The organism is Streptomyces sp. NPDC093510, assembly GCF_040683555.1.
Lineage (GTDB): Bacteria > Actinomycetota > Actinomycetes > Streptomycetales > Streptomycetaceae > Streptomyces.
The window spans coordinates 25,348-83,018 of the sequence record NZ_JBFBEE010000022.1 but is presented as its reverse complement, the minus strand read 5'-3'; the positions used below and the strand labels follow the sequence as shown (position 1 = coordinate 83,018).

43 protein-coding genes and 1 pseudogene (1 of these 44 running past the window's edge) are annotated in these 57,671 nt (G+C 71.1%); 31 read left to right on the top strand and 13 right to left on the bottom strand.

Annotation, left to right across the window (positions count from 1 at the left end; translation table 11 throughout):
• The 7 genes and pseudogenes from AB0N81_RS30795 to AB0N81_RS30765 form a co-directional block, all read left to right on the top strand.
• Positions 1-805 carry the 3' portion of a spermidine/putrescine ABC transporter substrate-binding protein gene (locus AB0N81_RS30795; RefSeq protein ID WP_365364043.1) on the top strand. Its footprint begins 389 nt before the window's first position, so only the last 805 of its 1,194 coding nucleotides appear in the window; its start codon lies beyond the left edge, outside the window; it ends in the stop codon at positions 803-805.
• Positions 806-844: 39 nt separating this feature from the next.
• On the top strand, positions 845-2,014 hold the full coding sequence (locus tag AB0N81_RS30790) for an ABC transporter ATP-binding protein (RefSeq protein WP_365364041.1): 1,170 nt from the start codon (positions 845-847) through the stop codon (positions 2,012-2,014).
• Positions 2,011-2,946, top strand: a complete 936-nt coding sequence (locus tag AB0N81_RS30785; protein ID WP_365364040.1) for an ABC transporter permease — start codon at positions 2,011-2,013, stop codon at positions 2,944-2,946. The genes AB0N81_RS30790 and AB0N81_RS30785 overlap by 4 nt, the downstream gene beginning before the upstream one ends.
• Entirely contained in the window at positions 2,946-3,749 is an 804-nt protein-coding gene (locus AB0N81_RS30780) for an ABC transporter permease (RefSeq protein WP_365364039.1), read from the top strand. The genes AB0N81_RS30785 and AB0N81_RS30780 overlap by 1 nt, the downstream gene beginning before the upstream one ends.
• 20 nt (positions 3,750-3,769) lie before the next feature.
• Positions 3,770-5,188 carry an FAD-dependent oxidoreductase gene (locus AB0N81_RS30775; RefSeq protein ID WP_365364037.1) on the top strand — a complete coding sequence of 473 codons (1,419 nt, stop codon included), beginning with the start codon at positions 3,770-3,772 and terminating at the stop codon, positions 5,186-5,188.
• A 227-nt stretch (positions 5,189-5,415) separates the two neighbouring features.
• A complete protein-coding gene (locus AB0N81_RS30770) occupies positions 5,416-5,883 on the top strand; it encodes a hypothetical protein (protein ID WP_365364035.1) in 468 nt (155 codons plus the stop codon).
• A gap of 250 nt (positions 5,884-6,133) precedes the next feature.
• Positions 6,134-7,159: pseudogene (locus AB0N81_RS30765) on the top strand (chitinase); the annotation flags it as partial.
• On the opposite strand, the gene AB0N81_RS30760 reads toward AB0N81_RS30765, so the two are convergent.
• Together AB0N81_RS30760 and gabT are read right to left on the bottom strand one after the other, a co-directional pair.
• Positions 7,092-7,784, bottom strand: coding sequence for a phosphatase PAP2 family protein (locus AB0N81_RS30760; protein WP_365364033.1), 693 nt, complete (start codon positions 7,782-7,784; stop codon positions 7,092-7,094). The pseudogene AB0N81_RS30765 and the gene AB0N81_RS30760 overlap by 68 nt on opposite strands.
• Before the next feature lie 440 nt (positions 7,785-8,224).
• Positions 8,225-9,559, bottom strand: a complete 1,335-nt coding sequence (gabT, locus tag AB0N81_RS30755; protein ID WP_365364032.1) for a 4-aminobutyrate--2-oxoglutarate transaminase — start codon at positions 9,557-9,559, stop codon at positions 8,225-8,227.
• A gap of 286 nt (positions 9,560-9,845) precedes the next feature.
• Between gabT and AB0N81_RS30750 the strand changes: the two genes are divergently transcribed.
• The 10 genes from AB0N81_RS30750 to AB0N81_RS30705 all read left to right on the top strand — a co-directional run bounded on the left by AB0N81_RS30750 (position 9,846) and on the right by AB0N81_RS30705 (position 25,403).
• Positions 9,846-12,302, top strand: coding sequence for an ATP/GTP-binding protein (locus AB0N81_RS30750; RefSeq protein WP_365364030.1), 2,457 nt, complete (start codon positions 9,846-9,848; stop codon positions 12,300-12,302).
• A 257-nt stretch (positions 12,303-12,559) separates the two neighbouring features.
• Positions 12,560-14,257, top strand: coding sequence for a PucR family transcriptional regulator (locus AB0N81_RS30745; protein WP_365364028.1), 1,698 nt, complete (start codon positions 12,560-12,562; stop codon positions 14,255-14,257).
• A 158-nt stretch (positions 14,258-14,415) separates the two neighbouring features.
• Positions 14,416-15,861 (top strand): aldehyde dehydrogenase family protein, encoded by a 1,446-nt coding sequence (locus tag AB0N81_RS30740; protein ID WP_365364027.1) that lies wholly within the window; start codon positions 14,416-14,418, stop codon positions 15,859-15,861.
• Positions 15,862-16,093: 232 nt separating this feature from the next.
• Positions 16,094-18,034 (top strand): acyl-CoA dehydrogenase family protein, encoded by a 1,941-nt coding sequence (locus AB0N81_RS30735; RefSeq protein ID WP_365364025.1) that lies wholly within the window; start codon positions 16,094-16,096, stop codon positions 18,032-18,034.
• A gap of 71 nt (positions 18,035-18,105) precedes the next feature.
• Positions 18,106-19,401, top strand: a complete 1,296-nt coding sequence (gene dxr, locus AB0N81_RS30730) for a 1-deoxy-D-xylulose-5-phosphate reductoisomerase (protein WP_365364024.1) — start codon at positions 18,106-18,108, stop codon at positions 19,399-19,401.
• Positions 19,398-20,699: a site-2 protease family protein gene (locus tag AB0N81_RS30725; RefSeq protein WP_365364022.1), complete on the top strand. Its 1,302-nt coding sequence runs from the start codon at positions 19,398-19,400 to the stop codon at positions 20,697-20,699. Before dxr ends, AB0N81_RS30725 begins: the two co-directional genes overlap by 4 nt.
• A gap of 179 nt (positions 20,700-20,878) precedes the next feature.
• Positions 20,879-22,036 carry a flavodoxin-dependent (E)-4-hydroxy-3-methylbut-2-enyl-diphosphate synthase gene (gene ispG / locus AB0N81_RS30720; RefSeq protein ID WP_365364020.1) on the top strand — a complete coding sequence of 386 codons (1,158 nt, stop codon included), beginning with the start codon at positions 20,879-20,881 and terminating at the stop codon, positions 22,034-22,036.
• A gap of 175 nt (positions 22,037-22,211) precedes the next feature.
• Positions 22,212-23,060, top strand: a complete 849-nt coding sequence (locus AB0N81_RS30715) for a GNAT family N-acetyltransferase (RefSeq protein ID WP_365364018.1) — start codon at positions 22,212-22,214, stop codon at positions 23,058-23,060.
• Between the two features lie 29 nt (positions 23,061-23,089).
• Positions 23,090-23,632 carry a GNAT family N-acetyltransferase gene (locus tag AB0N81_RS30710; RefSeq protein WP_365364016.1) on the top strand — a complete coding sequence of 181 codons (543 nt, stop codon included), beginning with the start codon at positions 23,090-23,092 and terminating at the stop codon, positions 23,630-23,632.
• 76 nt (positions 23,633-23,708) lie between these two features.
• Positions 23,709-25,403 carry a proline--tRNA ligase gene (locus AB0N81_RS30705; RefSeq protein ID WP_365364014.1) on the top strand — a complete coding sequence of 565 codons (1,695 nt, stop codon included), beginning with the start codon at positions 23,709-23,711 and terminating at the stop codon, positions 25,401-25,403.
• A gap of 75 nt (positions 25,404-25,478) precedes the next feature.
• Here AB0N81_RS30705 and AB0N81_RS30700 read toward each other — a convergent pair whose 3' ends face one another.
• The 3 genes from AB0N81_RS30700 to AB0N81_RS30690 are packed head-to-tail and all read right to left on the bottom strand — an operon-like array spanning position 25,479 to position 27,448.
• Positions 25,479-26,387 (bottom strand): aminoglycoside phosphotransferase family protein, encoded by a 909-nt coding sequence (locus tag AB0N81_RS30700; RefSeq protein WP_365364012.1) that lies wholly within the window; start codon positions 26,385-26,387, stop codon positions 25,479-25,481.
• 27 nt (positions 26,388-26,414) lie between these two features.
• Positions 26,415-26,918: a ferritin-like domain-containing protein gene (locus AB0N81_RS30695; RefSeq protein WP_365364010.1), complete on the bottom strand. Its 504-nt coding sequence runs from the start codon at positions 26,916-26,918 to the stop codon at positions 26,415-26,417.
• A complete protein-coding gene (locus tag AB0N81_RS30690; protein WP_365364008.1) occupies positions 26,915-27,448 on the bottom strand; it encodes a hypothetical protein in 534 nt (177 codons plus the stop codon). Before AB0N81_RS30690 ends, AB0N81_RS30695 begins: the two co-directional genes overlap by 4 nt.
• A 255-nt stretch (positions 27,449-27,703) precedes the next feature.
• Between AB0N81_RS30690 and rimP the strand changes: the two genes are divergently transcribed.
• The 9 genes from rimP (at position 27,704) to AB0N81_RS30645 (ending at position 39,685) form a co-directional block, all read left to right on the top strand.
• Positions 27,704-28,201, top strand: coding sequence for a ribosome maturation factor RimP (gene rimP, locus AB0N81_RS30685; RefSeq protein ID WP_365364006.1), 498 nt, complete (start codon positions 27,704-27,706; stop codon positions 28,199-28,201).
• A gap of 2 nt (positions 28,202-28,203) precedes the next feature.
• On the top strand, positions 28,204-29,202 hold the full coding sequence (gene nusA / locus AB0N81_RS30680; RefSeq protein WP_365364004.1) for a transcription termination factor NusA: 999 nt from the start codon (positions 28,204-28,206) through the stop codon (positions 29,200-29,202).
• Positions 29,203-29,335: 133 nt separating this feature from the next.
• A complete protein-coding gene (locus AB0N81_RS30675) occupies positions 29,336-29,626 on the top strand; it encodes a YlxR family protein (protein WP_365364002.1) in 291 nt (96 codons plus the stop codon).
• Between the two features lie 146 nt (positions 29,627-29,772).
• Complete coding sequence (infB, locus tag AB0N81_RS30670) at positions 29,773-32,931, top strand: translation initiation factor IF-2 (protein WP_365364000.1); 3,159 nt, start codon at positions 29,773-29,775, stop codon at positions 32,929-32,931.
• Between the two features lie 140 nt (positions 32,932-33,071).
• Complete coding sequence (locus AB0N81_RS30665; protein WP_365363998.1) at positions 33,072-33,365, top strand: DUF503 domain-containing protein; 294 nt, start codon at positions 33,072-33,074, stop codon at positions 33,363-33,365.
• A 50-nt stretch (positions 33,366-33,415) separates the two neighbouring features.
• Positions 33,416-33,877, top strand: a complete 462-nt coding sequence (rbfA, locus tag AB0N81_RS30660) for a 30S ribosome-binding factor RbfA (protein WP_365363997.1) — start codon at positions 33,416-33,418, stop codon at positions 33,875-33,877.
• Positions 33,874-34,782 carry a tRNA pseudouridine(55) synthase TruB gene (gene truB / locus AB0N81_RS30655; RefSeq protein WP_365363996.1) on the top strand — a complete coding sequence of 303 codons (909 nt, stop codon included), beginning with the start codon at positions 33,874-33,876 and terminating at the stop codon, positions 34,780-34,782. The genes rbfA and truB overlap by 4 nt, the downstream gene beginning before the upstream one ends.
• A gap of 245 nt (positions 34,783-35,027) precedes the next feature.
• Positions 35,028-38,618, top strand: a complete 3,591-nt coding sequence (locus AB0N81_RS30650; RefSeq protein ID WP_365363994.1) for a trypsin-like peptidase domain-containing protein — start codon at positions 35,028-35,030, stop codon at positions 38,616-38,618.
• A gap of 122 nt (positions 38,619-38,740) precedes the next feature.
• The gene (locus AB0N81_RS30645; RefSeq protein ID WP_365363992.1) at positions 38,741-39,685 is read left to right on the top strand and encodes a bifunctional riboflavin kinase/FAD synthetase; all 945 of its coding nucleotides are present in this window, start codon (positions 38,741-38,743) and stop codon (positions 39,683-39,685) included.
• 156 nt (positions 39,686-39,841) lie between these two features.
• Here the strand turns inward: AB0N81_RS30645 and AB0N81_RS30640 are convergent, their stop codons facing one another.
• The 8 genes from AB0N81_RS30640 to eccE form a co-directional block, all read right to left on the bottom strand.
• On the bottom strand, positions 39,842-40,843 hold the full coding sequence (locus AB0N81_RS30640; protein ID WP_365363989.1) for an ABC transporter ATP-binding protein: 1,002 nt from the start codon (positions 40,841-40,843) through the stop codon (positions 39,842-39,844).
• A gap of 52 nt (positions 40,844-40,895) precedes the next feature.
• A complete protein-coding gene (locus AB0N81_RS30635; protein WP_365364141.1) occupies positions 40,896-41,942 on the bottom strand; it encodes an ABC transporter ATP-binding protein in 1,047 nt (348 codons plus the stop codon).
• 23 nt (positions 41,943-41,965) lie between these two features.
• Entirely contained in the window at positions 41,966-42,937 is a 972-nt protein-coding gene (locus AB0N81_RS30630) for an ABC transporter permease (protein ID WP_365363986.1), read from the bottom strand.
• Positions 42,934-44,028, bottom strand: coding sequence for an ABC transporter permease (locus tag AB0N81_RS30625; protein WP_365363983.1), 1,095 nt, complete (start codon positions 44,026-44,028; stop codon positions 42,934-42,936). Before AB0N81_RS30625 ends, AB0N81_RS30630 begins: the two co-directional genes overlap by 4 nt.
• A 3-nt stretch (positions 44,029-44,031) precedes the next feature.
• Positions 44,032-45,966 carry an ABC transporter substrate-binding protein gene (locus AB0N81_RS30620; RefSeq protein ID WP_365363981.1) on the bottom strand — a complete coding sequence of 645 codons (1,935 nt, stop codon included), beginning with the start codon at positions 45,964-45,966 and terminating at the stop codon, positions 44,032-44,034.
• Positions 45,967-46,339: 373 nt separating this feature from the next.
• A complete protein-coding gene (locus AB0N81_RS30615) occupies positions 46,340-49,843 on the bottom strand; it encodes an SCO5717 family growth-regulating ATPase (RefSeq protein ID WP_365363980.1) in 3,504 nt (1,167 codons plus the stop codon).
• Positions 49,844-50,148: 305 nt separating this feature from the next.
• A complete protein-coding gene (locus AB0N81_RS30610; protein WP_365363978.1) occupies positions 50,149-50,892 on the bottom strand; it encodes a hypothetical protein in 744 nt (247 codons plus the stop codon).
• Positions 50,892-52,226, bottom strand: a complete 1,335-nt coding sequence (gene eccE / locus AB0N81_RS30605; protein WP_365363976.1) for a type VII secretion protein EccE — start codon at positions 52,224-52,226, stop codon at positions 50,892-50,894. The genes AB0N81_RS30610 and eccE overlap by 1 nt, the downstream gene beginning before the upstream one ends.
• Before the next feature lie 174 nt (positions 52,227-52,400).
• On the opposite strand from eccE, the gene eccB reads away from it, so the two are divergent.
• The 5 genes from eccB to AB0N81_RS30580 all read left to right on the top strand — a co-directional run bounded on the left by eccB (position 52,401) and on the right by AB0N81_RS30580 (position 57,593).
• On the top strand, positions 52,401-53,930 hold the full coding sequence (gene eccB / locus AB0N81_RS30600) for a type VII secretion protein EccB (protein WP_365363974.1): 1,530 nt from the start codon (positions 52,401-52,403) through the stop codon (positions 53,928-53,930).
• 117 nt (positions 53,931-54,047) lie between these two features.
• Positions 54,048-55,214: a type VII secretion-associated serine protease mycosin gene (gene mycP, locus AB0N81_RS30595; RefSeq protein WP_365364139.1), complete on the top strand. Its 1,167-nt coding sequence runs from the start codon at positions 54,048-54,050 to the stop codon at positions 55,212-55,214.
• 95 nt (positions 55,215-55,309) lie between these two features.
• On the top strand, positions 55,310-56,701 hold the full coding sequence (locus AB0N81_RS30590; RefSeq protein WP_365363972.1) for a PQQ-binding-like beta-propeller repeat protein: 1,392 nt from the start codon (positions 55,310-55,312) through the stop codon (positions 56,699-56,701).
• A 218-nt stretch (positions 56,702-56,919) separates the two neighbouring features.
• On the top strand, positions 56,920-57,252 hold the full coding sequence (locus AB0N81_RS30585; RefSeq protein ID WP_365363970.1) for a WXG100 family type VII secretion target: 333 nt from the start codon (positions 56,920-56,922) through the stop codon (positions 57,250-57,252).
• Between the two features lie 32 nt (positions 57,253-57,284).
• Positions 57,285-57,593 carry a WXG100 family type VII secretion target gene (locus AB0N81_RS30580; RefSeq protein ID WP_365363968.1) on the top strand — a complete coding sequence of 103 codons (309 nt, stop codon included), beginning with the start codon at positions 57,285-57,287 and terminating at the stop codon, positions 57,591-57,593.
• The last annotated feature ends 78 nt before the right edge of the window (positions 57,594-57,671 follow it).

The following is a 57,671-nucleotide window of genomic DNA, read 5'->3' as shown; positions in this document are numbered from 1 at the left end:
CAGGCTCATCCGCTTCGGGTGGGTCCAGAAACTGGACCCGGCCAACCTGCCGCACGCGTACGCCAACCTGTCCGCCCAGTTCCGCAACCCCGACTGGGACCCCGGACGCGCCTACTCGTACCCCTGGACCGGCATCTCCACCGTCATCGCGTACAACAAGAAGGCGACCGGCGGGAAGAAGATCACCTCGGTGTCGCAGCTGCTCGACGACCCCGAACTGAAGGGGCGCGTCGGGTTCCTCTCCGAGATGCGCGACACCGTCGGCATGACGCTCCTCGACCTCGGCAAGGACCCGGGGAACTTCACCGACGACGACTTCGACGCGGCCATCGCCCGTCTCCAGAAGGCCGTCGACAAGAAGCAGATCCGCCGCTTCACTGGCAACGACTACACCTCGGACCTCGCCAAGGGCGACATGGCCGCCTGCCTCGGCTGGGCCGGTGACATCGTGCAGCTGCAGGCCGACAACCCGGACGTCGGCTTCCACATCCCGGACCAGGGCTACATCACGTCCACGGACAATCTCCTCGTCCCGAACCGGGCGCGGCACAAGAAGAACGCCGAGCGGCTCATCGACTACTACTACCGGCCGGAGCCGGCGGCCCGCCTCGCGGCGTACATCAACTACGTCTGCCCCGTGGACGGCGTGCGGGACGCCCTCGCCAAGATCGACAAGGGCGCCGCGGCCAATCCGCTGATCATCCCCGACAAGGAGATGAAGGAGAAGTCGCGGGCCTTCCGGTCGCTCACGCCGAAGGAAGAGACCGCGTACGAACAGAAGTTCGCGCGCCTCACGGGGGCCTAGTCCCTCTCGCCATCCCCTCGACTTCCCCTGGACCCCACCATGACCTCTGCTCAAGAATCCGGCGGCGACGTCCGTCTCACCGGGATCAGCAAGACGTACGGCTCCTTCACCGCCGTGCACCCGCTCGACCTCACCGTGCCGCAGGGCTCCTTCTTCGCGCTGCTCGGCGCGTCCGGCTGCGGCAAGACCACCACGCTCCGCATGATCGCAGGCCTGGAGGAGCCCAGCTCCGGCACGGTCCGCCTAGGCGACCAGGACGTCACGGCCCTGCCGCCGTACAAGCGGCCCGTGAACACCGTCTTCCAGTCGTACGCGCTCTTCCCCCACCTGGACATCTTCGAGAACGTCGCCTTCGGCCTGCGCCGCCGCGGCATCAAGTCGGTGAAGAAGCAGGTCGGCGAGATGCTCGACCTCGTACAACTCGGCGAGCAGGCCCGCAAGAAGCCGCACCAGCTCTCCGGCGGCCAGCAGCAGCGCGTCGCCGTCGCCCGCGCGCTCATCAACCACCCCAAGGTGCTCCTCCTCGACGAGCCGCTCGGCGCCCTCGACCTGAAGCTGCGCCGGCAGATGCAGCTGGAGCTCAAGCGCATCCAGACCGAGGTCGGCATCACCTTCGTGCACGTCACGCACGACCAGGAGGAGGCCATGACCATGGCCGACACCGTGGCCGTGATGAACGGCGGCCGCGTCGAACAGCTCGGCGCCCCCGCCGACCTCTACGAGAACCCGCGGACCACCTTCGTCGCCAACTTCCTCGGCACGTCGAACTTCATCGAGGCAGACATCCAAGAGGGCGTCGGTAGGAGCGGCGACGACCTCGTCGTCAAGGCGGGCGACTGCAAGCTGACGCTGCCCGCCGCCCGATGTACCGGCCCCACCGCCACCGGCGGCAAGATCCTGCTCGGCGTGCGCCCGGAGAAGATCTCCCTCACCCACGCCGATGACGCGGGACAGATCCCCGAGGGCCGCAACCGCATCACCGGACGCATCGCCGACAGCAGCTTCATCGGCGTATCGACGCAGTACGTCGTCCACAGCCCGGTCTGCCCGTCCTTCGAGGTGTACGCGCAGAACATCGAGCGCGACACCCGCCTCACCCCCGGCGCCGAGGTCGTCCTGCACTGGAACCCCGCGCACACCTTCGGCCTGGACGCCGCCCAGGACGCCGAGGCGGGCGTCGAGAAGGTCGAGGAGGACACCTCGGCATGACGACCGTGACCGACGCACCGCCGCCGAAGGCGTCCGCTCCCCAGGAGCCACCCGCACGCAAGCCGCGCAAGCGCGGGCGGCTCGTCCCCTACTGGCTGCTGCTCCCCGGCATCCTCTGGCTCGTCGTCTTCTTCGCGCTGCCCCTCGTCTACCAGGCGTCGACCTCCGTGCAGACCGGGTCGCTCGAAGAAGGCTTCAAGGTCACCTGGCACTTCGCCACCTACTGGGACGCGGCTGCCGACTACTGGCCGCAGTTCCTGCGCTCGGTGCTCTACGCGGGCGCCGCCACGGTCCTGTGCCTGCTGCTCGGCTACCCGCTCGCCTACCTCATCGCGTTCCGCGCGGGCCGCTGGCGCAACATCATCCTCGTCCTGGTCATCGCGCCGTTCTTCACCAGCTTCCTCATCCGTACGCTGGCGTGGAAGACGATCCTCGCGGACGGCGGGCCCGTGGTGGGCGCCCTCAACTCCCTGCACGTCCTGGACGTCACCAGCTGGCTCGGCGTCACGGCCGGCGACCGGGTCCTCGCCACGCCCCTCGCGGTGATCTGCGGACTCACGTACAACTTCCTGCCGTTCATGATCCTGCCGCTCTACACCTCGCTGGAGCGCATCGACGGCCGGCTGCACGAGGCCGCGGGCGACCTCTACGCCAAGCCGTCCACCACCTTCCGCAAGGTGACGTTCCCGCTCTCCATGCCCGGCGTCGTCTCCGGAACACTGCTCACCTTCATTCCCGCGGCGGGCGACTACGTGAACGCGGACCTCCTCGGATCGACCGACACCCGCATGGTCGGAAACGTCATCCAGACGCAGTTCCTGCGCATTCTCGATTACCCGACGGCCGCGGCACTCTCCTTCATCCTGATGGCCGCCATCCTCTTCATGGTGACCTTCTACATCCGCAAGTCAGGGACGGAGGATCTCGTCTGATGGCCGCTTTCTTCCGCTGGCTCCGGCGCAATGTCGTCGTCATCGCGGGCCTGCTGACGCTCGCGTACCTGCTCCTTCCGAACGTCGTCGTGACGGTGTTCTCCTTCAACAAGCCGAAGGGGCGCTTCAATTACTCCTGGCAGGAATTCTCGCTCGACGCGTGGAAGGACCCGTGCGGTGTCGCCGACATGTGCGGCTCCCTCTCGCTGAGCCTGCAGATCGCCGCCTGGGCGACGATCGGCGCGACCGTGCTCGGCACGATGATCGCCTTCGCGCTCGTGCGGTACCGCTTCCGCGCGCGCGGCGCCATCAACTCGCTGATCTTCCTGCCGATGGCGATGCCCGAGGTCGTCATGGCCGCCTCGCTGCTCACGCTCTTCCTCAACATGGGCGCGCAGCTCGGCTTCTGGACGGTCCTCATCGCGCACATCATGTTCTGCCTCAGCTTCGTGGTGACCGCCGTCAAGGCGCGCGTCATGTCGATGGACCCACGCCTGGAACAGGCCGCCCAGGACCTTTACGCAGGCCCCGTGCAGACATTCCTCAGGGTCACGCTGCCGATCGCGGCACCCGGCATCGCGGCGGGCGCGCTGCTCGCCTTCGCGCTCTCCTTCGACGACTTCATCATCACGAATTTCAACGCGGGCTCGACCGTGACGTTCCCCATGTTCGTCTGGGGATCGGCGCAGCGCGGCACGCCCGTTCAAATCAATGTGATCGGCACGGCGATGTTCCTCGTCGCCGTTCTGCTCGTACTCTCCGGAATGCTCATCGGCAAGCGCCGAAACAAGCAGTCCCGGTAACACCTGAAGGAGTGGAAATCATGGCCCCAAGCGCCATGACCCGTTTCACCAAGTCCCTCGCCGACGCCAAGCCGGTGTCGTTCTGGCTGGACGACCCCGGCAGGCCGGCCCCCGAGCCCGCCCTCACCGGCGACGACCGGTGCGACCTCCTCGTCGTCGGCGGCGGGTACAGCGGCCTGTGGACGGCCCTCATCGCCAAGGAGCGCGACCCGCGGCGCGATGTCGTCCTCGTCGAGGGCCGCGAGGTGGGCTGGGCCGCCTCCGGCCGCAACGGCGGTTTCTGCGCCGCCTCCCTCACGCACGGCATCGCCAACGGCCTCTCCCGCTGGCCCGGCGAGATCGGCAGGCTGGAGGAGCTCGGCGCCCGCAACCTCGACGAGATCGAGGCGGCCGTCAAGCGTTACTCCATCGACTGCGACTTCGAGCGCACCGGCGAGATCGACGTCGCCACCGAGCCGCACCAGCTGGCCGAACTCCACGAGATGTACGAGGAGATGGCGGCGCACGGCCTGGCGGGCGGCTCCGAACTCCTGGACGCGGACGCGCTGCGCGAGCACGTCGACTCGCCCACGTTCCTCGGCGGCCTCTGGGACCGCGAGGGAGTCGCCATGCTGCACCCGGCGAAGCTGGCGTGGGGTCTGAAGCGCGCCTGCCTGGAGAAGGGCGTACGCGTCTACGAGCACACGCCCGCGCTGGAGCTGGCCTCATCGGGCGGGGGCACGGCGATCCGCACGCCGTACGGCAGGGTCTTCGCCCGTCAGGCCGCGCTCGCCACGAACATCTTCCCTTCGCTGGTCAAGCGCCTGCGCCCGTACACCGTCCCGGTCTACGACTACGCGCTGATGACCGAGCCGCTGACCGACGACCAGCTGGCGGCGATCGGCTGGCAGAACCGGCAGGGCCTCGGCGACAGCGCCAACCAGTTCCACTACTTCCGGCTCTCCGCCGACAACCGCGTCCTGTGGGGCGGTTACGACGCGATCTACCCGTTCGGCGGGAAGGTGCGGGCCGAGTACGACGACCGGCCCGAGACGTACGCGAAGCTCGCCGGGCACTTCTTCACCTGCTTCCCGCAGCTGGAGGGGGTGCGCTTCACGCACGCGTGGGGCGGCGCGATCGACACGTGCTCGCGCTTCTCGGCCTTCTTCGGCACCGCGCACAAGGGCCGCGTCGCGTACGCGGCCGGGTACACGGGCCTCGGTGTCGGGGCCAGCCGGTTCGGCGCGGACGTCATGCTGGACCTGCTCTCCGGCGAGCGGACGGAGCGTACGGAGCTGGAGATGGTCCGCACGAAGCCGCTGCCGTTCCCGCCCGAGCCGTTCGCGTGGACCGGTGTCGCGCTGACCAAGTGGTCGCTCGCCAGGTCCGACGCCAACGGCGGCAAGCGGAACCTCTGGCTCAAGACGATGGACAAATTGGGCCTCGGCTTCGACAGCTGAGCTTCGGGCCGCCGAGCCATGGCTGGGCGGGGCGTGCTCGACGCCATGGCCGAGCGGGGCGTGCTCGGCGCCATCACTGAGCGGGGCGTGCTCGACCGGCGCACGCCCCGCCTGCCACCCGTGCCCCCTTCACCACCAACCGGTGGCCGGAACCCGCGTAATGCCCGCCCCCTGAACCCCTCTCCCCTGTGACGCGCACGTTGCCGCAGAGGAAAGGAAGGTCCGGTATGACTGGCTCGGGTGGTTCAGGGGTGAAGGCGGCGGTCGAATGGCTGGTGTCGGTGGCGCCCGATCCGGAGGTCTGCCGCTGGGACTGGGAGCGCAATCCCCTCGGGGTCGCGCTGCTGCCGGCCGGGCGGCGCTGGGACGTACTGATCCTGCCCGGTGAGCTCGGCTACTGCACGCTCGACGTGCTGGCCCGCTGCGTCGACCGCCCCGGCCCCGTGCTCGCCGACTTCGGCGACGAACGCATGGGGTTCTTCGTGCCGGCCGGCACGGTCTCCCGCTGGCTCGGCACGGGCGTACGCGGCGCGGGACGCGGCACGTGGATCGTCGTGCCCTATCCGGGCCGGGCCGCGGGCGGCGTCCGCTGGCTGGTCGCGCCGGACGGCTCCGGCACGCTGACCGATCCCGCACTGCTCGAACTCGCGATGCACGAGGCGGCCGCGCGGCTGGCGCGCGACGGCGAGGAGTGAGCTGCCGGACATCTTGACAACTCAATTGGTCTGGACCAAGTTGTGCGCGACCCACCCTCCCGTCCCCCCATTTCCGGAGGCAGTTGTGGATCGCTCTCTGTTGCCCCGAACCAGCCGTGCCAGCCGCATCAGACGCCTTGCCGTGGTCACCGTCGCGGCCTGCGCGCTCGCCGCGTCCGGCCTGCTCTCCACCCGCGCGACAGCGTCCCCCGAACACTCCGCGGACCCGGCCGGCCGCGCCGCCGCCGACCACACCCTCGTCGGCTACCTGCACACCAGCTTCGCCAACGGCTCCGGCTACACCCGCCTCGCGGACACCCCCGACAGCTGGGACATCATCGACCTCGCCTTCGGCGAACCCACCTCGGCGACCTCGGGCGACATCCGCTTCAGCCTCTGTCCCAAGACGGAGTGCCCGAACGTCGAGTCGAAGGACGAGTTCAAGGCCGCGATCAAGGCCAAGCAGGCCGCGGGCAAGAAGGTCCTGATCTCCATCGGCGGCCAGAACGGCCAGGTGCAGCTCAAGACCGCGCAGGCGCGCGACACCTTCGTCTCCTCGGTCTCCCGGATCATCGACGAGTACGGACTCGACGGCCTGGACATCGACTTCGAGGGCCACTCGCTCTCGCTGAACGCCGACGACACGGACTTCAAGAACCCGAAGACCCCGTCGATCGTCCACCTCGTCTCGGCGGTGAAGACCCTCAAGGCCAGGTACGGCAGCGGCTTCACGCTCACCATGGCGCCCGAGACCTTCTTCGTGCAGCTCGGGTACCAGTACTACGGCACCGGGAAGTGGGGCGGCCAGGACCCGCGCGCCGGCGCGTACCTGCCGGTCATCCACGCCCTGCGCGACGACCTGACACTGCTGCACGTCCAGGACTACAACTCCGGGCCGATCATGGGCCTCGACAACCAGTACCACTTCATGGGCGGCGCGGACTTCCACATCGCGATGACCGACATGCTGCTCACCGGCTTCCCCGTGGCGGGCGACAAGAACAACGTCTTCCCGCCCCTGCCGCCCCAGAAGGTCGCCATCGGCATGCCCGCCTCGGTCAACGCGGGCAACGGCCACGTGCCGACCGGCGAGGTCGACAAGGCGCTGGACTGCCTGACCAAGGGCAGCAACTGCGGCGCGTACAAGACGCACGGGACCTGGCCGGACCTGCGCGGCCTGATGACGTGGTCCATCAACTGGGACCGCTTCAACAACTGGGAGTTCTCGAAGAACTTCGACGCGTACTTCCGCCGACCGGCACCGAATTCCGGCTGATCACCAGCGCCATGGCCCCCAGCAGCACCGCGGACAGGCACCAGCTCGCCACCACGTCCAGCGGCCAGTGATAGCCCCGGCGCACCAGCCCGAATCCGACCGCGACGTTCAACAGGGCACATCCGATGACCAGTTCGCGACGGCCGTACGCGCCGCGCAAGAGGGGCAGCACAAGCAGGACCGCCGCCCCGTAGGCGACCGCGGCCGTCGCCGTGTGCCCCGAGGGGTAGTAGCCGCCCGAGCCGTCCGTGCCGGGCGGCCCCGGGCGGTCGATCACCGCTTTGAGAGGGGCGACGAGCGCGGGCACCGCGGCCATGGTGACGGCGGCGGCCACGGCGGGCAGCCACCAGCGGGGCGTACCGGCGCGGCGGCAGCGCCAGGCGGTGTACGCGAGGACGGCGGCCAGGACCGGCACGGCGACGGTGATGTTGCCGAGGTCGGCGAGGAACTCCGCCGCGCGGTCCGGGAAGCGGCTGTCGGCGAGGGCGCGCCCCGCGCGTTCGTCGGCGCGGCGCAGTGGTCCTTCGGCGGCCACCTGCCAGGTGAGGAGCGCGAAGAGAAGGACGCACAGAGAGAAGTACGAGAAGTGCAGGGGTGGCCGCCGCGGGGCCGGCGATGCAGACATGGGCCACAGCCTGGCAGGGATGATCGCCCCCGCGCATGCCGAAGGGCTAGCGCAGGGGGGGGAGTGCGCTAGCCCTTCGGTCGGCCGGCCGGCCCGGACTGTCCGAGGGGGCCTGCTTGCGCGGGCCCGTCGGGGGAGTCTCCGAGGCGGCCCACCGGATCGGTGGACCGCGCGCCCCGGGGGGTTTGGGGCGAGCGGCCGTCCGATCGGTGAGGAGTTCCGGAGCCGGCAGCTCCGGGTGTGTGCGCGAGGCACGGCCAGGACGGGGCTGGGGATGCTCCGCCGTGGCGCCGCCCACAGTCCCCTGTGGGTGGGGTGTTTCTCTCAACTGCAGAAACCGTACGGCAGCCGCTCGCGGCCCGACAGGCGGAACGGCAACCCGTCATGGGGCCCGCACACCTTCTTCACACGCCCCGACGGTCACGCCGAACACGGGACGCTCAGACGCGGGCGAACGCGCCCTCGATGATGTCCAGGCCCTCGTTCAGCAGGTCCTCGCCGATGACCAGCGGCGGCAGGAAGCGCAGGACGTTGCCGTACGTGCCGCAGGTCAGCACGAGCAGGCCCTCCGCGTGGCAGGCCTTGGCCAGGGCGGCGGTCGCCTCCGGGTTCGGCTCCTTGGTCGTACGGTCCTTGACCAGCTCGATGGCGATCATCGCGCCGCGGCCGCGGATGTCGCCGATGATGTCGAACTTCTCGGCGATGGCGGAGAGGCGGGCCTTCATGACCGACTCGATGTTCTTCGCCTTGGCGTTGAGGTCGAGCTCCTTCATGGTCTCGATGGCGCCGAGGGCACCGGCGCAGGCCACCGGGTTGCCGCCGTAGGTGCCGCCGAGGCCGCCCGCGTGCGCGGCGTCCATGATCTCGGCGCGGCCCGTGACGGCGGCGAGCGGCAGACCGCCCGCGATGCCCTTGGCGGTGGTGATCAGGTCGGGGACGATGCCCTCGTCCTCGCAGGCGAACCACTGGCCGGTGCGGCAGAAGCCGGACTGGATCTCGTCCGCGACGAAGACGATGCCGTTGTCGTTCGCGAACTTCACGACCTCGGGCAGGAAGCCCTTCGCGGGCTCGATGAAGCCGCCCTCGCCGAGCACGGGCTCGATGATGATCGCGGCGACGTTCTCGGCACCGACCTGCTTGTTGATCATGTCGATGGCCTGCTTGGCGGCCTCGGGTCCCGCGTTCTCGGCGCCGGTCGGCCAGCGGTAGCCGTAGGCGACAGGGACGCGGTAGACCTCGGGCGCGAACGGGCCGAAGCCGTGCTTGTACGGCATGTTCTTGGCGGTCAGCGCCATCGTCAGGTTGGTGCGGCCGTGGTAGCCGTGGTCGAAGACGACGACGGCCTGGCGCTTGGTGTGCGCACGGGCGATCTTGACGGCGTTCTCGACGGCCTCGGCGCCGGAGTTGAACAGCGCCGACTTCTTCGCGTGGTCACCCGGCGTCAGCTCCGCGAGCGCCTCGGCGACGGCGACGTAGCCCTCGTAAGGCGTGACCATGAAACAGGTGTGGGTGAAGTCCGCCAGCTGCGCGGACGCCCGGCGCACGACGGCCTCGGCGGAGGCGCCCACGGACGTCACGGCGATGCCGGAACCGAAGTCGATCAGACGGTTGCCGTCGACGTCCTCGATGATGCCGCCGCCCGCGCGCGCGGCGAAGACGGGCAGCACGGAGCCCACGCCACCGGCGACCACGGCGGTACGGCGGGCCTGCAGCTCCTGCGACTTCGGACCGGGGATGGCGGTGACGACGCGGCGCTCCTGCGGAAGGGCAGTCATGAGGGGCTCCTGTTGCTGACGGGGGTGGGGCGACGATACGGACGCTCTACTGCTTTCTTCGCAGGTTAGGGGCGGCACCAGGGGGTGGGCATGCTCCACACGGGAGTCGTTCGGCGCGGCGGTTGTCCGTGGTGGACATAGCGGGGGTGCCGTCCCGCACGGCCCGCGGCCGGCCCTGAGCTGCCGCGTTCCCACGTATCCCGGGCGCGTATCCGATGAACTCCCCTTGTGGGGACAGTAGATTGGCCCGCGAACCAGGAGAGCGGCAGGCCAGGGGGCAAGAATCATGGATTCCGACGGCACGCAGGACGCGCGGGGCACGCACGCCACCCCCGTGCCCCGCCCGGCCGAGAGCCCGCCGCCCCTGCCCGCAGGACCGCCGACCGGTCCCCCCGCCGCGCCGCCCGCCGCGCCCCCCACCCCGCCCGCCGCCCAGCCCCCGGTGCCGCGCCGCCCGCCCTCGGTCCTCTCGGACGTCGCGGACTGGCTGAGCGCGCCGCGCCCCGAGGCCGACCTCGGCATCTGGCGGTTCCGCCACGTCCCGCCGCCCCCCGGCGGCCCGGACGGGCGGCGCATGGACCGTGCCCTGGTGGCCGGCTTGCTGATCTCGTTGGTCCTGGGTCTTTTCATCTGGTCCGTGTGGCGACGGGGAGATCTCCCCTATCAAGCGACCCTCATCAAGCTGCTCATTCCGGACGAATGGTTCTACGCGGGGACCCTCAGCCCGAAGGAGCAGCACTGGCAGGGCGCCGAATACCTGACACTCGTCGACGGGATCTTCTTCGGCCTCGTGGTGTACGGCATCGGCCGTCTCGGCAACTGGACCGAGGCGTTCCGGCATCTCGTCGCCCGCAGGGAACAGCCCGTCCGGGCGATCCGCTCGGCGCTCGGCGCGCTGGTCGTGCTGATGTTCGTCTGGCCGGAGGCCTTCCCGCTGGTCTCCTGGGACGCGCTGCCGATCGCCACACCCGTGATGTCCCTGACCGCGCTCGTCACGGGCGGATACGAGGTCTTCGAGACCGAGGCCGTCACCTACGGGCTGTACGCGGTGATCACCGCGGCGGTCCTGTGGCCCTTCATGAAGCTCGGCGACTGGCCGGGCGCCCTGCGCAGCTGGTCCGACCGGCCGAGGCGGGACCCACGGCTGCCGCCGCGCCCGGCGGGACCCGCCCCGGTGGCGCCCCGTTCCCAGTGGCCGGAGCTCAGGGGCGCAGGCCAGGACCAGGTGGCCGACGTGCTCTCCGCGGAGGTGCTGGCCGGCCGGATGAACGACGTCGACTGCGTCCGGGTGCGGCGGGCGTGGCACGAGGCGCAGCACAACCCCGCACTGCTCGCCTCGTTCACCGAGACCGTGCTGCGCCGGGGCGCGGCGGCCTGGACGCACCCTTCCGGGGCCCGGGACCTGCCGTCCCGCGCCGCGCTCCACGACCTGCTCGTCGGGCAGGTGCGCATCGGACGGTGCGTGCCCGAGGAGCGCAACCCCGAGGCCAGCCGCGGCGCGGGCATCGCCCTGGAGTCCGCGGTGCTCGGCACCTCGCTCCTCGCGGTCGGGCCCTCCGGATCGGGCAAGACCGAGCGGCTGGTCCGGCCGGTGGTGGAGTCCCTGGCTCTCCAGGCGCTCACCGGCCGCTGCGCGGTCGTCGTCGTGTGCCCCGCGGGCGCGCCCCTGGGCGCCGACGACGGATACGACGTCGTCGTCAGGCTCGGCGACCCCGCGTCGACGCACGACCTCGACCTCTATGCAGGCGCCACCGACCCCGACGAGGCCGCGTCCTTCCTGGCCGAAGGGCTCGTCGGCGACCTCGAAACGGTGGACAGCCGCCGCGCGGCCACGACGCTGGCCCAGGTGCTCGGTCCCTATCGGGCCGCGTACGGACGGTTCCCCTCCGTGCCCGTCCTGCGGGAGCTGCTCGAAGGCGTGCCCTCGGCGATCGCGGACCTGCGCAACGCCCTCGCCCCTCAGGACCACGCCGTGATGCGGCGCGAACTCGACGCGCGGGTCCGCCAGCAGGGCAGCCCCGCCGACCCGGGCCCGGCCCTCGCCGACCGGCTCGCCCTGCTCGACCGGCCCGCGTTCGCCGGATTCTTCGGCGCGGGGACCGACAGCCCCTTCTCCCTGCGCGCCGTCGTGCACCACCCCATGAGGGTCCGCGTCGACCTGCCCGAGCGGGGCCACGCGGAAGCGTCCCGGCTGATCGCCCGCCTCGTCCTCGCCCAGTTCAACGCCGTGGCGCACACCCGTGACGACCGCGAGCACTTCATCTGCCTGGTGCTCGACGACGCCACGCGCACCGTGACCAACGAGACGATCCGCGGCGTCCAGCGCCTGCGGTCGGCGAACGCGGGCGTGGTGCTCGCGCTCCGGACCGTCAGTGACGTACCTGAAGCACTCCAAGGGCCGTTGTACGCGACCGTCGGCTGCCGTATGGCGTTCTCGGGCGTATCGACGTGGGACGGTAGACGTTTCGCGGAGGCGTGGGGCAAGCAGTGGATCGAGACGCGGGAGGTCGCCGAGCACGCGGTCTTCGCGGACCAGCCGATGACCCGCGCCCTGCACGCCCTGCGCAAACTCGTGACCGGCAAGGCGGTGACGAGGGACGCGGTCACCGTCCGTCAGGTCGAGCGCGAGCGCTGGTCGGCGTCCGAGCTGGCGCACGGGGTGCCACCGGGACACGCGGTGCTCTCGCTGACCGACGTACGAGGGCAGTACGCGCCCCCGCTGCTCGTGGACCTGCGGTCCTGAGGCGGGCAGGAAACGGGCTCCGAGCGGTGCGGAGCGGGCCTTGAGCGGCCCGGAGGGGGCACCCGGAGAGTCCGGCACGCACCGGCGACCCGCGGATGACGCGTACGAAGTGTTCGGTCTCGACCGCACCGTACAGTGAGGCAGAATCGGCACAGGTCGTTCATACGGACCGGCCAAAAGATCCACATCGCGAAGATCCACCTCGCGAGCTCACCTCGCGAAGTCCCGTACCCGCCTGCCGCAGACCTGAAGGTCCCATGCCGCCCACGCTCGCCTCGCTCGTCCACCACTCCGCGCTCAAGCTGACCGTCCGCGCGGGCGAGGAACGCCTGGACGCTCCGGTGCGCTGGGCACACGCCAGCGAACTCGCCGACCCCGTGCCCTACATGGAGGGCGGCGAACTCCTCCTGATCACCGCGCTCAAGCTGGACGCGGAGGACCCGGAGGCCATGCGGCGCTACGTGAAGCGGCTCGCGGGCGCGGGCGTCGTCGGACTCGGCTTCGCCGTCGGTGTCCACTACCCCGACATCCCCAAGGCCCTCATCGACGCGGCCACCGACGCCGGCCTGCCCCTCATCGAGGTGCCGCGGCGCACCCCCTTCCTCGCCATCAGCAAGGCCGTCTCCGCGGCCATCGCCGCCGAGCAGTACCGCGCCGTGACGGCAGGCTTCGCCGCCCAGCGCGAGCTGACCAAGCAGGCGCTGAGCGACGGCCCCGAAGGGCTGCTCCTCGCGCTCGCCGGGCAGGTCGACGGCTGGGCCGCGCTGTACGACGCGTCCGGCACCGTCGTCGCCGCCGCACCGGAGTGGGCCGCGCGCCGGGCCGCCCGGCTCACCGCCGACGTCGAACGCCTCCGCGAGCGCCCGGCGCCCGCGAGTTCCGTCGTCGCGGGCGCCGAGGACCGCATCGAGCTGCACTCGCTCGGCACCGGACGCAGGCCGCGCGCCGCGCTCGCCGTCGGCACGGCGTCGACCCTCGGCACCGCCGAGCGGTACGCGGTGCACTCCGCCATCGCGCTGCTCACCCTCACCACGGAACGGTCCCGCTCGCTGCACGCCGCCGAGCAGCGGATCGGCGCGGCCGTCCTGCGGATGCTGCTCGCGGGGGAGCCCGACCACGCGCGGACCGTCGCGGGCGAGCTGTACGGCGGGCTCCTCGACGCCCCCTTCCGCCTCGTCGTCGCCGAGGTGGCGTCCGCGTCGGCGGCCCGGGTGCGGGCGGGCGCGGAAGGAACCGGTGAGAGCGGCGGCGCGCCGGACACCGCCCCCGGCACCGCCTCCGCCGCGGTGCTCGCCGCGGTGGCCGACGCGTCCGCCAACGGCGACCCGCTCGCCGCCCTCGTCGACGTCGTCGAAGCCGCGGCCGCCCGCTCCGGAGAGGCGCTGCTCGTCGTCCCCTACGGGGAGCGGCTCGTGCTGCTCGTCGTGGACGGGGGCGCGGGGGCGCGGGCGTGCGCGGAGTACGCGGCCGCGCTGGAGGCGGGCCGGGGCGCCGCGGGGCGTGAGGCCGCTTCCGGCGAGGAGGCCGAGCTGGTGATGGGGCTCTCCGCACCGGCCGGGCCGATCGCCGCGGCCACCGCGTACAAGCAGTCCGAGCAGGCGCTGTCCGTCGCGCGGCGGCGCGGCCGCGCCCTCGTCGAGCACGAGGAACTGGCCGCGGGGTCCGTCCTGCCGCTGCTCGCGGACGACGCGGTGCGGGCGTTCGCGGACGGGCTGCTGCGGGCGCTGCACGAGCACGACGCGACCGGCCGCGGCGACCTCGTCGCCTCGCTGCGGGCGTGGCTCTCGCGCCACGGGCAGTGGGACGCGGCGGCGGCCGACCTCGGCGTCCACCGGCACACCCTGCGGTACCGCATGCGCAGGGTCGAGGAGATCCTCGGCCGCTCGCTGGACGACCCGGACGTGCGGATGGAGCTGTGGCTGTCGCTGAAGGCGACGTCGATGGGCTCGGACTGAACCGGACCGAGCCGTTCCACCCCGGCGTCCGGCCACTACAAACCGGTGCGGGCCCCCCGCCCAGTACTCCGCGTCGGACAAACGTCAGTGGGTTCGGCTGCCCCTACGGTGAGGGACGTACCCCCAGACACACCTCCGCGGAAGGGCCGGGAATCGACATGACTTCCATCCACGCTTTCTGGCTCGCCGGTCGCCAGACCACCGGCGAGACCACCTTCGACGTCACCTCGCCCTGGGACGGACGGGTCGTCGGCAAGGCCGCCGTGCCGACCGACGCACAGGTCGAGGAGGCCGTCGCCGCCGCGTACGCCGTGCGCGACGAGTTCGCCGCGACCCCGGCCCACGTCCGCGCCGCCGCCCTCGCCCACGTGTCGAACCGCCTGGTCGAGCGCACCGAGGAGATCGCCCAGCTGATCTCCGCCGAGAACGGCAAGCCGATCAAGTGGGCCCGCGGCGAGCTCGGCCGCGCGGTCTCCGTCTTCCGGTTCGCCGCGGAGGAGGCCCGCCGCTTCAACGGCGGCGAGGCCCAGCGCCTGGACACGGACGCGGGCGGCCAGGGCCGTCTCGCCCTGACCCGCCGCTTCCCCAAGGGCGTCGTCCTCGGCATCGCGCCGTTCAACTTCCCGCTGAACCTCTGCGCGCACAAGATCGCCCCGGCCATCGCCGTCGGCGCGCCGATCATCCTCAAGCCGGCCCCGGCCACCCCGCTCTCCGGCCTGATCCTCGGTGAGCTGCTCGCCGAGACCGACCTGCCGGCCGGTTCGTGGAGCATCCTGCCGGTCGCCAACGACAAGATGCCCGCCCTCGTCCAGGACGAGCGGCTGCCGGTCATCTCCTTCACGGGCTCCGAGAAGGTCGGCTACGCGATCATGGACTCGGTGCCGCGCAAGCACTGCACCCTGGAGCTCGGCGGCAACGGCGCGGCCGTCGTCCTCGGCGACTACTCCTCCGACGAGGACCTCGACTGGGCCGCCTCGCGCATCGCGACGTTCTCCAACTACCAGGGCGGCCAGTCCTGCATCTCCGTGCAGCGGGTCATCGCGGACGCCTCCGTGTACGACCGCCTGGTGCCGCGCGTGGTCAAGGCCGTCGAGGCCCAGGTCACCGGCGACCCGTCCGACCCGGCGACCGAGGTCGGCCCGCTGGTCAACGAGGACGCCGCCAAGCGCGTGGAGTCCTGGGTCGAGGAGGCCGCGAAGGCGGGCGCCAAGGTCCTCACCGGAGGCGAGCGCGACGGCGCCTCCTACGCCCCGACCGTGCTCGCCGACGTACCGGCCGACGTGACGATCGCCTGCGAGGAGGTCTTCGGCCCCGTCCTCACGCTCAAGAAGGTGAACGGCGAGGACGAGGCGTTCGCCGCGGTCAACGACTCCAAGTACGGCCTCCAGGCGGGCGTCTTCACGCACGACCTCCAGACCGCCTTCCGCGCTCACCGCGCCCTGGAGGTCGGCGGCGTGGTCATCGGCGACGCCCCCTCCTACCGCGCCGACCAGATGCCCTACGGCGGCGTCAAGCAGTCCGGCGTGGGCCGCGAGGGCGTCCGCTTCGCGATGGACGACTACACGTACGAGCGCGTCATGGTCCTCACGGGCCTCGCCCTGTAGGGACCCTTCCCACAAGGACAACGGCCGGAGCCCACTGTGCGGGGGCTCCGGCCGTTCTCGTACGCCCGGCGGGGCACCGCCGCCGTGACGGTATGCGCCGAACGCTGCGCGAGGACTGGTGGGCTCGGGGCGAATCGGGTACCAACGATCCAGTAGCACCAGTCAGTAACCGACCGGGCAGGACCGGACCGAACGGTCCGGCGGCCCCGCTTCGCGGCGAGGTGAGCTCCTCATGTCCGCACCAACCCCCAAACCGTCAGTGAGCGAACGCGAGGCCCGGCAGGTCGCCGAGGCCGCCCGTGAGCAGGACTGGCGCAAGCCCAGTTTCGCCAAGGAACTCTTCCTCGGCCGCTTCCGGCTCGACCTGATCCACCCGCACCCGATGCCGCCCGATGAGGACGCGCAGCGCGGCGAGGAGTTCCTCGCCAAGCTCCGCGACTTCTGCGAGACCATCGACTCGGCCCGCATCGAGCGCGAGGCGAAGATCCCCGACGAGGTCATCCAGGGCCTCAAGGAGCTCGGCGCCCTCGGCATGAAGATCGACACGAAGTACGGCGGGCTCGGCCTCACCCAGGTCTACTACAACAAGGCCCTCGCCCTGGCCGGCTCCGCGAACCCGGCGATCGGCGCGCTGCTCTCCGCGCACCAGTCCATCGGCGTACCGCAGCCCCTGAAGATCTTCGGCACGCAGGAGCAGAAGGACGCCTTCCTGCCCCGCTGCGCCCGTACCGACATCACCGCGTTCCTGCTCACCGAGCCCGACGTCGGCTCGGACCCGGCCCGCCTGGCCACCATGGCGGTGCCCGACGGCGACGAGTACGTGCTGGACGGCGTGAAGCTGTGGACCACCAACGGCGTCGTGGCCGACCTGCTCGTCGTCATGGCACGGGTGCCGAAGTCCGAGGGCCACAAGGGCGGCATCACGGCGTTCGTCGTCGAGGCCGCGTCCGAGGGCGTCACCGTCGAGAACCGCAACGCGTTCATGGGCCTGCGCGGCCTGGAGAACGGCGTGACCCGCTTCCATCAGGTCCGCGTCCCGGCCGCCAACCGCATCGGCCCGGAAGGGGCGGGGCTGAAGATCGCCCTCACCACGCTCAACACCGGACGCCTCTCCCTGCCCGCCATGTGCGTCGGCGCCGGGAAGTGGTGCCTGAAGATCGCCCGCGAGTGGTCGGGCGTACGGGAGCAGTGGGGCAAGCCGGTCGCGCACCACGAGGCGGTCGGCTCGAAGATCTCCTTCATCGCTGCGACCACCTTCGCGCTGGAAGCCGTCCTCGACCTCTCCTCGCAGATGGCCGACGAGGACCGCAACGACATCCGCATCGAGGCCGCCCTCGCCAAGCTGTACGGCTCAGAGATGGCCTGGCTGATGGCCGACGAGCTCGTCCAGATCCGCGGCGGCCGCGGCTTCGAGACCGCCGAATCCCTCGCGGCCCGCGGCGAACGCGCCGTCCCCGCCGAACAGATCCTGCGCGACCTGCGCATCAACCGGATCTTCGAGGGCTCCACCGAGATCATGCACCTGCTGATCGCCCGCGAGGCCGTGGACGCCCACCTGAAGGTCGCGGGCGACCTCATCGACCCCGACAAGACGCTGTCCGACAAGGCGAGGGCGGGCGCGCGGGCCGGCGGCTTCTACGCCCGCTGGCTGCCGAAGCTCGTCACGGGACCCGGCCAACTCCCGCGCTCCTACGCCGAGTTCCACCCGGCGGGCCACCCCGACCTCTCCGGACACCTGCGCTACGTCGAGCGCGCCGCCCGCAAGCTGGCCCGCTCCACCTTCTACGCCATGTCCCGCTGGCAGGGGAAGATGGAGACCAAGCAGGGCTTCCTCGGCCGCGTCGTCGACATCGGGGCCGAACTCTTCGCGATGAGCGCCGCGTGCGTGCGGGCCGAACTCCTGCGCACCACCGAGGAGCACGGCCGCGAGGCGTACCAACTGGCCGACGTCTTCTGCCGCCAGGCCCGCATCCGGACCGACGAACTCTTCGACCGGCTGTGGACCAACACCGACGACCTGGACCGCACGGTGGTCAAGGGCGTCCTCTCCGGAACGTACACCTGGCTCGAATCGGGCATCGTCGACCCGTCCGGTGACGGCCCGTGGATCGCGGACACCGCACTGCCGAAGACGCCCCGCCCGGACGTGCGCAGGGTGATCAAGGAGGGGTGAACCGGCACCGTTCGGCGCCCGACCGGGCACGCCCTGTCGGGCGGGGAGCGGGTTGCGGCCACAATAGGGGGATGAGCGACAGCCCATCCCCCCTCGCCGACCCGCACCTCGTCTTCGACCCCGTCTCCAGCACGGACGGGGCAGGACCGCGGGACATCGTGATCCTCGGCTCCACGGGATCGATCGGCACCCAGGCCATCGACCTCGTCCTGCGCAACCCCGACCGCTTCCGCGTCACGGCGCTCTCCGCCGCGGGCGGCCGCGTCGGCCTCCTCGCCGAGCAGGCACGACAGCTGCGGGTGCGGGCCGTCGCGGTCGCCCGCGAGGACGCCGTACCGGCGCTGCGCGAAGCCCTCCGGGGGCAGTACGCAGCGGGGGAACCGCTCCCCGAGATCCTGGCGGGACCCGACGCCGCCACCGAGCTCGCCGCCGCCGGCCCCTCGGAGTGCCACACGGTCCTCAACGGCATCACCGGCTCCATCGGTCTCGCCCCGACGCTCGCCGCCCTGGAAGCGGGCCGCACCCTCGCGCTCGCCAACAAGGAATCCCTCATCGTCGGCGGCCCCCTGGTGAAGGCCGTCGCCAAGCCCGGCCAGATCATCCCGGTCGACTCCGAGCACGCGGCCCTCTTCCAGGCGCTGGCCGCCGGCACGCGCGCGGACGTACGCAAACTCGTCGTCACCGCCTCCGGGGGCCCCTTCCGGGGACGTACGAAGGCCGATCTCGCGCACGTCACCCCCGAGGACGCGCTGGCCCACCCCACCTGGGCCATGGGCCCCGTCATCACGGTCAACTCCGCGACGCTGGTCAACAAGGGCCTGGAGGTCATCGAGGCGCACCTCCTCTACGACATCCCCTTCGACCGCATCGAGGTCGTCGTCCACCCGCAGTCGTACGTGCACTCCATGGTGGAGTTCACCGACGGCTCGACCCTCGCCCAGGCCACCCCGCCCGACATGCGGGGCCCGATCGCCATCGGCATCGGCTGGCCCGAACGAGTGCCGGACGCGGCGCCCGCGTTCGACTGGACCAAGGCGTCGAGCTGGGAGTTCTTCCCCCTCGACAACGACGCTTTCCCGTCGGTCGGACTGGCCCGGCACGTCGGAGAGCTCGCGGGCACGGCCCCGGCGGTGTTCAATGCCGCCAACGAGGAATGCGTCGACGCGTTCCTGAAGGGGGCGCTGCCCTTCAACGGCATCATGGAGACAGTGACGAGAACCGTTCAGGAGCACGAGGAGCACGGCGGCCCCGTCACGGGCGCGCCGGGAACCTCCCTGACCGTCTCCGACGTCCTCGAAGCGGAGACCTGGGCGCGTGCTCGGGCGCGCGAACTGGCAGCAAAGACGACCGCGGAGGCTCGTGCATGACGACCTTGATGATGATCCTCGGGATAGTCGTCTTCGTGATCGGGCTGCTCTTCTCGATCGCCTGGCACGAGCTGGGACACCTGTCGACGGCCAAGATGTTCGGCATCCGCGTGCCGCAGTACATGGTGGGCTTCGGCCCGACCCTCTTCTCGCGCAAGAAGGGCGACACCGAGTACGGCATCAAGGCCATCCCCCTCGGCGGCTACATCCGCATGATCGGCATGTTCCCGCCGGGCGCCGACGGCCGCATAGAGGCACGGTCGACGTCGCCCTGGCGCGGCATGATCGAGGACGCCCGCTCGGCGGCCTTCGAGGAGCTCAAGCCGGGCGACGAGACCCGTCTCTTCTACACGCGCAAGCCCTGGAAGCGCGTGATCGTGATGTTCGCCGGGCCGTTCATGAACCTGATCCTCGCCGTGGCGATCTTCCTCGGCGTGATGATGACGTTCGGCATCAGCAGCCAGACGACCCAGGTCGGCAAGGTCTCCGACTGCGTCATCCAGCAGAGCGAGAACCGCGCCAAGTGCGAGAAGGGCGACAAGGCGGCGCCCGCGAAGGCGGCGGGCCTGAAGCCGGGCGACAAGATCGTCGCCTTCCAGGGGCAGTCCGTCGACGACTGGTCCGCGCTCCAGTCGAAGATCCGCGAGACCATCGGCCCGGCCACCATCACGGTCGAGCGCGACGGCAAGAGGGTCGACCTGCACGCGAACCTGATCAAGAACCAGGTCACCAAGACCGACGGCGACGGGGCCTACGTCGAGGGGAAGTACGTCTACGCGGGCTTCCTCGGCTTCACCCCCGCCACCGGCATCGTGCAGCAGTCCTTCGGCGACTCCGTGGACCGCATGGGCGAGATGATGGAGAACGGCGTCGAGTCGATCATCGCCCTGCCGTCCAAGGTCCCCGACCTGTGGAACGCGGCGTTCGGCGACGGCGAGCGCAAGCAGGACTCCCCGATGGGCGTGGTCGGCGCGGCCCGTGTCGGCGGCGACGTGTTCACCCTGGACATCCCGCCGGAGAACCAGATCGCGATGATGCTGTTCCTCATCGCGGGCTTCAACCTCTCGCTGTTCCTCTTCAACATGCTGCCGCTGCTGCCGCTCGACGGCGGCCACATCGCGGGCGCCCTGTGGGAATCCCTGCGCCGCAACGCGGCGAAGGTCCTGCGCCGCCCCGACCCGGGCCCGTTCGACGTCGCCAAGCTGATGCCGGTCGCCTACGTGGTGGCGGGCATCTTCATCTGCTTCACGATCCTGGTCCTGATCGCGGACGTGGTGAATCCGGTGAGAATTTCCTGATTGCGAGAAGTTTGCGGCGGCCCGGCACCTTGTGTGACGGGCCGCCCACCATTGGGTGGACTTCCGGACGGGATGTGCCCGTGCCCCGCGAGGTGCCGTAATCTCGAAACCCGGATCCCGCCGATCTCGGGACCCAGATCCACACTCCTGTGATCAACACTCTTGGGGATGCTCGCCAGATGACTGCCGTATCGCTCGGAATCCCGTCCGTTCCGACCAAGCTCGCCGACCGAAGGGTCAGCCGCAAGATCCAGGTCGGCACGGTGGCCGTGGGCGGGGACGCACCGGTCTCGGTGCAGTCCATGACGACGACGCGTACGTCCGACATCGGCGCCACGCTGCAGCAGATCGCGGAACTGACGGCCTCGGGCTGCCAGATCGTGCGGGTGGCGTGTCCCACACAGGACGACGCGGACGCGCTCGCCACGATCGCGCGCAAGTCGCAGATCCCGGTGATCGCCGACATCCACTTCCAGCCGAAGTACGTCTTCGCGGCGATCGACGCGGGCTGCGCGGCGGTCCGCGTCAACCCCGGCAACATCAAGCAGTTCGACGACAAGGTCAAGGAGATCGCGCGGGCCGCCAAGGACGCGGGCACCCCGATCCGCATCGGCGTCAACGCGGGCTCCCTGGACGCGCGGCTCCTCAAGAAGTACGGCAAGGCGACCCCCGAGGCCCTCGTCGAGTCGGCCCTGTGGGAGGCGTCCCTCTTCGAGGAGCACGACTTCCGCGACATCAAGATCTCGGTCAAGCACAACGACCCGGTGGTCATGGTCAACGCCTACCGCCAGCTCGCCGCCCAGTGCGACTACCCCCTCCACCTCGGCGTCACCGAGGCGGGCCCCGCCTTCCAGGGCACGATCAAGTCGGCGGTCGCGTTCGGGGCGCTGCTGAGCGAGGGCATCGGCGACACGATCCGCGTCTCCCTCTCGGCCCCGCCGGCCGAGGAGATCAAGGTCGGCATCCAGATCCTCGAATCCCTCAACCTCCGCCAGCGCCGCCTGGAGATCGTCTCCTGCCCGTCCTGCGGGCGTGCGCAGGTCGACGTGTACAAGCTGGCCGAAGAGGTCACCGCGGGTCTGGACGGCATGGAGGTGCCGCTGCGGGTCGCCGTCATGGGGTGTGTCGTCAACGGTCCCGGTGAGGCCCGCGAGGCCGACCTCGGCGTCGCCTCGGGCAACGGCAAGGGCCAGATCTTCGTCAAGGGCGAGGTCATCAAGACCGTCCCCGAGTCCAAGATCGTGGAGACCCTCATCGACGAGGCGATGAAGATCGCTGAGCAGATGGAGAAGGACGGCGTGGCCTCCGGCGAGCCGACGGTGGCCGTCGCGGGCTGACCCGCGCGCGCTCTCCCCGGTGCCCCGCCGCTCCCCGAGCGCCGGGGCATCCGTCTGCCGCACCGACGCCCCTCAGCACCTGGCCCCGGCCCACGGGACAAAAGGCCCCCCGCACAGGGCGCCCCCGCCAGGTACAGTGCGGAGATCAGCAGACCGTATGGTGAGGCCCCCGCACGTGTTGACTCAGACCACCACCCGGGTCCTCGAACCGAGTGACCTCGACGCCGCGCTGGCCGTGCTCGACCGCGAGCCGGTCGCGAACGCCTTCGTGACCGCTCGCGTCCAGGTGGCGGGGCTCGACCCCTGGCGTCTCGGCGGCGAAATGTGGGGCTGGTACGAGGACGGCATGCTGGAGTCCCTCTGCTACGCGGGCGCCAACCTCGTGCCGATCTGCGCCACTCCGCGAGCCGTGCGCGGCTTCGCGGACCGGGCCCGCAGGGCGGGCCGCCGCTGCTCGTCCATCGTCGGCCCCGCCGCCTCCACGGCCCAGCTGTGGCGGCTCCTCGAACCGTCCTGGGGCCCCGCCCGCGAGGTCCGCGCCCAGCAGCCCCTGATGGTCGCCGACCGGCTCCCGGACGACGTCGTCCCCGACCCGTACGTCCGTCGTGTCCGTAAGGACGAGATGGAGACGATCATGCCGGCGTGCGTCGCGATGTTCACCGAGGAGGTCGGGGTGTCGCCGATGGCGGGCGACGGCGGCCTCCTCTACCAGGCCCGGGTCGCCGAACTGGTCGGCTCGGGACGGTCGTTCGCCCGCCTGGACCAGGACGGCAAGGTCGTCTTCAAGGCGGAGATCGGCGCCGCCACCGCGCAGGCCTGCCAGATCCAGGGCGTCTGGGTGGCCCCCGAGTACCGGGGCCGCGGGCTCGCCGCCCCCGGCATGGCGGCCGTCCTGCGCTACGCCCTCGCGGACATCGCCCCCGTCGCCAGCCTCTACGTGAACGACTTCAACACCGCGGCCAGGGCGGCCTACCGAAGGGTGGGCTTCCAGGAGGTCGGCGCCTTCATGAGCGTCCTGTTCTGAACGCGGGCGTCGCGAAGTAGGGTCGCCCCATGACAGACGATGTCGTGATCGCGCCGCTCGACCTCGCCGCGCGTGTGGACGACGCGCTGCGCGTCCAGGCCCACGCCTTCGGACTGAGTGAGGACGAGGTGGCCGTGCGGCGCCAGATCGTCCTGCGGCACCTCACATACCCCCGTGCCCGCGCGTTCGGCGCGACGACCTCCGACGACCGGCTCGTCGGCTTCGTCTACGGCATGCCCAACGACCGCGGCCACTGGTGGTCGACGGTCGTCGAGCCGTACCTGCGCAGCCGGGACGCGGACGACTGGCTGGACGGCTCCTTCGTCATCACCGAGCTGCACGTGCACCCGGGCCACCAGAACCGCGGCATCGGGCGGGCGCTCATCACCACCATCACCGAGGGGGTCCCCGAGCCCCGCTCGATCCTCTCCGCGATCGACGTCGAGAGCCCCGCCCGCGGCCTGTACCGCTCCCTCGGGTACACCGATCTGGCCCGCCGCGTCCTGTTCCCCAGCGCCCCCAAGCCGTACGCCGTGATGGGCGCCCCGCTGCCCTTGCCGAAACGGTCCTGAGCCGTAACCGATTTCCGCCCGCCCCCGGCCCCCGGCTAACCTCCTGCACACCACCCTTACGCAGCAGGAGTTCACCATGGCCCAGGTCCAGCGCATGTCCCGTTTGATGGCGAAGACTCTGCGCGACGACCCCGCGGACGCCGAAGTGCTGAGCCACAAGCTGCTCGTCCGCGCCGGATACGTGCGCCGCACCGCCGCCGGTGTCTGGTCGTGGCTGCCCCTGGGCAAGAAGGTCCTCGCCAACGTCGAGCGCGTCGTCCGCGAGGAGATGGACGCCATGGGCGGCCAGGAGGTCTCCCTGCCCGCCCTGCTGCCCAAGGAGCCGTACGAGGCGACGGGCCGCTGGACCGAGTACGGCGCGGAGCTGTTCCGGCTCAACGACCGCAAGGGCGGCGACTACCTCCTCGGCCCCACCCACGAGGAGATCTTCACCCTCCTGGTCAAGGACCAGTGCACGTCCTACAAGGACCTGCCGGTGATCCTGTACCAGATCCAGACCAAGTACCGCGACGAGGCCCGCCCCCGCGCCGGCATCCTGCGCGGCCGCGAGTTCCTGATGAAGGACTCGTACTCCTTCGACCTGGAGGACGAGGGCCTCGCCCAGTCGTACGCGCTGCACCGCGCCGCGTACCAGAAGATCTTCCAGCGCCTCGGCCTCGACTACCGCATCTGCGCCGCCACCGCCGGCGCCATGGGCGGCTCGAAGTCCGAGGAGTTCCTCGCCCCGGCCGCGGCCGGCGAGGACACCTTCGCCGACTGCCCGAACTGCGACTACGCGGCCAACACGGAGGCCGTCTCCTTCGCCCTGCAGCCGGTCGACGCGGCCGGCGTGCCCGCGGCCGAGGAGATCCCGACCCCCGACACCCCGACCATCGAGACGCTCGCCGCGCACCTCGGCGTCCCGGCGTCGGCCACCCTCAAGAACCTCCTCGTGAAGGTCGACGGCGAGATCGTCGCCGTCGGCGTCCCCGGCGACCGCGAGGTCGACATGGACAAGGTGGAGGCCCACTTCGCCCCCGCCGCCGTGGAGCTGGTGACGGCCCAGGACTTCGAGGGCCGTGACGATCTCGTACGGGGCTACGTGGGCCCGCAGGGCCTGGAGAAGGTCCAGTACGTCGCCGACCCGCGCGTCGCCCCCGGCACCGCCTGGATCACCGGCGCCAACAAGGACGGCGTGCACGCCAAGAACGTCGTCGCGGGCCGCGACTTCGAGGTCGACGCGTACGTCGACGTCGTGGTCGTCCAGGAGGGCGACCCGTGCCCGAACTGCGGCACCGGCCTCAACCTCGACCGCGCCATCGAGATCGGCCACATCTTCCAGCTCGGCCGCAAGTACGCCGACGCCTTCCAGCTCGACGTGCTCGGCAAGGAGGGCAAGCCGGTCCGCGTCACCATGGGTTCGTACGGCATCGGTGTCTCCCGCGCCGTCGCCGCCCTCGCCGAGCAGCACGCCGACGACAAGGGCCTGATCTGGCCCGAGGAGATCGCCCCGGCCGACGTCCACGTGGTGGCGGCGGGCAAGGCGCTCCAGACCGAGCTGGCCCTTGAGGTCTCGGACAAGCTGGCCGCGGCCGGTGTCCGCGTCCTGGTCGACGACCGGCCGGGCGTCTCGCCGGGCGTGAAGTTCACCGACTCCGAGCTGATCGGTGTGCCGAAGATCCTCGTCGCGGGCCGCCGCTCGGCCGACGGCGTCGTCGAGCTCAAGGACCGTCGCACGGGCGAGCGCGAGGAGCTCCCGGTCGACGAGGCGATCGCCCGCCTCACCGCCTGACCGCTCAGCGCCCTGAAGGGGCGCGGGGAACTGCGCGACCGGCCGCACACGGCCCGCAGACTCCGCGCCCCACCGTCAGAGCCAGCCCGCGAACTCCAAGAGAAGCTCCGCGTCCTGGGGGCGGCCCACCCGCAGCGCCCGGACCCCGGACTCGACCGCCCGGAACAGCGTCCAGCCCCGCAGCCGCTCCTGGTCGACCTCCAGGGACTCGGCGAGCTTCTTCACCCGCCGCCGCGTGATCGACGCACCCGATGGTGAAGCGATCAGGTCCTCCACCCGGTCCCGGACGAGGCGCGCCAGGTCGAACGCGGGCTCGCCGACCACCGGGTCAGGCCCCACCGCCAGCCACGGCAGCCGGTCCCCGGCGAGGACCTTGCTCTGCCGGAAGGTGCCGTGCAGCAGCCGCGACTCCGCGCTCCCCGCGTCCCCGGCGAGCAGCTCCTCGCGGGCCGCGAGCGCCGCGTCGACCAGCGGCGCCACGTCCGTGTCGGTGGTCGCGGAGGCGCGCATCGCGTCGGCCTGGCGCCCCGTGCGCTCGGCGACCGTCTCGAAGCGGTGCCCGGCGGGCGGCGCCACCCACAGCCGGCGCAGCGTCCCCGCGGCCTCGAGCAGCGCCTTGGCCTCGGGCAGCGAGCGTACGGACACGTCACGGTGCAGCCGCTCCAGGAGCAGCGCCCCGTCCGAGTACTCGGGGTCGAGCAGCCGAGCGGCGCCGAGCCCGCCCCAGTGGGCGAGGGCTGCCCGCTCGCTCTCCGGTCGCGACCGGGGCGGCACCAGCTTCAGCACGGCGGGCGCGCCGTCGGCCTGCCGCACCAGCAGCACGAGGCTGCTGCGGCCACCGGGCAAGTGGGTGCGCTCGACGGTCAACTCGCGTAGAGCGACGGACTGTTCGACTGCCTCGGGCAGCTTCTCCAGCCAGTCCTCGCCGTCCTGCGCCGTCTCGCCGAGTGCTGTGACGAGGCGCTGCGGCGGTTCGAAAGCCATGCGCGAGTTGTTCCCTTCCTGAACGCGTTACGCCTTGGGAGTCGCCGGTGCGGACGACGGTGTCGACCGCTCGGCGAGCCCAGGGAAGGCTACGCTCCCGGCACGCCACCGTGCCGCGCGGACCGCGGCCTCCCGCAGCGCACGGGCCGCGGTGCCCCGCCGGTCGCCCGTCGAGGCACGTACGAGATCGGAGTAGACGCCGGCGACCCGGTCCTCCAGTTCGGTGGCGAGCCGGGCGGCCGCCGCGGAGTCCGGCACCGGGAACGGCAGCGAGTACGCGGCGTCCGCGGACTGCGGCTCGCCGCCGAGGTCGCGCACCGCGCGCTGCACCTCGTCGCGCCGGGCGCGGTGCGCGTCGTACGCCGTGCGCGCCTCCGCCCTGCGCTTGTCGCCGATCCGGGCGCCGACGACGCCGTAGCCGTACACCGCCGCGTGTTCGGCGCCGAGGGCGGCCTGCAGAGCCTTCAGCTCCTCGTCCTTCGAGGCTTCCGAGGCTTGCGAGGCTTCCTTCGGGGTCTTCGTGTCGCTCACTTCTCGCCCTCCGGCTCCGTCAGCAGGTATGCGTGGGCCGCGCCCGCGGCCGCCACCGAGGCGAGCAGCCTGCCCTCCTCCGCCGGAGCGTCGAGCAGGGCCTTGCCCCGGCGGTCGGCCAGCTCGCGCTCGGCCTCGGCGAGGGCGCGTACGGCGTCCTTGGGGTCCGGGGCCACGGAAGGGGACGCCGAGGGGGCGGCCGCCGCGGAGGGGGCGGTGGATCGCGGGGAGCGGGCGGCCGCGAAGGCGTCGGCGTGCTGCTTCACCTCGGCCCGCAGCGGCCGGAGCCGTCCGGCGAGCGAGGGATGCGCCGCGAGTACGGCGTCGTACCGCCCGAGGAGCTTCCTGCTGTCCTCGGCGGCCGCGGCGCGCAGCCGCCGGGCGACGGACGCACGCTCGTCGGCGTCGGAGCCTGCGGAGTCCGTGCAGCCCGCGAGCAGCGCCGCCGACGCGACGCCGGCGGCCCCGGTGAGCAGACTCCTTCGGCGCGGACCCGGACGGGACCGCGGGGCGGTGAGATACGACGGCACGGCAGACGTCCTCGGAAGGAAGGCCAAAAGGCGCGAGCGAGAAAGGGGGAGAAGCCGACAGTATGAAGATCAGTGGGCACGGGCCCTGTGATCACCGTACCTTCGGACCGGCCCGGGACCCGCGAGCGGCTCGGACCGGAGCGGCGCATCGTGCCGTCCGTGGGCCGCAACACCCCTCGGGACCGGATACCCTTTGACCTGACACGCAGACTTGCAAGCACCCACAACAGCACACGCGGCCGAGGAGTCACCCGGATGAGCACCACCCAGAGCGAGAGGCTGCGGCAACTACTGGAACCGCTCGTCACCTCGCAGGACCTGGATCTCGAAGAGATCGAAGTGGCCTCCGTCGGACGCAAGCGGGTGCTGAGAGTCGTCATCGACTCCGACGACGGCGTGGATCTGGACCAGATCGCGGAAGTGAGCCGCCTGCTCTCCGCGAAGCTCGACGAGACGGACGCCATGGGCGACGGGGAGTACGACCTGGAGGTCGGTTCCCCCGGCGCCGAGCGAGCCCTGACCGAGCACCGTCACTATGTGCGTGCCGTGAACCGCCTGGTGAAGTTCCAGCTGACCGAGGGCGGCGAGCTGACCGCCCGCATCCTCACCGTGGACGACGAGGGCCTCGACCTCGAAGTGCCCGGCGTGAAGGGCCGCAAGGCCACGTCCCGCCGCCTCGCCTTCGACGAGATCGACAAGGCGCGCGTCCAGGTCGAGTTCAACCGCAAGGACAAGAAGGAAGAGGAGGCGTAGCCGTGGACATCGACATGAGTGCCCTGCGGGGTCTGGTCCGGGAGAAGGAGATCTCCTTCGACCTCCTCGTCGAGGCGATCGAATCGGCCCTCCTCATCGCCTACCACCGCACCGAAGGCAGCTTCCGCCGCGCCCGGGTGAAGCTGGACCGCGAGAGCGGCCACGTGACGGTGTGGGCGACGGAGGACCCGGCGGACCTCGAAGAGGGCCAGGAGCCCAAGGAGTTCGACGACACCCCGTCCGACTTCGGCCGCATCGCCGCGACCACGGCGAAGCAGGTCATCCTGCAGCGCCTGCGCGACGCCCAGGACGACGCGACCCTCGGTGAGTACGCGGGCCGCGAGGGCGACATCGTCACCGGCGTGGTCCAGCAGGGCCGCGACCCGAAGAACGTGCTGGTCGACATCGGCAAGCTGGAGGCCATCCTGCCCGTGCAGGAGCAGGTCCCCGGCGAGGAGTACCCCCACGGGATGCGCCTTCGCAGCTACGTCGTCCGGGTGGCGAAGGGCGTCCGCGGCCCGTCCGTGACGCTGTCGCGCACGCACCCCAACCTGGTCAAGAAGCTCTTCGCGCTGGAGGTCCCGGAGATCGCCGACGGTTCCGTCGAGATCACCGCGATCGCCCGCGAGGCCGGCCACCGCACCAAGATCGCGGTCCGCTCGACGCGCTCTGGTCTCAACGCCAAGGGCGCCTGCATCGGCCCCATGGGCAGCCGCGTGCGCAACGTGATGGGCGAGCTCAACGGCGAGAAGATCGACATCGTCGACTGGTCCGACGACCCGGCCGAGATGGTCGCCCACGCGCTCTCCCCGGCCCGCGTCAGCAAGGTCGAGGTCGTGGATCTCGGCGCGCGCTCGGCCCGGGTGACCGTGCCGGACTACCAGCTGTCGCTCGCGATCGGCAAGGAGGGGCAGAACGCCCGTCTGGCCGCGCGGCTCACCGGCTGGCGCATCGACATCAGGCCGGACACGGAGCAGCCCGACGACCGGGACGACCGGTAGCGGGCCAGCGGCGGAAGCCGTCGCGGGAATAAATTCCGGGCGGCGACCGCTTCGATCACGACAGTATGTGGCGAGTAGCCGTTCGATTCTTGCCCCGAAGGGGTGAGGTCGGTGCGGGGAGGTAGACTTAAGCGTGTCTGGCCGGACGCATGCCCGCGCACGCCCTGAGCGCACCTGTGTGGGGTGCCGGGAGCGAGCGGCCAAGAGCGATCTGCTGCGCATCGTGGCGAAAGAGGGCGCCTGCGTCCCCGATCCTCGCGGTACGCTGCCCGGCCGGGGTGCGTATGTACACCCCGCCCTGGTCTGTCTGGACCTGGCGGTCCGCCGCCGGGCGTTCCCACGGGCCTTTCGTGCCCAGGGGCCGCTCGACACGGAGGCCTTGCGCCGGGCTGTCGAGACAGTTGCCCCAGAGGCAACACCGTAAGACGTGGCCGCACGGAACCCCGTGCGGCCTTGGTACCCCGCGAGTTGGAAGTAGGTCGAGATTGCGATGAGCACTCGATGAGCACGCGATGAGTACGCCCATGAAGTAGCGACGGTCCGGCGTAACCCGGACCTAAAAGGAGCGAAGTGGCTAAGGTCCGGGTATACGAACTCGCCAAGGAGTTCGGAGTAGAGAGCAAGGTCGTCATGGCCAAGCTCACAGAACTCGGTGAATTCGTACGTTCGGCGTCCTCGACGATCGAGGCGCCTGTGGTACGCAAACTGACTGACGCATTCCAGCAGGGCGGCGGCAACGGCAAGTCCGCCGCCAAGCCCGGCGCGCCGCGCAAGCAGGCCGCCCCCAAGCCGCCGGCCCCCTCGGGCCCGGCGACCCCCTCTCCCGCGCAGGCCGCCCGTCCGGGCCCGGCCGCGCCCAAGCCGCCGGCGCCCAAGCCCGCCGAGGCCGAGAAGCCCGCGGCTTCGCCGGCGACCCCGGGCCCGCGCCCGACGCCCGGCCCGAAGCCGCCGGCCCCCAAGCCGGCCCCGGCCTCGCCGGCGCCGTCCACCCCGGAGTTCACCGCTCCGCCGGCCGCCCCGGCTGCTCCGGCGGCCCCCGCCGCCCCGCAGGCCCCCCGTCCGGGCGCTCGCCCGGGTGCCCCGAAGCCCGGTGGCCGTCCGGCCCCCGGTCAGGGCCAGGGTCAGGGTCAGGGCCGTGGCGACCGCGGTGACCGTGGCGACCGCGGTGACCGTCAGGGCGCCCCGCGTCCCGGCGGCCAGGGTGGCGCCCCGCGTCCCGGCGGTGCCCGTCCCTCGGGTCCGCGTCCGGGCAACAACCCCTTCACCTCTGGTGGCTCCACCGGCATGGCGCGCCCGCAGGCGCCCCGTCCGGGCGGCGCACGTCCCGGTCCCGGCGGACCTGGCGGTGCCCCCGGTGGTCCCGGCGGCGCCCCGCGTCCGCAGGGCGGTCAGGGCGGCCCCGGTGGCGCTCCCCGTCCGCAGGGTCAGGGCGGCGCCCGTCCGACCCCGGGCGGCATGCCCCGCCCGCAGGGCGGCGCTCCGCGTCCCGGCGGCGGTCCCGCCGGTAACCGTCCGAACCCGGGCATGATGCCGCAGCGTCCCGCCGCGGGCCCGCGTCCCGGCGGTGGCCCCGGCGGTGGCCGTGGTCCCGGTGGCGGCGGCGGTCGTCCGGGTGGCGGCGGCGGTCGTCCCGGTGGCGGTTTCGCCGGTCGTCCGGCCGGTCCCGGTGGTGGCGGCGGCGGTTTCGCCGGTCGTCCCGGCGGTCCCGGTGGCGGCGGTGCCGGTCGTCCCGGTGGTGGCGGCGGCTTCGGCGGTCGTCCCGGCTTCGGTGGCCGTCCCGGTGGTCCCGGTGCCCGTGGTGGCACGCAGGGTGCGTTCGGCCGTCCCGGCGGGCCCGCCCGTCGCGGTCGCAAGTCGAAGCGGCAGAGGCGCCAGGAGTACGAGGCCATGCAGGCCCCGTCGGTCGGCGGCGTCATGCTGCCTCGCGGCAACGGACAGACCGTCCGCCTGTCGCGTGGTGCCTCGCTCACCGACTTCGCCGAGAAGATCAACGCCAACCCGGCGTCGCTCGTCGGCGTGATGATGAACCTCGGCGAGATGGTCACCGCCACGCAGTCCGTCTCCGACGAGACGCTGAAGCTCCTCGCGGACGAGATGAACTTCGTCCTGGAGATCGTCAGCCCGGAGGAGGAGGACCGCGAGCTCCTCGAGTCGTTCTCCATCGAGTTCGGCGAGGACGAGGGCGGCGAGGAGATGCTCGTCTCCCGTCCGCCGGTAGTGACCGTCATGGGTCACGTCGACCACGGTAAGACCCGACTTCTGGACGCGATCCGCAAGACGAACGTCGTCGCGGGCGAGGCCGGCGGTATTACGCAGCACATCGGTGCGTACCAGGTCGCCACCGAGGTCAACGGCGAAGAGCGCGCCATCACCTTCATCGACACCCCCGGTCACGAGGCGTTCACCGCCATGCGTGCCCGTGGTGCGAAGTCCACCGACATCGCGATCCTCGTGGTCGCGGCGAACGACGGTGTGATGCCGCAGACGATCGAGGCGCTGAACCACGCCAAGGCGGCCGACGTGCCGATCGTGGTCGCGGTCAACAAGATCGACGTCGAGGGTGCCGACCCGACCAAGGTGCGCGGTCAGCTCACCGAGTTCGGTCTGGTGGCCGAGGAGTACGGCGGCGACACGATGTTCGTCGACATCTCCGCGCGCCAGGGCCTCAACATCGAGCAGCTGCTCGAAGCCGTGGTCCTGACCGCGGACGCCTCGCTCGACCTGCGGGCCAACCCGGAGCAGGACGCGCAGGGCATCGCCATCGAGGCCCACCTCGACAAGGGCCGCGGCGCCGTCGCGACCGTCCTCGTCCAGCGCGGTACCCTCCGCGTCGGCGACACGATGGTCGCCGGTGACGCGTACGGCCGAGTCCGCGCGATGCTCGACGACAAGGGCGAGAACGTGGAGGAGGCGACCCCGTCGACTCCGGTCCTCGTGCTCGGTCTCACCAACGTGCCGGGTGCCGGCGACAACTTCCTGGTTGTCGACGAGGACCGTACGGCCCGTCAGATCGCCGAGAAGCGTGCGGCCCGTGAGCGCAACGCCGCGTTCGCCAAGCGCACCCGCCGGGTGTCCCTCGAGGACCTCGACCAGGTGCTCAAGGCGGGCCTGGTCCAGGACCTCAACATCATCATCAAGGGCGACGCGTCCGGTTCGGTGGAGGCTCTCGAGTCCTCGCTGCTCCAGCTCGACGTCGGCGAAGAGGTCGACATCCGCGTCCTGCACCGCGGTGTGGGTGCGGTCACCGAGTCGGACATCGACCTGGCGATGGGCTCCGACGCCATCGTCATCGGCTTCAACGTCCGTGCGGCAGGACGTGCCGCGCAGATGGCGGAGCGCGAGGGCGTCGACGTCCGCTACTACTCGGTGATCTACCAGGCCATCGAGGAGATCGAGGCGGCCCTCAAGGGCATGCTCAAGCCGGAGTACGAGGAGGTCGAGCTCGGCACCGCGGAGATCCGCGAGGTCTTCCGCTCGTCCAAGCTCGGCAACATCGCGGGTGTTCTCATCCGCTCCGGCGAGGTCAAGCGCAACACCAAGGCCCGACTGCTGCGCGATGGCAAGGTCATCGCGGAGAGCCTCAACATCGAGGGTCTGCGCCGCTTCAAGGACGACGTCACCGAGATCCGCGAAGGCTTCGAGGGCGGTATCAACCTCGGAAACTTCAACGACATCAAGATCGACGACGTCATCGCGACGTACGAGATGCGCGAGAAGCCGCGCGGCTGATCACGACAGCTCGAACCGGGGCCGGTCGAGGGGAGATAAATCCCGTCGATCGGCCCCGGCCGTTCCGTGTACGGTTCTTGTGTCCCTGCCAATTGGTCGGCGGGGCGTCGACCCCGTACCGGCGGGACATCCGGACACACATGTATGTGGGGACTCTGTCCTTCGATCTGCTCCTCGGCGACGTACATTCGCTGAAGGAGAAACGCTCCGTCGTCCGTCCGATCGTCGCCGAACTCCAGCGCAAATACGCGGTGAGCGCGGCGGAAGTGGGCGGTCAGAACCTGCACCGGAGGGCCGAGATCGGCCTCGCGATGGTGTCCGGTGACGCGGGCCATCTCACGGACGTACTGGACCGGTGCGAGCGGCTCGTCGCCGCCCGGCCCGAAGTGGAGCTGCTGTCGGTCCGGCGGCGGCTGCACGGCGACGATGACTGAACACAGCAAGACAAGCCCAGGGAATGCCCGGGGATAAGGGAGACGGAGCAGTGGCCGACAACGCGCGGGCGAAAAGGCTGGCGGACCTCATCCGAGAGGTGGTTGCTCAGAAGCTGCAGCGCGGGATCAAGGACCCGCGGCTCGGAACGCACGTGACGATCACGGACACCCGGGTCACCGGTGACCTGCGGGAGGCCACGGTCTTCTACACGGTCTACGGCGACGACGAGGACCGCGCGGCGGCCGCCGCGGGCCTGGAGAGCGCCAAGGGCGTGCTCCGGTCGGCGGTCGGCCAGGCGGCGGGCGTGAAGTTCACGCCGACCCTCGCCTTCGTCGCGGACGCCCTGCCGGACAACGCGCGCGCCATCGAGGACCTCCTCGACAAGGCGCGGATGTCCGACGCCAAGGTGCGCGAGGTCTCGGCGGGCGCCGAGTTCGCGGGCGGGGCCGACCCGTACCGCAAGCCCGAGGACGAAGACGCAGACGAGACGGACGGCGACGCCCGCGCATGAGCAAGAGCAGCACCACAACGCCGGACGGCCTTGTCATCGTCGACAAGCCGTCCGGCTTCACTTCGCACGACGTGGTGGCCAAGATGCGCGGGATCGCCAAGACCCGCCGCGTCGGGCACGCGGGCACCCTCGATCCGATGGCGACGGGTGTCCTCGTGCTCGGCGTGGAGCGCGCCACCAAGCTCCTCGGCCACCTGGCGCTGACCGAGAAGGAGTACCTGGGCACCATCCGCCTCGGGCAGAACACGATCACCGACGACGCCGAGGGCGAGATCACCTCGTCCGCCGACGCCTCGAAGGTGACCCGTGAGGCCATCGACGAGGGCATCGCCAAGCTGTCCGGCGACATCATGCAGGTGCCGTCGAAGGTCAGCGCCATCAAGATCGACGGCAAGCGGTCGTACGCCCGCGCCCGCAAGGGCGAGGACTTCGAGATCCCGGCCCGGCCCGTGCGGATCTCCGCCTTCACGGTGTACGACGTCCGTGACGCCGTCGCCGAGGACGGCACGCCCGTCCTCGACCTGGTCGTCTCGGTCGTCTGCTCCTCGGGGACGTACATCAGGGCGATCGCCAGGGACCTCGGCGCCGACCTCGGCGTCGGCGGCCACCTGACCGCCCTGCGCCGCACCCGCGTCGGCCCCTACAAGCTGGACGCCGCCAAGACCCTCGACCAGCTCCAGGAGGAGCTGACCGTGATGCCCGTGGCCGAGGCCGCGGGCCGGGCCTTCCCGCGCTGGGACGTGGACGAGAAGCGCGGTCGGCTGCTGCTCAACGGTGTCCGGATCGACATGCCCGAGGAGTACGCGGGTGTGGGCGCCGTCGCCGTCTTCGACACCGAGGGCCGCTTCCTGGTCCTGGCGGAGGAGTCGAGGGGCAAGGCCAAGAGCCTGGCCGTCTTCGCCTGACACCATTGTGGAGTGGCGGCATTGTGAAGTGACGGCATTGTGGAGCGGCGGACCCCAGATCCGCCGCTCCACCATTCCCCCCACTAGAGGTGTATCCACCGCCACCCGCCGATTCACCCCAATGGGCAGGCGCTCGGAGTGAACCGGGGGGTCGGAAGGGGGCGCGTTCGCGCCGCCTTCTGTCCCGCTGATCACCCGCGACCTTACGGTCGGGATATACGGGGCACAGCGGGGAGGATTCGGGCATGGCGGGACGCGGCGGCAAAGGGCCCTCTGTTCCGGCGCCGGACCAGTCCGTGGTGCGGGTGTGCGACCTCGCAGGGCGTCCGCGCGGCATAGGGTTCGCCGCCGACGAGCACGGCACGGTCGTCACCAGTCACGAGGCGGTCGACGGGCTGGCCCGGATCGTCCTGCACGCGGCGGGCGAGCGCACCTGCGTGGTGCCCGCCGAGGCCGTGGTGCCGCTGCCCGCATCCGATCTCGCGCTCGTGCGCACCGAAGGGCTCGGTCTGCGGCCCCTGCCCGTCGCCGCGTGCGACACCGTGGCGACCGGCACGTATGTGCGGATCGCGGCGCCCGGCTGGCGCGAGGCACGCGTCCTCAGTACCTCGGCGGTGACGTACACGGCGACGGACCGCTTCCACCTGGTGGGCGCCGCCCTGGAGCTCGCGATCGGCACGGACGGCGCCGACGCGCTGCGGCTCGGCGGCGGCGCCGCGGGCGGACCGGTCGTGGACGCGTCCTCCGGCGCCGTCCTCGCCGTCCTCGGAACCGCCCTGCTGCCCCAGACCACCGGCTTGGCCGGGCCGGGGCAGGACGCCTGGACGCACCGCCCCGCGGGCTACGCGGTGCCGCTGCGGGACGCGGCCGCCGCGGACCCGGGCGGCCCGCTCGCCGAACTCCTCGCGCGAAACGCCGCGACCGTCCCCGCGTACGACGACGACCTCAACCTCGCGGGCGCGCTGCACCTGACCGCCACCTCGGCAGGCTCCGACGGCCCGCACGCCACGCTCCTCGAACCGGTCGAACGCCCCGACATCACCAGGGAGTTCACGGCCTTCACCGCCGGTCCCGCACGCGTGCTCGGCCTCGTCGGCGACCCCGGCACGGGACGCACCACGGAACTGGCCGCGCTCGCCGCACGGCGGGCCAGGGGCGCCGAGCCCGCCCCCACCCTGTGGCTGCGCGGCGCCGACCTGCGGAGCACCGACGCGTCCGTCGCCGACGCCGTGGAGCGGGCGCTCGAACGTGCCGGGCGCATCCTCGCCGCCGCGGACGAGGAGTCCGCGGACCGCGGCCTCGGGGACATCTCGGCGCGCCGGGTGGCCCGGCTCGTGCGGGACGCGGGGCGGCCGCTGCTCCTGCTGCTCGACGGCCCCGAGGAGATGCCTCCCGTGCTCGCCCACCGCCTCGCGGAGTGGAGCGAAGGCACCGCCCGATGGCTGCGGGACACCGGCGCCCGGCTCGTCGTCGCCTGCCGTGCGGAGTACTGGGAACAGGCGGGGACGCACTTCGACGCGGCGTCGCTGCACACGGCGGACGAAGGCGCGGAGCTCCCCGGCTGCGTACGCCTCGGCGATCTGCCCGAGCCACAGGCGCGCCGGGCCCGGGCCCGGTACGGCATCCCCGACAGCGCGATGGCCGACGCCGACGCACGGCACCCGCTTGCGCTGCGGCTGCTCTGCGAGGTGCGGGCCGCCCGGCCGGACGCACCGCCGCCCGGCACCCCCGGCCGCGAGGAGATCTTCGGCGCCTACCTGGACCTGCTGTGCCTGCGCGTCGCCGTGCGGCTCGCCGCGCCGAGAGGGCTGCGGGGGAGCGCGGTGCGCCGACTCGCGGCGACGGTGTCCGGACAGGTCCACGAGGCGGCGCGACGCTGCCTCGGTCCCGGGCAGGGGGAGCTGGACAGGGCCTCCTTCGAAGCGGTGTTCCCGTGGGGAGCGCTGTCCGGCGGGGAGAGCGGGAGCGGGGGGCACGGCTGTACGGGATGGGCGTCCGCGGTGCTCACCGAGGGACTGCTCGTGCCGGCCGGGGCCGGCTACCGCTTCGCGCACGAGGAACTGGCCGACTGGCTCCAGGGCATACACCTGGACGTGGACAGCGCGCTGACCGCGCTGGTCCACCGGCACCGGGCCGCGGCGCGCAACCCGTCGGTCCCGGAACAGCGGCGGCGCGACCCCTCCCGCCCGGTACCGGTGCCGCGGCACCGCATCGGCCCGGTGATCCAGGCACTGCTGTCGCTGCGCCGCCAGCGGGGCGCCGCGGAACTGGCCTCGCGACTCGTCGGGCTGGCGGACGCGCTGGTGGACTTCGACGCCTCCGGGACGGCCGTGACCGGGCCCGGGGACGCCGCGTGGTGGGCCCGCCACCTGCTGGAGGAGGTGCTGTCGCGGGTCCCCGACGCGTCCCCGTACCTCGCGGTGCTCGAACCGCTGGCCGCCCGCGGGGAGTTCGGGACCGCCTTCTGGCTGCGGCTGCCGCTGGACGACGCCCACCGGTTCGCCCTGCTGCGGCTGCTCGTCGTGCACGACGGGCCGCCGGGGGCCCCGGACCGCTGCCTCGACGCCGTCGCCGACCTGCTCGCCGCCGACCCCGCCGGCGTACAGCCGCACCTCGCACAGTGGTTCGCCGACGAGCGGCCGCTGGACGCCACGCCCGACGCCACCGTCGCCTCCGCCGCGCAGGCGCTGCTCCACACCCACCGCCACGCCGCCATCGACGACCTCACGGAGGTCCTGGTCGACCGCGCCCACGCCCGCGCCGACGAGCTCCTCGCCGCGCTCGCCGAGGAGGAACCCTCGGCCGTCTGCCGCGCGGTCGGCCGCTGGGCCAGGGACGAGCGACCCGCACGGCGCGTCGCCGCCGCCACCTACGGCCTGCGCGCCGCCCCGCACGCCACCACCGGCGCCGACCGCGAGCTCCTGCGCGGCGCCGCCGGCGCACTGCTCGCCCGGCCCGCCGACGACACCCTGCACGGCGCCGCGCTCGCCCTCCTCGTCCGCGACCCGCGGACCCGCTCCCGGCACCTGCACCACGCCCTGCGCCGCTTCGCCGCCGGAGACCCGCAGCTGCCCGCGAGCACCCTGGCCGCCGCCCTGCCCTCCCACCCCGAGCCCGTGCTCGCCGCCTTCCGCACCCGCCTGCACGCGCAGGGCCCGGCCGCCGACGACGTCCTGTGCGCCCTCGCCGACGTGACCACGCCCGAGCTCGCGCGCCGCGTCGCCACCCTCGTGCACGACCTCCTGGAGGCCCGCCCCGAAGCGGCCGGGCTCGCCGCCGCGTACATCGACCGGCGGCTCGAACACGGCCCCGCCGTGCGCGGCGTCCTCTTCCCGCTGGTGTCCGGGCTGCTGCACAGCAGGCCCGTGCAGGTTCGGGCGGCCCTCGCACCCGTGCTCGCCGCGCCGGGCACCGACGCGTCGCGCGCACTGCGGGGCGAGCTGCTCGACGTACTGCTCAGCCACGAGCGGGACTCCGCGGTCCTGGAGAGCGTCCTGCGGTCGGTGGCGTGCGGGACGGGACAGGGCCGTACGGGGGAGCGCGACGCGGGAGAGCACGGCGCGGGGGAGCACAGCGAGGACCGCACCCGCGAGCGCGTGCGCCGCATCGGACTGCTGCTCGTGCGCACCCCGGAAGGCGCGTCCTGTTTCGACCGGTGCCTGGTCGAACTGGCCCGCACCCGACCAGGCTTCGCCGCCCTGGTCACCGCCTGGATCGACGCCGCTCCGCACGACTGGGCCGCCCTGGTCGGACCAAGCGCCCACCGCATGATCGAGAACCTCGCGGGCGGCGTACGTGTCCTCGCCCGGGCATCCGGGCCCCGGCCGGGGGAGTGACCCCCGCCACTCCCTCCGGTGGCAGCCGCGACCCGTCGGCATGGCAGTCTTAGTCCTGCGCAATCGGCAATGGGAACGTACAGATGTACGTGACGTATACGGGTTCGGCGAGGAGCAAAGAAGTGCAGCGCTGGCGTGGCTTGGAGGACATCCCCCAGGACTGGGGGCGCAGCGTCGTCACCATCGGTTCCTACGACGGCGTGCACCGCGGTCACCAGCTGATCATCGGGCGCGCCGTGGAGCAGGCGCGTGAGCTCGGCGTGCCCGCCGTGGTCGTCACCTTCGACCCGCACCCCAGCGAGGTCGTGCGCCCCGGCAGCCACCCGCCGCTCCTCGCCCCGCACCACCGGCGCGCCGAGCTGATGGCGGAGCTGGGCGTGGACGCGCTCCTGATCCTCCCCTTCACCACCGAGTTCTCGAAGCTGTCGCCCGCCGACTTCGTGGTCAAGGTCCTCGTGGACAAGCTGCACGCGCGCGTGGTCGTCGAGGGCCCCAACTTCCGCTTCGGCCACAAGGCCGCGGGCAACGTCGACTTCCTGGCCGAGCTCGGCCGGACGTACGACTACGAAGTCGATGTCATCGACCTGTACGTGAGCGGCGAGGCGGGTGGCGGCGAGCCGTTCTCCTCGACCCTGACCCGACGCCTGATCGCCGAGGGGGACGTGACGGGAGCCGCGGAGATCCTCGGCCGGCCGCACCGCGTCGAGGGCGTCGTCGTGCGCGGGGCGCAGCGCGGGCGCGAGCTGGGCTTCCCCACCGCCAACGTGGAGACGCTGCCCCACACGGCCGTCCCCGCCGACGGCGTCTACGCCGGGTGGCTGCACGTCGACGGCGAGGCGATGCCCGCGGCGATCTCCGTCGGCACGAATCCGCAGTTCGACGGCACCGAGCGGACGGTCGAGGCGTACGCGATCGACCGCGTCGGGCTCGACCTGTACGGGTTGCACGTGGCGGTGGAGTTCCTGGCCTTCGTCCGGGGCCAGGCCAAGTTCGACTCGATCGACTCGCTGCTTGTCGCCATCGCGGATGACGTGAAGCGGTGCCGGGCTTTGATCGAGGCCGCCTAGCCGCCGTAGGCGGGGCGGTGCGTGGGCGGCTGCGGGTGTGTCGTGGTTGCTCGCGCAGTTCCCCGCGCCCCTGAAGAGCACCCGCAGGGCGCTCTGTCCAGGGGCGCGGGGAACTGCGCGACCAGCCCCCACCGGCGGTCAGCCGCGTACGAAACCCTAAGAAGCCGAGCTCGCGGCGGCAGCCCAGTGGCAGGCCACCTGCGTCTCACCGGCCCCGGAGAGCACATCCAGATCCTCTCCGCGGCAGCGGTCGGCGACCCCCGCCCGCTCTGCCTCGCCGGAGGCGAGCACCTGACACCGCGCGTGGAACCGGCACCCCCCTGGAATCCGCGAGGGGTCCGGCGGCTCGCCCGTGAGGACCACCGGGTCGCCGGGCGCCTCCGGCAGGACGGACAACAGCGCCTGCGTGTAAGGGTGCTGAGGAGACGTCAGCACCTCCTCCACCGTTCCCGTCTCGACGATCCGGCCCAGGTACATCACCGCGACCCGGTCCGCGATGTTCCAGGCCAGCCCGAGATCGTGCGTCACCACCAGCGCGGACAGGCCGAGTTCGTCGCGCAGCCGGAGCAGCAGCGCGAGGATCTCGCCGCGTACGGACGCGTCGAGGGATGCCACCGGCTCGTCGGCGACGATGAGTTCGGGTTCGAGGACCAGCGCGCCCGCGATGACGACTCGCTGGCGCTGGCCGCCCGACAGCTCGTGCGGATAGCGCAGGAAGAAGCGCTCCGGCGGCCGCAGCCCGGCCCGCGAGAGCGCCTCGGCGACCGCGGCCCGCTCGTCGCCCGCGTACCTGTGGATGCGCAGCCCCTCCGCCACGGCGTCGTACACCGTGTGCCGGGGGTTGAGGGACCCGCTGGGGTCCTGCAGAACCAGCTGGACCCGCTTGCGGTACGCCTTGAGGGCGCGGCTCGAGTAGTCCAGCGGCAGGCCGCCGAACGTCACCTTGCCGGAGGTCGGCGGCACCAGGCCGAGCAGCGAACGGGCCAGCGTCGTCTTGCCGCAGCCCGACTCGCCGACCAGGGCGACGATCTCGCCGCCCTTGATGTCGAGGTCGACGCCGTCCACGGCACGGGCGGTCGGCGCGCCACGACGGCCGGGGAAGGCGATGTGCAGGCCGTCGGCGGTCAGCAGCGGGCCGCCGGATTCCTGAGCGGTCATGCGCGGTTCCTCTTCACGGTTCGCTGGTTCGCGGGCTCACGGAGGCTCTCGGTCACGGCGTGCGCTCCGCCGCCGGGGGTGCCGATGTGGGCTGCGCGGGGAGCGGTGCGCCCGCGTGCACACACGCCGCGCGGTGGTGCGGTCCCGCGTCCCGCAGGGCCTGGTCCTCCGTGGCGCAGGAGTCGAGGGCGACCGGGCAGCGGGGATGGAACGTGCAGCCCGTGGGGAGCGCCGACGGGTCGGGCGGGTCGCCCGGCAGGCCGCGCGGCGCGAACCGCGACGAGGGGTCGCCGATGCGCGGGAAGGCGGCCGACAGGGCCTTTCCGTAGGGGTGCCGCGCGCTCTCGTAGACCTGCGTGGCCGGGCCCTCCTCGACGACGCGGCCCGCGTACATCACGGCGAGCCGGTCGCAGGTGTCGGAGAGCACGGCCAGGTCATGGCTGATCATCAACAGGCCGAGGTCCTGGTCGGCCACCAACTGCTCGATCAGACGCAGGATCTGGGCCTGGATCATCACGTCGAGCGCGGTGGTGGGCTCGTCGGCGATGATCAACCGCGGGTCGCAGGCGAGCGCCATCGCGATCATCACGCGCTGCCGCTGGCCGCCGGACAGCTCGTGCGGGTACGCGTCCGCGCGCGCGGCGGGCAGCCCCACGTGTTCGAGGAGCTCGCCCACCTTCTTCTTCGCGCCGCCCTGCGTCGCCTTCTTGTGCAGCAGGATCGGCTCGGCGATCTGGTCGCCGACGCGGTGGACGGCGTTCAGCGAGTGCATCGCGCCCTGGAAGACGATCGAGGCGCCCGCCCAGCGCACCGCGCGGACCTGCCCCCACTTCATGGTGAGGACGTCCTCGCCGTCGAGCAGGATCTCGCCGGACACCTTGGTGCCGGCGGGCAGCAGCCGCAGCAGGGCGAGGGCGAGCGTGGACTTGCCGCAGCCCGACTCGCCGGCCACGCCGAGTTTGTGGCCCGCGTCGACGTGGAGGTTCACGCCGCGGACCGCCGCGGCGCCGTTCGCGTACGTCACTTCGAGGTCGCGCACGTCGAGGAGGCGCTGCTCGGCCGCCCGGGTCGCTTCGGCCGCTCCGGTCGCTCTGGTCATGTCGGTCGCTCTGGTCATGTCGGTCAACGGGAGGCCCCCAGCCTGGGGTTGAGCACGGATTCCACGGCGCGGCCGCACAGCGTGAACGCCAGCGCGACGGCGGCGATGGCGAGTCCGGGCGGCGCGAGGTACCACCAGTGGCCCGCGCTGACCGCGCCCGCCTCGCGCGCGTCCTGCAGCAGACCGCCCCACGACACGCTCGTCGGGTCGCCGAGGCCGAGGAACGCGAGCGTGGCCTCGGTGAGGATGGCGCCGGAGATGACCAGCGTCGTCTGCGCGAGGACGAGCGGCATGACGTTGGGCAGGACGTGCCGGGCCATGATGTGGCCGTGGCCGCCGCCCAGCGCCTGGGCGCGCTCGATGTACGGGCGCGACTCCACCGCGAGGGTCTGCGCGCGGACCAGCCGGGCCGTGGTCGGCCAGGTCGTCACGCCGATCGCCAGGATGATGGTCCAGATCGTGCCGGACATCACCGCGGCGAGGGCGATGGCGAGCACCAGCGTCGGCATCACCAGGAACCAGTCGGTGACGCGCATGATCACGGTGGCGTACCAGCCCTTGAAGTGGCCTGCCGTGATGCCGACCAGGGTGCCGATGGCCACCGAGAGGATGGCCGCGAGCAGCCCTACGGAGAGCGAGATACGGGCGCCCCACACCAGGAGCCCCAGCAGGTCGCGCCCGAACTGGTCGGTGCCCAGCGGGAATTCACCGCTCGGCGACTCCATCGGCTTGCCCGGCGCCTCTGTCACGCTCTGCGCGTCGGAGCCGACGAGCAGCGGCGCGAAGACCGCGGCGAGCCCGATCAGGACGAGCGCGAGGAGGCCGACGAGCCCGGCCCGGTGGGTGCGGTACTCCCGCCAGAAGCGTGCGAGGGAGTGCCTGCGGCGGGTCCAGGCGAGCGACCGCGCGCTCTTCGCGGTCGCCGCGGCCGGTGCGGGACCGGCCGGTGCGGGATCGGTGGGTGCGGGGTTGGTCGGTGCGGATTCGGTCGTCATCGGCCCACCCGGGGATCGAGCAGCGGATAGATCACGTCGGCCAGGGTGTTCATCAGGATCACCGCGGCCGAGAACACGAAGAACAGCCCCTGCACCAGCGGCAGGTCGGGCACGCTCAGCGCCGCGTAGAAGAGTCCGCCGAGCCCCGGCCAGGAGAAGACGGTCTCGACGAGGATCGCACCCGCCACGACCGTGCCGAGGTTGACGAACATCAGGGTGACGGTCGGCAGCATCGCGTTGGGCACGGCGTGCCGACGCCGTACGAGATCGTCGCGCAGCCCCTTGGCGCGCGCGGTCGTCAGATAGTCGCTGCCCATCTCGTCGAGCAGCGAGGAGCGCATGACCAGCAGCGTCTGCGCGTACCCGACGGCGACCAGGGTGATGACCGGCAGCACCATGTGGTGCGCGACGTCGATGACGTACGCGAAGCCGGTCTCGCCCCCGGACTCCAGGCCGCCGGTCGGGAACATGCCGGGAATCGGCCCGATGCCCACCGCGAAGGTGATGATCAGGAGCAGCCCGAGCCAGAAGGACGGCACGGAGTACAGCGTCAGGGCGAGCCCGGTGTTCAAGCGGTCACCGAGCTTCCCGTTGCGCCAGGCGGTGCGCGTGCCGAGCCAGATGCCGATGATCGTGTAGAGGACGTACGCCGTTCCGGTGAGCAGGAGCGTCGCGGGCAGCGCCTCCGTGATCTTCTCCATCACGGGGGCGTGGAACTGGTACGACGTGCCGAAGTCGCCGCTCAGAACATTGCCGGTGTAGTCCCAGAACTGGGCCATCACCGGTTTGTCGAGGCCGAACTCCTTGCGCATCGCGGCCAGTTGCTCAGCCGATACGCGCTTGCCGCCCGTCATCTGCTTGACGGGGTCGCCGGGGATCAGCCGGAACAGGAAGAAGCTGGTGACGAGCACGGCGAACAGCGACACGACCGCGCCGCCGATCTTGCCCGCCACATAGAGGAGGTAGGCGCGGGTGTTGCGGGCACGCGGCCCGCGGGCCGACGCCGGCCCGGCCTCCGCCGGGTCGCCGTCGGCCCCTGGGCCCAGAGGGCCCTCGGTGTCGAGCAGTGCGGGATTGCTGTCAGCGGTCATGCGTTACTCGCGGTCCTCTGCGGTAGAACGGCGGCGCAGGGCGAACAGGACTCCGCCGCCCACGAGCACCACCGCGGCAGCGGCGATACCGATGATGACACCGGTCGAGCTGCCGTCCTTGGAGGAACTCTTCCCATCCGCGGGAACGGCTGACCACCAGCTCCAATATCCATCCTGACCGTAGATGTTGCCCGCGTCCTTCGGCATGGTGGTGATGGACTTGATCTGGTCGGTGCGGTACGCCTCGACGGCGTTCGGGTACGCGAGCACGTTCATGTACCCGGAGTCGTACAGCCACGACTGCATCTGCTTGACGATGTCGGCGCGCTTGGCGGGGTCGTACTCCGCGAGCTGCTTCGCGTACAGGTCGTCGTACTTCTTGTCGCAGATGAAGTTGTCGGTGGCGGCGCTCTCCTTGGCCTTCTCCGGCAGCGCGGCGCAGGTGTGGATGCCGAGCACGAAGTCCGGGTCGGGGTTGACGGACCAGCCGTCGAAGGCGAGGTCGTACTCACCCGCGTACCAGGGCACGGACACGTCGTCGAGGCAGTTGACCTTCAGCCCGATGCCGAGGTCCCCCCACCACTCCTTCAGGTACTTGCCCACGGCCTTGTCATTGGGGTCCGTGGCGTGACACAGAATGCGGAAGTCCAACGGCTTGCCGTCTTTCCCGACCCGCTTGCCGTCACTGTTCTCCTTGTACCCCGCCTCGTCGAGGAGCTCGGCCGCCCGCTTCGGGTCGTACTTGATCGCCTGTTCGGCGGAGGGCTTCCAGGCGTACTCGGAGAAGCGCGGCGGAATGTATCCCGCGCCCTCGACGGCCTGCCCCTGGAAGACCTTGTCGACCAGCGCCTCGCGGTCGACGGAGAGGAAGAGTGCCTGGCGGACCTTCTTGTCCAGCAGCGCCGGGTGGCCGTCGCCGAACTTCTTGCCGTCACGGGTCTTGGCGCCCGGGTTGGTGGCGAGGGCGAAGAAGCGCCGCCCCGGCCCCTCGTTCACCTTGATGTCGTCCTCGTTCTTCAGGGAATCGGCCTGCGCGGGAGTGAGCGCGGGCTGCCCGGCGACGAACGACACCTCGCCCTTCCTGAGGGCGGAGACGGCCGCGTCCTGGTCCTTGTACGTCTTGAATACCAGCTCGTCGAACTTGGGCGCGCCCCGCCAGAAGTTCTTGTTGGCCTTGAGCTTCACGTACTGGTCGACCTTGTAGTCCGTCAGGATGAACGGGCCGTTGCCGACGACGGGGAAGTCCTTGTCGTTGTTGAACTTCGAGATGTTGTCGACCTTCTCCCAGACGTGCTTGGGAACGATCGGCACGTCGAGGGCGGCCATCGTGGCCTGCGGCTTCTTCAGCTCGATGACCAGCTTGGTGGGGCTGGGCGCGGTCACCTTCTTGAAGTTGGTGACGAAGTTGGAGTTCGCGGTGGCGGTGCCCTCCTTGGACATCACCTTGTTGAACGTCCAGGCCGCGTCCTCGGCGGTGGCGGGCTTCCCGTCCGACCACTTGGAGTCGTCCCGGATGGTGTACGTCCAGGTCAGCTTGTCGGCCGACGGCTTCCAGTCGGTGGCGAACCCGTCGATCGCCTTGTTGTTCTTGGCGTCGTAGTTCGTCAGGTACTCGTACGTCAGCCGGTGCATGCTGGTGCTGAGCAGCCGCTGGGCGAGGAACGGACTGAGCGAGTCGACGCTCTGCGCCACGGCGACGGTGAGCACCTTCTTCTCGCCGTCGGCCTTGGCCTCAGCGTCCTGCGGGGCCGGATTGAGCGGCGTAGCGAGACCGGCCGTCAGAGTGAACGCGGCGGCTCCACCGGCGAGCACGAGCCTCAGGCGGCCGCGGGGACGGTGCGGTGCGGCTGTCGTCGATGCTGCTGCCTTCGGTGCGGCAGTCTTCGGTACTGCTGTCTTCGGTACTGCTGGTCTGCCGTGCTGATCTTGTGTGTCCATGGGTCGGTGACCTCGCGTCATCGCTCGCGCAGGGATGGCTGGTTGCACGCTGGTGGATCAAGAAGTGTCAGCTGGTTGCTGTGTGTTTACCAGCGCCAGTCTGCACGCGTCAACGGCGGGTGAACCCCATGTGGCCTGCGGAAATAACGAGTTGACCGGGATTTCATCCGCATTGGTCAAGACCACTGACGCGTGGCTGGTGAGGGGGTGACGGCGGGGACGGAGGGGCCTGACCTGCCGGTCTGCGCGGAGCGCGCGGAGTACTCAGGCGGTACGCCAGTGGGCCCGCACCGAGGAACGGTGCGGGCCCACTGTGGTGCTGCGCGGTGGCTACTGCTGCGGAGGCGGCGGCTGCTGGAACGGCGCGCCGGGCTCAACGGGGGGGCGGGGCCTGGCCGTCCTGGGGCTGGGGCTGCGCCTGAGGCTGCTGGGGCTGCTGCCAGCCCTGCGGAGGCGCCGGTTGTTGCGGGTAGGGCTGCTGTCCGGACTGCGGCTGCTGGGGGGCGTACGGCTGCGGCGGCTGCTGCCCCCCGTACGGCTGAGTCTGAACCGGCGGCTGCGGCTGCGGCTGCTGCTGCGGCTGCCCGGTTGCGGGACTCTGCTGCGCGGGGGCCTGCTGCTGCCCCGGCACCTGCTGCTGGCCCGGCACCTGTTGCTGCCCCGGCATCGGCGGAGCCATGTGCGGCGGCGGGTTCCCGTCCGACGTCCACAGCCCCTGCTGCTGCTGAGCCCGTACGAAGTCCTCGGCGACCAGCGCCGAAAGGTTGAAGTACGCCTCCCGCACCTTCGGCCGCATCATGTCGAGATCGACCTCGGCACCGGCGGCGAGGTGCTCGTCGAAGGGAATGACGACAACGCCCCGGCACCGCGTCTCGAAGTGCGACACGATGTCGTCCACCTTGATCATCTTGCCGGTCTCGCGCACACCGGAGATGACGGTGAGGGACCGCGAGACGAGGTCGGCGTACCCGTGCGCGGACAGCCAGTCCAGCGTCGTCGACGCACTGCTCGCACCGTCCACGGACGGCGTCGAGATGATGATCAGCTGATCGGCGAGGTCGAGGACCCCGCGCATGGCGCTGTACAGCAGCCCCGTACCGGAGTCGGTCAGGATGATCGGGTACTGCTTCCCCAGTACGTCGATCGCGCGCCGGTAGTCCTCGTCGTTGAAGGTGGTCGACACGGCGGGGTCGACGTCGTTGGCGATGATCTCGAGCCCGGACGGTGCCTGCGAGGTGAAGCGGCGGATGTCCATGTACGAGTTGATGTACGGGATCGCCTGGACGAGGTCACGGATCGTGGCCCCCGTCTCGCGCCGCACGCGCCGGCCGAGCGTACCGGCGTCGGGGTTGGCGTCGATCGCGAGGATCTTGTCCTGTCGCTCGGTGGCGAGCGTGGAGCCCAGCGCGGTGGTGGTGGTCGTCTTGCCGACACCACCCTTGAGGCTGATGACGGCGATCCGGTAGCAGGACAGCACCGGCGTCCGGATCAGCTCCAACTTGCGCTGCCGCTCGGCCTCTTCCTTCTTGCCGCCCAGCTTGAACCGCGAACCGCCGCCGGTGGGCCGGCTGCTCTTGGCCTTCGTCCTGGTGTTGCGCAGCAGCCGGTCGGAGGACAGCTCCACGGCGGCGGTGTAGCCGAGCGGAGCCCCGGGGTTCGTACGCTCCCGCTGATCGTGCCGCATGGCCTGCGGCCAGGCGGCGCCGGTGCGGGGGTCGATGGGGCCTTGGGGCTGCTGGGGGGCCTGGGGCTGGGCCGGAGGCTGGGCCTGGGCCTGGGGCTGGGCTTGTGGCTGTGGCTGAGCTTGAGGTGCCTGCGGCTGCTGGTTCGGCAGGGGCTGCGCCCCGGGAACGCCTTGCTGCCCGGGGATGGGCTGCTGTCCGGGGAACGGCTGCTGCCCAGGCTGAACGGGCTGCTGCCCGTGCGGCGGGGGCGCCTGCGGGAACCCGTAGCCACTGCCCTGAGCAGGCGCTTCAGGGCCGACGGGCGCGGCGGGGGCGGGGGCGGAGTTCTGCGGGGGAGGGGCGGGCGCGAAGGGTGCGCCTGGTGCGGCGGGTGCGGCAGGTGCGGCGGGTGCGGATTGCGGGAATCCGTAGCTGCCCTGGGGCGCGGGCGGGGTGGAGGTCTGCGTGGGTGGGGCGGGCGCGAAGGGTGCGCCGGGTGCGGTGGGGGTGGACTGCGGGAATGCGTAGCCGGTCTGCGGTGCCTGCGGGGTGGCAGGTGCGGGTGGGGTGGAGTCCTGGGTGGGTGGGGCGGGGGTGAAGGGTGCGCCGGGTGCGGCGGGGGTGGACTGCGGGAACCCGTAGCCGGTCTGCGGTGCTTGCGGGGTGGAGTCCTGGGTGGGCGGGGCGGGTGTGAAGGGTGCGGCCGGGGTGGACTGCGGGAACCCGTAGCCGGTCTGCGGTGCTTGCGGAGCGGCGGGTGCCGGTGCAGGCGCAGATGCGGGCGCAGGCGTGGGCGTGGACGCAGGCCAGGTGCCGGGCGCGGCTTGAGGCGCCTGCGGCTGAACCGGCGCAGCCGGCGGGCTCTGCGGAGCCTGCGCCTGGGCGGGCTCGGCCGCAGGCTGCTGCACGGGCTGCGGCGCCGACGGGGCAGTCGGCGCAGTCGGCGCAGCCGCAGGCGGCGCGGGCCACTGCGGCGCGGCGGCCGGAGCCGCAGGCTGGTACGCGGGCGGCAGCGGAGGCAACATGTCCTGAGGCGAGGGCGGCGGCGGCCACGGCGACGCCACGGAGTCCCGCACGGCGGCGTCGTCATCACCGTCATCACCGACGGAGCCGGACGAACCACCTTCCTCGTCTACGGAAGCGGAGTCATCGTCAGCCACGGCGCGGCCACGCGACTCCTCCTCACCAACCGGCCCCTGCTCCTGCTCCTGCTTCTGCTCCTCCTCGGCAACCTCTCCCCGCTCCTGGGCCGGGACCTCGTCCGCGCTTCCTTCCGCATCGGACGCGTCCTCGTCAGGGAGGTCGGCCTTCGCGGCCTCGTCCGCGGCAGCGGCCCGCTCCTCGAACTCCCGCTTCAGGGCGCGAGCGGAGAACCGCATGGTGGCGCCGCTCTCGAGATCACCACCGCCAAGGCTCTCACCGACGGGCGAAACGACGTCACGGCCCTGCTCGCGGCCCTGGCCCTGATCCTCGCCCGCATCCTTATCCGCAGCCTCGGCGAGGGCATCGACCTCGTTCTTGGGCACGACGCCCGTCACATGCACGGAAGCCGCGGGCCCGGCGAGGGCCCCGCTCCAGTCGGAGGCCCCACCACCGGAAGCGGCGGGCGGCACGGAAGAGGGACCAGCGGAAGGCGCAGAAGGCGCAGGGGAAGCAGAAGGCGCCTCAGCACCGTCCCCCTCCACCTCATCCACAGATGCCCCACCCACGGACGCCTCATCCACGGAATCCGGGGCCGCAGGCTGGAACCCACTCCCCACGGGCAGCTTCGGCACCACACTCGGAACGCCCGCGGCAGGCGGCCCCAGGGGCAGCGGCGGAGGCGGGGGAGCGGAGAAGGACGGCATGGCGGGCGGCGCAGGGGCAGCCGGAACGGAATCCGCACCCGACGCACCCGACGCATCCAACGCATCCGAGGACTCCGAAGAGGCATCCGCCGAAACGGAATCCGGCGCAACGGAGCCCACCGGAGCGGAATCGGACGACGCGGAGACAGTCGGCGTGGAAACGGACGACGTGGAGACAGGCGGCGTAGAAACGGGCGGCGCCGAAGGCGTCTCACCCGCACTGCCGGAAGCGTTCTGCGTGTACCAGGCAGGCGGCGCGTAGTCGATGGTGAACTCGCCCGTCGTCTCGGCAGCGGACTCCGCGTCGGACTGATCATCGACGGGTGAGTCCCAGCCCCCGCGGATCTCGTCCCGATCGCTGTTCACAATGCCTCCTGGTGTGGTCGAGCACCCTCGTGCCGTGGTGGGGGGCGACCGTTCCTGTCGTCCGATCCGCCTGGCTCTCCCCGTTGCAGACGCGCACCACCCGTTCGAGGGTTCTGGCGACGCGCACTGTCCCAGCCTAATCACCAAAACCACCAGCACGGCAGGGCAGTCCACCCCACCAATGCTGTCCATCGCGTCACGCCCCATCCGGCAGGGACCCACGTACATCAAACCGTGACGGACGAACCCCCCAACACCTGACAGAGCCCCCCGAAGCGCCCGACGCCGTCTCCCCCTCAGTCCATTCAGTCCATCCGCCGAGCGGTACCCAACAATCCGGTCTCGGCGTCGGTGGCCTGCGTCATCACGTACTGCCGGTCACGATCGGCACACCACAACGTCACCCCGTCGGCAAGCGTCGGCAGCGAATCGACATCTCCCGCCGGCAGCCCCAGCAGCCGCCCGATCTGCACCGCCTCATCGGGCGACACCCGCTGCACGCCCACCAGCCGCGCCTGCCTGACGAGCCGAGGAGCGACGGGACTCAGATAGGGCAGCACCGTCAGCACGGACTGCCAGGGAGCGGAGACGACCCGCCCCCGAGGCGGCCGCATCCCGCAGTCCCGCACGACAAGCACGGGACTCCCCGCGGACGCCCCCTGCGGCGGCACCCGCCCCACGTCATGCACGGCCATCCCACTCGGCCCCACCCCGAGCGCCTGCACCAACTGCGCCCAGGCCCCGGCCCGCCCGGTCTCCACAGCCACCCGCGCCCCGGTCGCAGCGGCCCGCAACGCGATGACCTGCGCCGTCCACAGCCCACCGATGAAGACCATGTCGTACGGGGTGGGCCGGTTGACGCCGAGCACGGCGGGCCTGCCGTCGGCGTCGACGCCTATGACCACGCCGTCGTCCCCGATGGGCAGGTTGAGCTCGGGCAAGGAATCCAGGGGAAGCGCATGCCGAGGGTGCCGAGGCCCGATCAGGCCGAAGCCCGAGCGAATCCGCTGCCGGGCGCGGGCCGCCACCGAAGGCGTCGGTGCAGTCATCAGCGCGCGCCCCCGAGCGGCAGAGTGGCAAGGGTTCCGGGAAGCTGCTCACGGTCGAGTCGCACGAGACCGATCTTCTCCTGCCGCGCGGCATGCTCCAACGCGCGCCGTGCGGAGACGAGTTCCGCGTCTCCGCGCCCCGTCACACGCATGTGCCCGCACAGCGAAACCTCCCTGCGGTCGTCGAGTCGCAGTGTCAGGCTGAATGTGGTCGCCAGTGCCGGGATCGCCGTGAGCGAGGCCACGAGTTGCGGGAGGGGCCGACCCGCGGAACCCCCGAGGTGCGGCCAGCGCCGTACCCAGTACGTCGTGTGCCTGCGGTTGTCGCAGCGCCACGACCGTGCCGTCTCCTCGGTCCGGCGCTCCGGCGCTTCGGTACGCCCGGCCTGGGCCGTGACCAGCGGATTGGCTCCCGCGGACGTGGCGACGGCGGACGTCAGCTCTTGCTCGTCGAGCACCGTGACCCGGAAGCCTGCCCCGGTCAGCCGGCTCGCCAGCTGGTCGACGGCCCGCACCACACACTTCTGCGCTCCGAGCAGTCCCCCTCCGCGCGCCGTCACAGCCTCAGGGCAGAGCTCCGGGTCGAGCTTGAGGGCGATCCAGGTGATGCGGACCGCGGGAGTCCCGGTCTGTGCCTGCAACGGCGCGTAATTGCCGACGGCGACCGACTGCTGCGGCAGATGCAGCGCGGGCGCGGGCTGCGTGTGCAGCACGACTTGCGCGGACTCCAGCCGGATGCCGTCGACTTCGAGCGCGTCCGCCACGAGCCGCAACGGAAGCGGACGTTGCAGCCTGTCGGCACGCAACGAAGTGGCCTCCGACTCGACTTGGAGCACGGCCGTCACGAAAGTGCCGTCTCCGACGATGCCGACGGAGCGGCGGTCCCTGTCGCCGTAGGCGTAGGTCCGCAGTGCGGGATCACATTCGACGGCCGGCGCGAGCCCCGGCTCGGTGCCGGGACGCACCGGGGTGCTGGAAGCCCGCCTCTGCCGTGTGCGCAACGTCCGTGCTGTGCCCAGCCAGTCGGGCAGGGAGCGCCCCCGTCGGCGTACGACCGCCAGAAGAAGCAGCGGTGTGGACACCAGAAGGGCCGGGAGCACGAGGAGTTGGTCCACGGCCCAGGCGCAGAGGAGCAGAGCGGCGGCGACCTCGACCAGGACGAACTGTTGCAGCCGGAACGAACCGTACTGTTGTGCCCGCAACCGCAGTTGGACGGATGCCGGGCCGCGAGCGGCGGTCGCCGTCGGACCCTCGGGCCCGGCCTGCGAACCACCGGGACCGGCGGCCGGAGTGTGTACGCGCGTACGCGATCTGCTCCGTGTGGCCGCAGCCATCACTTCATACCCCCCGAAACCGGCGAATTCCCTTGATAACCACGGTGCTTGCGTGCCCCGGTGCCCTACCCCCTGCGCACGCGTGACTACTCACCCTGCATAGTAGGGGCCGGGTCTTGCAATGGAGGCATGGGGTTCGCGCCCCGACGTGCGGTGGGGGAGAAGCAGGCGCTCATGGCATCACGGCGGGACGAGCTCAACGCGTACACCTTCGCGAAGAAGCGGACGTTGGCGGCATTTCTCCAGCCATCGCCGACGGGGTCCGAAGAAGGGGCGCCGCGTCCCCTGCGGGCCTTCCTGCCGAGCGTGATCACGGGTGTCCTCATTCTGGCCGTGTTCGGTGCCTGGGGGATGTTCCAGCCCAAGGCACCTCCCGGGTGGGACGCCCCCGGCACCCGCGTGATCGTGGGGAAGGATTCGACGACGCGGTACGTCGTACTCAAGACCGGCAAGAAGTCGCGCCTGCACCCCGTCCTCAACCTGGCCTCCGCGCGCCTGCTGATGAACGGCGCCGACTACAAAGTCATCCAGGTCAGCGACAGCATCCTCGATGCGGGCAAACCGCCGCGCGGCCCCATCATCGGCATCCCCTACGCCCCCGACCGGCTCCCTACCGCCGAAGAGGCGGGCAAACCCAAGCGGTGGGGAGTCTGCGAGCAGCCGGCTTCCGGCGGTCGTACGACGCAGGAGGCGACGTTCGTCCTCGCCGACCGGGAAGCGGACAAGATGGACGGTTCCCGGCGACTCCACAAGGGCGAAGTGCTGTACGTGAAGACGCGCACCGGGACGCGCCACCTGGTGGACGCGGCCGGAGTGGCCTACGAGGTCAAGGGGGCCGAGGGGGACCTCTTGGCGGACGCGCTGGTGGGGCCTACCAGGAAACCGCAACTGGTGACCAAGGAGTGGCTGGCCACGCTGCACCGCGGCGACCCGATCCGGTTCCCCCAACTGCCCCCGAGCGTCGGAGAACCGGCCGACGCCTCGGACCAGCTGTCGACCGAGGAGAACCGGGTCGGAATGGTCCTGAAGGCCGAGACGGGCGAGGGCACCAAACACTTCGTGGTGCTACCCGGCAAGGTCCAGCCGATCACCGAATTCACCGCCTGGCTCCTGACCAACTCGCCGCAGACGGCGGAACTGAACATGAACGGCGAAGCCCGCACCGTGGGCCTCCAGGACTTCGCGTCCGCCGACGGCACCTTCGAGGGCGAGGCCGACAAGTGGCCACGGCACCGCACCGTGCAGGTCAACAGCGGCAAGAGCGGCGCCGGCCGGGACACGGTGTGCAGTGTCCTGCGGAACGTGGACGACAAGGGCGGTACGACACTGAGCACTTGGGCCGGCTCGAAGTACCCGGCCGACATCGGTTCCGGTGGCACGAGTACGTACGTGACCCCGGGAACGGGCCTGCTCTACACGCAGGTTCGCGGCACGCAGACCAGGACCGGGTCGCTCTTCCTCGTGACGGACACCGGTCTGCGCTACGCCGTGCAGGCCAACGGTGACAGCGACAGCGAGAAGTCCGACATCGGCGCGGACGACAAGCAACGGCCGGCCGACGGCAGCCCCGAACCCAGTGAGGCCCAGGTCAAGCTCGGCTACAAGAACGTCCGGCCGGCCAAGGTCCCCCTGCCTTGGTCCGACTTTCTCGCCAAAGGACCTCGCCTCGACACCAACAGCGCCCGACAGCCCCAGGGTTCCTGACCCTTGCCACCCCTGATGTCACCGACGGAGAGGACAGAGGTAGCGGTGCCGCCGACGAAGAGAGCGCTGTTGGCCGGGGCTGCCTTGGTCACAATCATCAGCACGGCCACGCCCGTGATGGCTGTCGCCGACGCCAGTACCCGCCCGCACGCACCGGTGCGCCTCGCCGGCAACGGCGCGTGCCAGACCCCCGCCGAGCAGATCAAGGGCCGCCCCTGGCCGCTCCAGCGCGTGCTGCTCGACGAGCTGTGGCAGGACGGGAAGAAGGGCAAGGGCATTCGCGTAGCGGTGATCGATACGGGGGTGGACGACAAGAACCCCCAGCTCACAGACGCGGTGGATGCCCGCGCGGGACGTGACTATCTGTCGAAGGGCAAGGGCGGGGGCCCCACCAAGGACGAGGTCGGTCACGGCACGAAGGTCGCGGGCATCATCGCGGCCCGACCGCACAAGGGAACGGGCTTCGTAGGCATCGCACCGGCCTCGACCATCATCCCGATCCGGCAGAACGACGCCGAGAACAGCGGCGACTCCGACACGATGGCGAAGGCCATCGACCACGCGGTCGCCGAGGGCGCCGATGTCATCAACATCTCCCAGGACACGACGAAGCCTCTGTCTCGCACCTCGGCCCTGGCCGACGCGGTACGTGACGCTCTCGCCGCCAAGGTCGTGGTGGTCGCCTCGGCGGGAAACGACGGGTTGGACGGCAAGGTGAAGAACACCTACCCCGCAGCCTTCGACGGTGTGCTGGCGGTCGCGTCGTCCGACCGCAACAACGAGCGGGCAGCCTTCTCCCAGCCCGGCGACTTCGTCGACGTCGCGGCTCCCGGCGTGGACATCGTGTCCACCGTTCCTGGTGGGGGCCAGTGCACGGACAACGGCACGAGTTTCTCGGCGCCCTTCGTCGCAGGTGTGGCCGCCCTCCTGAAGTCCCGGCACCCGAACTGGAGCCCGGCTCAGATCGCCACCCAGATCGAACAGACGGCGGAGCGTTCCATCAACGGACACGACAACTACGTCGGCTGGGGTGTGATCGATCCCGTACGAGCCATCACCACCTCCGACACCGCCCACCCCGCGACATCGCCGACCCCGGACCCCGGCGTGTCGAAGGCCCCACCACCGGACACGGCGGCTTTCTCGCTCGCCGAGACTCCTCAGGAGCGGTCCGAGCGATACGCGACGTACGCAGTCGGCCTCACCGCGGTCGTGGTGGCAGCAATTGCGGGGGCCGCGGCGGCCCTGCGCGAGGCACGTAGGAGAAGGGACCTCAGAGCGTGAGCTTCGGACCGCCTCCCTCCCCCTTCACCCAGTCGACGCCAGCCACAGACAACGCACCGAGGAGCCGTCGCGGAAAGGCACTCGGATTCGGCGTCGTGGTGCTGGTTCTCGCGCTGTGCGCGGGCGGTTGGGTCCTCTGGCTCGGCCCGGACGACTCGGCCCGGGAAAGCCGCAAGCCACCCGCCGGTCCTGCTTCCCAAGGGCGACTCGACGTCAGAGAGACGGTCGAGAAGCGTCCTGAGAGCGCCACGGGGCAGATGGCGTTCCGGTTCTCCGTCGACGACATGAGCCCGGGGGAGGAGTACGAGATGCCGGGCACCTGGGCGACGGACAAGGTGCTCGCCAAGGGGATCAACAGAACGCTCGTGGGTTTCCAGGTCGGCAAAGACGTCACCACGGACGACGAGATCTGGCGGCTGCCACTCTCCGGCCCCATCTGCGGTGTGACGCGGCACGTGACCGCGGAAGGCCGCACCGCCGTGCTCCACAGAGCTCAGAAGAACGAGGACTCCCTCTGCAACCAGGTGGCGTTCGTCGACATCGACTCGGGCAAGAAGGTCTGGGACCGAGAATTCCCCACTTCGGAATCCATCTTCGGACAGGACCCGACGAGCGTGACGATGACGCGAGCCACGGTCGCCGTCTCCTGGGGCGACGGTTCGACGGCGTACGACATGGACCGAGGGACTCGGCTCTGGACGAACAAAAAGAGCGACGGATGCGCGTACCAAGGCGTGGCGGGCGGACGAGCCCTGCTCACGCTGATGGCCTGCTCGCGGGGCAAGGAAGACGTCACGTACCGAGTCCGGAAACTCGCTCCTCGGACCGGCGCCACCCGGTGGACGCACCGGGTCGCGGGCGGGGTCAAGGACGTCAAGGTACTGTCCGCCGAGCCTCCGGTCATCGCTGTGGGCGCCGGTGGCCTCGGGGCCACGCACCTGTTCTCCCTCGACGACCGAGGGAAACGACGGGCCACCATCGGGCTGGACGGCGGCCGCTACGAGGTCCGGTGTCGGGAGCGTCATGACTACGCCACGATCGATGACTGCCCCTCGACGGTGGTCAGCGACGAGCAGGTGTTTCTCACGAGCCGCCAGGCCGACGAAGCGAACTGGATCACGTCGTTCGACCTGACGACGGGAAAGGCCGTCAGGAAGTTCGACTCAGGCCCCAATCAGTTGTTCTATCCCCTGCGGATGAGCGGCGGCCAGGTTCTCGCATTCCGGGAGAGCAGCGACCACATCACCCCCTTGGGAGTGGTGAGCCTGAATCCGCGAACAGGAAAGGAGACCCCCTACTTCTCATTCGGTCTCCCACCCGAGGCCTGGACGCTCACTTCTCTGGAATTGTCGGACGTGGTCGTCCAGAACGGGCGAATCTTCTTCAGCAGCGTCCGTGCCGAAGGACCGAGCGACAGCGACAAGGACACCCCACAGGTGTCATGGCTGGTTCTCGGCGTCGGGAGCGCAGCAGTGGCACACAACTGACGGCCAATACAGGGCAGTTGTGGAACCAGAATGACTAGAGTGGCGTGTGACATCACGAGTTGATGCCACACGGGGGCGGCGCGGCGTCGCGGATCGCGTGTGTCGGAACACGCGAGACCTGACGCGACCCTTGCCCGCCAGAGCCGGGGGAGCCCTGGCACGGAGTCGAGACGAACAGCGGGTACCGCCGCTGTCTGCACACGAGGAGGGCAAGAGCGATGAGCGTTGATTACAGCAATGACGACCTGACCAAACTGGCGGAGAAGATCCGCAACTTCCACACGGACGTGAGCAAGCGCGTCACATCGCTGAACTCGGTTGTGGACATGATCCAGGCCGGCTGGAAAGGCGCAGCGGGCAAGGAGTTCGACACCCTGCAGCGAGGTGTGAACCAGCACCTGAAGAAGCTCCAGGACAACCTCGTCGACCTGGAAGACGTCATGCGGATGAGCGTCAAGGGATTCGACAGCCACGAGCAGGAGCGGATCGCTCAGATCCGCAAGGTGGACAACTCGTACGAGGTGCCCAGCAAGATCGTCGACCACGCCTGAGACGCTGCGACCGGAAGCCAAGGAGCACCCACATGTCAGTCAACTTCGACCGCACCGCGGTCAACTACGACACCGTCACGACGGCGGCCACCGACGTGCGCAACAACGCCAGGAGCATGGACGAGGGGCTTGAGACCCTCATGCGTGAGGTCGCACGCGTGGCCGAGACCTGGGAAGGCGAAGCCAAGACCGCGTACAGCGAGATCCAGCGACAGAGCAGCGCCGAAATGGACGGCCTCGTGCGCAAACTCCACCGCATTGCCCAGCTCCTGGACGAGTCGGTCGTCGGCTACCAGGACACGGACAAGGGCAACGCCTGGCGTTTCCGCATGCTGAGCTGAGGTCTGCTGGAACGCCGCGAGGTGCGCGGCGGGCGTGAGAAGGGGGAGGGGGCCCGGGCCCCCTCCCCCTTCTCACGC

What these genes read in the sequence shown, in the direction of transcription:
- AB0N81_RS30790 (WP_365364041.1), top strand. Translation starts at nt 845, where the DNA reads ATGACCTCTGCTCAAGAATCCGGCGGCGACGTCCGTCTCACCGGGATC.
- AB0N81_RS30785 (WP_365364040.1), top strand. Translation starts at nt 2,011, where the DNA reads ATGACGACCGTGACCGACGCACCGCCGCCGAAGGCGTCCGCTCCCCAG.
- AB0N81_RS30780 (WP_365364039.1), top strand. Translation starts at nt 2,946, where the DNA reads ATGGCCGCTTTCTTCCGCTGGCTCCGGCGCAATGTCGTCGTCATCGCG.
- AB0N81_RS30775 (WP_365364037.1), top strand. Translation starts at nt 3,770, where the DNA reads ATGGCCCCAAGCGCCATGACCCGTTTCACCAAGTCCCTCGCCGACGCC.
- AB0N81_RS30770 (WP_365364035.1), top strand. Translation starts at nt 5,416, where the DNA reads ATGACTGGCTCGGGTGGTTCAGGGGTGAAGGCGGCGGTCGAATGGCTG.
- AB0N81_RS30760 (WP_365364033.1), bottom strand. Translation starts at nt 7,784, where the DNA reads ATGTCTGCATCGCCGGCCCCGCGGCGGCCACCCCTGCACTTCTCGTAC.
- gabT (WP_365364032.1), bottom strand. Translation starts at nt 9,559, where the DNA reads ATGACTGCCCTTCCGCAGGAGCGCCGCGTCGTCACCGCCATCCCCGGT.
- AB0N81_RS30750 (WP_365364030.1), top strand. Translation starts at nt 9,846, where the DNA reads ATGGATTCCGACGGCACGCAGGACGCGCGGGGCACGCACGCCACCCCC.
- AB0N81_RS30745 (WP_365364028.1), top strand. Translation starts at nt 12,560, where the DNA reads ATGCCGCCCACGCTCGCCTCGCTCGTCCACCACTCCGCGCTCAAGCTG.
- AB0N81_RS30740 (WP_365364027.1), top strand. Translation starts at nt 14,416, where the DNA reads ATGACTTCCATCCACGCTTTCTGGCTCGCCGGTCGCCAGACCACCGGC.
- AB0N81_RS30735 (WP_365364025.1), top strand. Translation starts at nt 16,094, where the DNA reads ATGTCCGCACCAACCCCCAAACCGTCAGTGAGCGAACGCGAGGCCCGG.
- dxr (WP_365364024.1), top strand. Translation starts at nt 18,106, where the DNA reads ATGAGCGACAGCCCATCCCCCCTCGCCGACCCGCACCTCGTCTTCGAC.
- AB0N81_RS30725 (WP_365364022.1), top strand. Translation starts at nt 19,398, where the DNA reads ATGACGACCTTGATGATGATCCTCGGGATAGTCGTCTTCGTGATCGGG.
- ispG (WP_365364020.1), top strand. Translation starts at nt 20,879, where the DNA reads ATGACTGCCGTATCGCTCGGAATCCCGTCCGTTCCGACCAAGCTCGCC.
- AB0N81_RS30710 (WP_365364016.1), top strand. Translation starts at nt 23,090, where the DNA reads ATGACAGACGATGTCGTGATCGCGCCGCTCGACCTCGCCGCGCGTGTG.
- AB0N81_RS30705 (WP_365364014.1), top strand. Translation starts at nt 23,709, where the DNA reads ATGGCCCAGGTCCAGCGCATGTCCCGTTTGATGGCGAAGACTCTGCGC.
- AB0N81_RS30700 (WP_365364012.1), bottom strand. Translation starts at nt 26,387, where the DNA reads ATGGCTTTCGAACCGCCGCAGCGCCTCGTCACAGCACTCGGCGAGACG.
- rimP (WP_365364006.1), top strand. Translation starts at nt 27,704, where the DNA reads ATGAGCACCACCCAGAGCGAGAGGCTGCGGCAACTACTGGAACCGCTC.
- AB0N81_RS30665 (WP_365363998.1), top strand. Translation starts at nt 33,072, where the DNA reads ATGTATGTGGGGACTCTGTCCTTCGATCTGCTCCTCGGCGACGTACAT.
- truB (WP_365363996.1), top strand. Translation starts at nt 33,874, where the DNA reads ATGAGCAAGAGCAGCACCACAACGCCGGACGGCCTTGTCATCGTCGAC.
- AB0N81_RS30650 (WP_365363994.1), top strand. Translation starts at nt 35,028, where the DNA reads ATGGCGGGACGCGGCGGCAAAGGGCCCTCTGTTCCGGCGCCGGACCAG.
- AB0N81_RS30640 (WP_365363989.1), bottom strand. Translation starts at nt 40,843, where the DNA reads ATGACCGCTCAGGAATCCGGCGGCCCGCTGCTGACCGCCGACGGCCTG.
- AB0N81_RS30635 (WP_365364141.1), bottom strand. Translation starts at nt 41,942, where the DNA reads ATGACCAGAGCGACCGGAGCGGCCGAAGCGACCCGGGCGGCCGAGCAG.
- AB0N81_RS30630 (WP_365363986.1), bottom strand. Translation starts at nt 42,937, where the DNA reads ATGACGACCGAATCCGCACCGACCAACCCCGCACCCACCGATCCCGCA.
- AB0N81_RS30625 (WP_365363983.1), bottom strand. Translation starts at nt 44,028, where the DNA reads ATGACCGCTGACAGCAATCCCGCACTGCTCGACACCGAGGGCCCTCTG.
- AB0N81_RS30620 (WP_365363981.1), bottom strand. Translation starts at nt 45,966, where the DNA reads ATGGACACACAAGATCAGCACGGCAGACCAGCAGTACCGAAGACAGCA.
- AB0N81_RS30610 (WP_365363978.1), bottom strand. Translation starts at nt 50,892, where the DNA reads ATGACTGCACCGACGCCTTCGGTGGCGGCCCGCGCCCGGCAGCGGATT.
- eccE (WP_365363976.1), bottom strand. Translation starts at nt 52,226, where the DNA reads ATGGCTGCGGCCACACGGAGCAGATCGCGTACGCGCGTACACACTCCG.
- eccB (WP_365363974.1), top strand. Translation starts at nt 52,401, where the DNA reads ATGGCATCACGGCGGGACGAGCTCAACGCGTACACCTTCGCGAAGAAG.
- mycP (WP_365364139.1), top strand. Translation starts at nt 54,048, where the DNA reads ATGGCTGTCGCCGACGCCAGTACCCGCCCGCACGCACCGGTGCGCCTC.
- AB0N81_RS30585 (WP_365363970.1), top strand. Translation starts at nt 56,920, where the DNA reads ATGAGCGTTGATTACAGCAATGACGACCTGACCAAACTGGCGGAGAAG.
- AB0N81_RS30580 (WP_365363968.1), top strand. Translation starts at nt 57,285, where the DNA reads ATGTCAGTCAACTTCGACCGCACCGCGGTCAACTACGACACCGTCACG.